The following is a 57,671-nucleotide window of genomic DNA, read 5'->3' on the forward strand; positions in this document are numbered from 1 at the left end:
GGCGCAGGTTCAGTCGACATCAATGTTGCCTGAAGCACCGCTTTCGCGAGCAAGCCCGCTCCCACAGTGGATGGATGCGAATCAATATCCGCGGGTAAAATCCACTTCCCCGCGCAACGCCTCGCCCGCCTCATACGCCTTCAGGTTTTCGACAAACAATTGCACCATCAACGCCGGTGACGTCGGCGCCGAGCTGTGCCCGGTCAGCAGCAAGCCCCAGGCGGTCCAGAACGGATGGCGTTGTGGCAACGGCTCCTGACGGCAGACGTCGATCACCGCGCCCGCCAGGTGCCCTTCTTTCAACGCCTCGACCAGATCGGCATCGACCACGGCGACGCCGCGCCCGGCATTAATGAACAACCCGGTCGGCTTGAATTGCCTGAACAGCGCCGCGTCGTAGATATCGTGGGTGTGTTCGGTGTTGGGCAGCAGATTGACCACATAATCCACCTCGCCCACCAGTCGCGGCAGATCAGCCATCGAACCGACTTCGACAAACGGTGCCTGTTGCCGGGCACTGCTGGCGACGCCGTACAACTCGATGCCGAACGGCAACAGAAATTGCGCCACACTCTGGCCGATGTCGCCCGTGCCGACGATCAGCACTTTGCGCCCGGCCAGGCTCTGGCCGCTGCGGTTGTCCCACTTGCGCTCGACCTGGCTGACCAGTCGCGCGAGTACTTCGCGCTCGTGGCCGAGAATGTAAGTGAGGACGTACTCGGCCATGACCTGGCCGAAAATCCCCACCGCGCGGGTCAAGCGGTAATCGCGGCGCAAACCGTCGGCGAGCAGCGGCGTGATGCCGGCCCAGGTCGATTGCAGCCATTGCGGTTGATGGCCCTGACGCAACAGGGTGGCCAGCAGATCCGGCTGGCCCAGCCACACCGGGCTATCGGCGGCCTGACGGGCCAGTTCGGCGGAGTCGCCGCTGGTCAGGACTTCAACTTCAGGCAGTGCCTGACGCAGCAGCCGGGCGTATATCGCGTGGTCGTGTTCGGCAATCAGAACGCGCATCTTCAAACCTTTCGCAAACCGAGCAGACGGCCGCCAGACTCAGGGCGGCCATCGCGGTAAAAACAGTTCCAGGGTTAACCGAGGCCCAGAACAGGGCCTCGCTGATCAGACCGGGTCGTTGCGTCGCAGCAACTCTTCGGGCAAGTGCTCGATGTACTCGTCCTCTGCCGGTGGCATTTGCAGGTGGTAGCCCTGCTTGTCGAGGTTTTCCAGGACCACGACGATGTCCTCGCTGGCGAGTTTGCGCTCGGGCGACAGCACCAGGTCAAAAGCGTGTCTGGCTTTGCCGAAGGCCAGCATCAGCGCTTCGGGCACGCGCTCAAGCGCATCGCTTTTAAGCACATAAAGGTACATGCCGCTGCGCTTGGAGCTTTGGTAGATGGAGCAAATACGTTTCAAGGCTGTTCTCCGGCGGTGGCCAGGCTGTCGAGCAGCTTCTGACCCAGCAATTCGCGGCGCCAGCCACGCAGCGAATCGGGCAATTGGTAAGGACCCTCGGGATAGCCGCTTTTGACCAGGGCTTCGAGGGTTTTCTTGCGCAGCATCAGTTCCGGGGCGATGCCCAGGCGCTCGGCCTCGGCCTGACCCAATGCGCGCAGTTGTTTGATCAGTGCCGCCGCTTCGATCGGCAGAGGCTCCGGCACAGCAGGCGGCCATTGATCAGGCCCCACACTGCCAGAGCGCTTGATCAGATCAAGCAGAAACTGACCGTCCTGACGCACGGTACGCGGGTGCATGTCTTCGATCTTGCCCAGCGCCGCGAGATTATCCGGCTGCGTGCGGGCCAGGGGCCACAACGAATGTTCGCGGACGATACGGTTACGCGGCAAATCGCGAGCGCGGGCTTCGCGTTCACGCCAGGCGCACAGCTCACGCAGCACGGCCAGTTGCGCACGGGACAGTTTCCACGCCAGCTTGGCTTCGCGATAGACCTCGTACGGATCGGTTTCGCGACGCAGGTTGGCGACCAGTTCGGCGCCGTCCTCCAGTACCCAGGCGAACTTGTCGTCGGACAGTCTGGGACGCAGCTCGACGAACACTTCGGCCAGGTGCACGGCGTCTTCGGCGGCGTAGCTGATCTGCGTGTCAGACAGCGGACGCTGCAGCCAATCGGAGCGGGTCTCGCCCTTGGGCAGGTCGATGCCGAGCACTTCCTGCACCAGCCGCGAATAGCCCATCGAGAATCCGAGGTTCAGGTAAGCCGCGGCCAATTGCGTGTCGAACAACGGCGCCGGCAGGCTGCCGGTCAGGCGCAGCAGCACTTCGAGGTCTTCGCTGCAGGCGTGCAGCACTTTGAGCACTGCCGGGTTTTCCAGCAACGCGGCCAGCGGCTGCCAGGCATTGATGGTCAACGGATCGATCAGGTAGGCGCGTTTGCCGTCGCCGATCTGCAACAGGCCGGCAATCGGGTAGAAGGTGTCGACCCGCATGAATTCGGTGTCGAGGGCAACGAACGGCAGTTGCTGCCACTCGGCGCAAAACTGCGCGAGGCTTTCGTTGTCGCGAATCCAGTGAATATCGATAGCCACACGGCTCTCCCTTGAAGAATGGCGCGCAGTATATATCGCCACCGGCGATTTACGCGCCTGTGAAGGGCAAGAGCTGTAAGGAAATGTCTTGCCTGTCAGCAAGAATAGTCTGACAGCAAGAATGGAAAAGCCCGCTGCATCGACGTCACGGGCAGGAAATTCCTCACTCCGTGGCCAGCACGCCGTCGATCACCGCGCCCCGGCAACCGGCGAACAGGTCCAGATCCGGCTCGTATACCTTGCTGCGTACCTCCAGCAGGCCAAGCATGGAATGGAACAGGTTGTCCTGGCTCAGCGGTTTGTCGCGGCTCATCTGCAAACAGTGAGCGTCGACCGAATAGGCCTTTTGATAGCTGTCGGAGAACCACGCCAGCATCGCCACATGCTTTTGTTGCTCCGGCGCCAACATGTAAGGCGTACCGTGCAGGAACAGGTTGTATTCGCCCAGAGATTCGCCGTGATCCGACAGATACAACATGGCGGTATCGACCTTGTCCTGATTGCTGCGCAACACATCGATCAGGCTCGACAGCACATGATCGGTATACACCAGCGTGTTGTCGTAACCGTTGACGATACTGTCACGGCTGCAATTGTTCAGCGCGTTGCTTTCACACACCGGCGTGAAGTGTTCGTACTCCTTCGGATAACGCTTGAAGTATTCCGGGCCATGGCTGCCCATCTGATGCAGGACCAGGACGGTGTCCTTGTCCAGGTGATCGATAAAACTCTGTAGCCCTTGCAACAGGATTTCATCGCGGCATTCACTGTTGGCGCACAGCGCCGGATCTTTCAGATTGCTGACATCCTGGACCGTCACCCGATCGCAGGTGCCTTTGCAGCCGGACTGGTTATCGCGCCAGATCACGTCGATCCCGGCCCGCTGGAGAACATCAAGCAGGCCTTCTTCGTTCTTCGCCTTGCTCGCGTCGTAGTTCTTGCGCCCCATGTTGGAAAACATGCAGGGCACCGAAACGGCGGTTTCCGTGCCACACGAATGCACGTCGGTAAAAGCAATGAGCCCGGCTTCCTTTTCCAGTTGCGGCGTGGTGTCGCGGTGATAACCGAGAATGCCGAAGTTTTCCGCGCGGGCACTTTCACCCACCACCAGTACGGTCAGGGAGCGACGCGGTTGCAGCTTCACCTCGGGATTACGCTGGGCATCTTCACCGATTTTAACGAAGGGTTGCTGTGCCGAGACGACCTGCTCACGCAGGTAGCCAACGGACGCGCCAATGTAGTTGCTCGGCACCAACATCAAACGTATTTCGTGGTGATTGCGAAACAGTGAGGACAGGCCCTGATAGTTGGCGAGCGCGACACCCCCAATCACCGCTGCCGAGGCGACACTGACAATCACCTTACTTAACAGCTCTCGGTGCCAGCGGCGATAGTCGACCGGTACTTTCCATAATAACCAGGACGGTAAAACTCCGAGCAAGACAATATAAGCAAACAACTTTAACGAGAGCAGATCGCGCACTTCCGTCACATTGGTTTCGGCAAAGTTGCGAAACATGCCAGCATCGATCATGACGCCATATTGGCTCATGAAATATGCGACACCCGCGCTGACCAGAAAGATCGCGGTCAGCAGTGGTTTGAGCAGCGGTCGAACAGCCAGCACCGTCAGGACAAGGTTGAACGCGGCAAAGATCATCACCGAAAACGCCACGCGCAGGGCAATCCCTTTACCATCGGTGCCGGTGATGTCGGTCAGGTGCTGCCAGAGCACGAAATTGAAACCGAGCAACAGAAAGGCACTGGCGATCAACGTCACCCATTCCGGGCGCACGGCTTTTAACTTCAACATGATGAGTGACAGTTCCTGAAAGAAGAGTCTCGTTAATTGTGAAAATTTCATTCACCGAGGCATGACAAACTTTAGGCAGGCGCGGATCAATTTTTCGTGAAAAAGATGCCAATGATTAGTTGGAGCGAGGTAATAAAATGAAACTTTGCAACTATTTGAGAATGGTTCAGGTTTTATTCAGTTCAGGACCGTTCACAGTTCCTTGTAGGAGTGAGCCTGCTCGCGATAGCGGTGGTTCAGATAAGGTAGTGGTGACTGACCGACTGCTATCGCGAGCAAGCCCGCTCCTACATGGGGACGGTGTGTTATCGGATTCTTAGATACGGCTCGGCATTTTCTGATTTGCTTGCGCAAGCGCTCGCCGCGCCTAATCGTCGGCCTCCTGTTCAAAGGCCCGAAGATGGAAACCGTACGCACCACCGCCCGCCCCGCTGTCTGGCTGATGCTCGCGATCATGCTGGTCGCGCTCAATCTGCGTCCTTCGATGGCAGCGGTCGGGCCGTTACTCTCGGCGATTCGCGGCGACATTGCGTTGAGCTTTGGTCTCGCGTCGCTGCTGACCATGCTTCCGGTAATGGCTATGGGGCTGGCGATGTTTGTCGGCCTCGGCATCGCTCGGCGATTGGGCGAACAGCGAACGCTGTTGCTGTCATTGCTGATCATCGGCTTGGCAACCCTGTCGCGCCTGTTGGTCGACTCGGCCGCCGAGTTGATCGCCAGCGCGGTGCTGGCGGGTCTGGGCATCGCGCTGATTCAGGCGCTGATGCCGGCCTTGATCAAGTCGCGCTTCCCCGACAGCGTTGCGCTGTGCATGGGGTTGTATGTCACCTCGATCATGGGCGGCGCGGCGATTGCCGCCTCGTTCGCCCCGCTGGTGCTGGCGCACACCGGGCAATGGCGCAGCGGCCTGGCGATCTGGGCGGCGCTGGCCTTGCTCGCGCTGCTGTTCGTCTGGTCGCAACGCCACAACCTGACGTCGCCCACGGCGAAGGCGCCCCGCCAGGATGCCCTGTTCAGCAATGCCCGCGCCTGGCTGCTGGCAATCTTTTTCGGTCTCGGAACGGCGTCCTACACCTGTGTGCTGGCCTGGCTCGCGCCGTACTACGTGGAGAACGGCTGGAGCGAACAAAACGCCGGCCTGCTGTTGGGTTTTCTGACCGCCATGGAGGTAATTTCCGGCCTGGTAGTGCCCGCCATCGCCAATCGCAGCCGCGATCGACGCTGGGTGCTGGCAGCGCTGCTCGGCCTGATCATCGGCGGTTTCTGTGGCTTGATCCTCAGTCCGCAGTCCCTCAGCCTGCTGTGGCCGTGCCTGCTGGGCCTGGGCATCGGCGGCTTGTTTCCGATGAGCCTGATCGTCTCGCTCGACCACCTCGACGATCCGCAACGCGCCGGTGGCCTGACCGCGTTTGTGCAAGGCATCGGTTACCTGATTGCCGGCCTGTCGCCGCTACTGGCCGGACTGATCCGTGATCGATTGGGCAGTTTCGAATGGGCCTGGTGGTCGTTGACCCTGGTGATGGTGGTGATGCTGCTGATGACGCTGCGCTTCGATCCACGGCATTACCGGCGACACTTTCGCTGATCCGGCTGCAGGCCTCTGGCCATGTTTTAGCGCTTTGTTCGATGACGTCGTGTTACTAAAAGTTTCTGTCTCACAACTGTCCGTGAAATGTCCTACAGGGGTTTCTCCTGGCACCATCGTTCCGCTAGGATCGTTCGCACACGTTTGCGCGGTATCGGCGCAAGGAGCACAGCGAGACGGAACGGATGCTGAACAGTAACTTGCTTCGAAAGCTCGACATGCAGGACCTTATGGTGTTTATCGCCGTGTATGAGCAGAGCAGCGTCACCGATGTGTCGGAAACGCTGTTTGTCAGTCAGTCCACCGTCAGTTATTGCCTGAAAAAACTGCGCACCAGTTTCGAAGATGAACTGTTCATCAACACCCGCACCGGCATGCGCCCGACCTACAAGGCCAGCAGCATGTACGCCCATGTGCAGAAAATCCTCGAAAGTATCAACCTGTGCCACGCCGGGGCGCCGACATTTGACCCCACGCAACAGGCAGTCACCTTCAATATCTGCGCCCCGGAATACTTCGAGCAGTTGATCCTGCCGCGGTTGTTGAAGCGTTTCGACTTCGATGACTTGCCGGTGATGGTCAACGTGCACAAGTTTGAAACCGATGTGCCGGCGGATGAGTTGCGCGATGGCAGCCTCGATCTGGTGATCAGTTTCGGCCCTAACTTCCATCGTCACCACGCCGATCTGAAATCGCGCAGGCTGCTAGAAGATGATCTGGTCTGTGTCTTCGACAAACGCGCGACGCCGCTGGAACCACGCCTGAGCCTGCAAGCGTTCACCGAGCGTCGCCATGTGTTCCCGACGCCGTGGCTGTCGACCACCAACATGGTCGACGGCTGGCTGGCGCGGCAGGCGCAGAAACGCCAGATTGTTGCCCGCTCCAACAGTTACAGCGCCGCGTTGAAGATGATCACCGGCACTGACTTTATTCTCACCCTGCCGCGACGGATCCAGCGCTTGCTGACCAACGAGGCGGTGTTCAATCACTGCGAAGCGCCGAACGGCTTGCCGGGCTTTACCCTAGACATGCAGTGGAGCCAGAACGCCGATCAGGACAGCGCCAACGTCTGGCTGCGCGAGCAGGTGATCAAGGTGTGCAGCGAGCTGGAAGCGGCCTGAACCTCAAACGCCGATTGCGGTTTTGCTGTAGGACTCGCGATCGATGTCGACCAGTTCGACACACAGTTGCACTTCAAGTCCGGCCGGCCATTCGCAGAGGTCTTGCAACACGGCGAGCAGGCTTTGCGACAACTGTTTTTTGATCTGCGGCGAACGACCACTGAGCAGCGCCAGCTTCACGTGAATGAACGCGCGCTCGCCCATGGCCGTGCCCACCTTGAAGGTCTCGACCTTGACCGCGCGGCTCTTGATATCGAATTCCGCCCCGAACTGACCGGACCCCACCAACGTGTTATTGAGCCGGATCAACGCAACGTCGGCGTTCAACTGCGGCAGGTTGGCGGTGTATTCCATGTGCAGGTGTGGCATTGCAGATCTCCATTCAATGGGCAGAAAGGGTGTACATATAGCACAACGTTGTCCTGCTGTTTGCGACGGATTATTGCCGCGAGCCTGGCACCGTTCCTGTCGGAGTGCGCCCTGTGGCGAGGGGATTTATCCCCGTTGGGTCGCGCAGCGCCCCCAAAAAAATCGGGTCTGCTGCGCAGCCCAGCGGGGATAAATCCCCTCGCCACAGGACTCAGTCGTGTTGAATTCAGGACGCAATCAGCGGCCGTTCGCTCATAAAGGCTTCGAGGCGCGAACGCAGCCAGCGCTCGGCCGGGTCGCTGTCGACGTGACTGAGCCAGACCATCGACAGATCCAGCATGGGCGTCTTGAACGGAAACGACTCCTTGAACAGCAGCCCCGAAGCCGCCATCGCCGCGGCGGTGTAATCCGGCAGGCTGGCAATCAGGTCCGTGCCGGCCAGCAGCGCTGGCAATGCGCTGTATTGCGGCACCGACAACACCACCTGACGAGTTCGGCCCAGCTCTGCCAGCCACTCATCGGCGTAACCGCTGACGTTGGCCGTGTGGGAAACCAGCACATGCGGACGCGCACAATATTCATCGAGGGTCAGCGGGTGCTCGCTGGCGTCGGCACGCAGGATGCTCGGCTGGATGTGCCGCAGTAATTTGCGCTTGGCATTGGCCGGCAGGCCGCGGGTCTGGCTGATGCCGACGGTGATGTCACCGGCGGCGAGCAGGTCGGGAATTCGCCAGTAGTCGGCGTGCTGCACGACAAACACCACGTTCGGCGCCTCCTGACGCAACGCACGCAACAGCGGCGGCAGCAGGCCGAACTCGACGTCGTCGGAAAGGCCGATGCGAAAGGTCATGGTGCTGACGGCGGGGTCGAAATCACGGGTCAGGCTCAGCGCGACCGAGAGCGAATCCAGCGCGGGCTTGAGGTGGCGGTAGATATCTTCGGCACGAGCCGTCGGCTCCATGCGATGGCCCACGCGGATGAACAGCGGATCATTAAGCATGGTGCGCAAGCGGTTGAGCGCTGAGCTGATGGTCGGCTGACCGAGGAACAGTTTCTCGGCCGCCCGGGTCACGTTGCGCTCCAGCATCAAGGTCTCGAAAACCACCATCAGGTTGATGTCGGCCTTGCGTAGTTCATTGCGGTTCATCCAATGCCCCCTGCTCCCCGGAATAGCCGCAGTGTAGAAAGGCTGCCGGGCTGGCGTCCATTAACCTTTACGCGCCCCGCTCGCGCTCATTGCACGGTCAGGGTCTTGATACCGATGCCCATGACGCGCGCGTCATCGTTGGCCCCCAGACTGCGCGGGCTGGCGGCGTCCGGAAGCTGTATCTGGAGCCTCAGCGTAGCGTCCTGCGCCAGGGTTTGGCGGATCGCCGCGCTCAGGGGGATTTGCAGTCGATTGCCCTGAGCCTGGGTCAGGCGCGTCGACAGCACCTCAACGCCATCGATGCTGACGATGACCCGTTGACTGAGGCCAGGAGGCAAGGCGAATGCCAGCGCTTCGATGACGATCGCTTGCGTTTGCGGGGCTACGCGTAACGCAATGTGCGCCTCTGTCCCCTCGCTCCAGGTCCCCCAGGTCTCCGGAGCGCCCCAACCGCTGACCAATTGCCGACTCTTGCGATCGTACGTATGCACGAGTCCCGGACGGCTCAGCACAAGGGAGGAAATCGCGCGACCTTCATCAGCCATCGGCAGGCACCGCTCGCAGCGTTTCCAGCCCGGCGCGAGCACGACAAAATCGTCGACCCGGGTCAGCAAGTCGGTATCGCTGCGAAGGGTTTTGCTGGCGAGGTCGAGGGAGTCGTCGTCAAGGATGTACAGCGAGTCGGCCTCATACTGCCCGGACTCGAGACGACGCCGGGCCTCACGCTGGGCTTCGGCGAGTGCCGAAGGGCTCACCCGCCCCATGTACACCGCATCGGTTTTCAATCGATGCCGTCCGGCGAAATCAGCGATGACCTGCCAGCGCTCTGCCTGGTTCTGCGGCGCCAGCACGCGAATATTCCGGTAGTGAGCGGCAGCGCTGGCCCAAAACGGATCGCGCATCGGACTGGCCCAGGCGGCGCTCGGCGGCAGCATTTTTGCCGCGCGCAAACCGGCCCAGGCCAAGCGGGTGTCGAGCACTTGCGCGGTCAGCGCCATGGCCAGCAGGGCCATGGCAATGGCCGGCCGGTAGCCGCGGACCACCAGATAGATCAGCAACAGAACAATGCCGTAGAACACCGGCCAGAACATGCGCCCCGAAGCACGAAAAATACTCGCCAGGCCCTCGATGGTTTTGGGCAGCGGATAACTGAACGTGTGCAGGCCTACGCCGATCTGATTGGACAACGCAAACAGACTCAGCCCAAGCATCGCCAACAACAGCCATGGATAACTGCGCAGCAGCGCCTTGCCGTCGATGCGCGCGGAGAACAACGCCAACACCGCCAAGGGCAACAGCAGCAGCGCGCCGAGCCCCAGATAGTTGAAGCCCTCGTAGTCGCCGCCGGCCGTCTTGATGTCCGGTAAAAGGAGCGACCACCCATCGGCGTCGAACAATGCCAGCAGGTTCATCCGATACCAGCCGAAACCACCACCACCGGCGCCATCGACAATGCTGAAGTAACCCGCCTGCCAACAACACACGCTGACCAGCGCGAACAGACCGCCGAACTCGATCAGCCCCTGCCGTCGAGTCAATTTGGCGGCCGTGACTTTGCCCAACACATCGGCAACCCAGATCAGTGCGACCATCACCAACAAGTAAGCGTGCACCAGCGCTGTAGCCGACAGCAAGACGCCCCAGGCCAGACGCCGTCGCTGCAGGGACGGATGTAGCGCGAAGTACAGCGCGGCCAGAATCAGAAAATGCCCGGCCAGGGACAAATGCCCGCCGGTACGGACAAACATCGGAGGGGAAAATACCAACAGCCCTGCGCCCAATAGGCGAAGCAGCGGGTTTGCCGTCATCAGACCGAGCAGTTTCCAGGCGAACCAGGCTTGCAGGACAAAACAGGCCAGCAGCCAGATGCCGAAATACTGGAACGTCTCAGGCAACCAGTGGTTGAACGGTTTGAACAGCAGCGCCAATAACGGATTGGAGTCAGAAAAAATAATTGCGCTGCCCAATTCCATCCCATAGGAAGGATTGAGTCCAAGCGGGAACGTCCACGGTGAATGACGGAAAAATACCCACCCGAGATAATGCGTCGCCGGATCCCCTTCGGCGAGCCAGGCGATATTCTGCGGATCCAGTGCGCGCGGGCCGATCACCAGCAAAAATGCCAGCGCCCCCAATAACAACGGCAAAATCGCCAAGGCTGGAGACTTGTTCCATTCCTTCATCGGTACGTCCAGAAGTTGTGCAGGACAAACGTGAATGCCGGGATGGTCAGCGCCACGGCGCCAATGCCCAACCCGTAGTGGAGGCCGGCCACCTGCGCGGCCCAGGCGACAAACATCGCCAACACAAAACCACATGCCGACACGGCGAGGAAACGCCAGAGGGTGCGGCCCTGCAATCGGGCGGAAAAGCTCCAGGTGGTGTTGATCACATACGACACCACCGTTGCCACAACAAAGGCCACGCCGTTGGCGAGGGGCGGCAGCGCGACAATAAAATTGATGAACAGCACGGCCACCAGTGCATGCAGGGCGGTGACGAACAAGCCGGTCACCGCGAAACGCAGACCACGCTGGATCAGAGCTGACTTTTCACTCGATGTCACGGTTTCTGCGCCAGCACAAAAACGCTCAGACCGGCCAGACGATTCAGACTCAGCAACGGCAGCTCCACCCGGCAAAGCGTCTTCAGCGCCGCGTTCACCAACGGGTGATGGCGCTTGAGCTGCGAACGTGGCTCCGCTGCCTGCCGACCTTGCGGCAATAAGCGCAACGCCGCCGCCAAAGGAAACACCGCACCGAAATAATAGGCACCGCGCCGCACCGTCAGCCCGGCGTCACGGGCCAGTGTTTCGAATTGCGCCAGGGTGTAGCGACGCTTGTGCTCAAGGAAGTCATCGTGACCGCTCCACAGAAACTGGAACGCCGGCACGGTCATGAGAAAACGACTGCCCGACGGCACTTTGTCGACGTAAGCCTTGAGCAGACCGAGGTCATCATCGACATGCTCCAGCACGTCCATCAGCAGCACCAGGTCGGCGTCGATGGCATCGATCCCGCGACGGTAATGCACGGGTTTACCCGCGGTGGTAGCGCTGGAGTCGGCGGGATAACTGATGTCCACACACCACGCTTCCTGCGCATCGGTATGGGTCAGCAGATGGTGGGAGAAAAACCCCGACCCGGCACCGACATCAAGAATGCGCCTGATTGGCTGATCGCCCAGCAACCGTCGGGTGGCGGCGGCCTTGGAGCAGTAATACCAGTGCTCGTCGATGCTGTCGCCGAGGATGTCGGTTTCCTTGAGATCCATGTTTCAGTCCTTCGGGTCATAGACGCGACGCACCAGAAAAACCGGTCGGCGTTTGGATTCGATATACGTTCGGCCCAGGTATTCGCCGAGGATGCCAATACCGATCAATTGCAGGCCGCCGAGAAAGGTCACGGCAACCATCAGCGAGGCGTACCCCGGCATGTCGATTCCATGAATCAGCGTGCGCAGCACAATGAACATGGCAAAGGCAAAGGACACCAGCGACACCGCAGCGCCCACATAGGTCCAGATCCGCAGCGGTTCGGTGCTGAAACTGGTGATGCCTTCCAGCGCGAAGTTCCACAAGCGCCAGCCGTTGAACTTGCTGTGCCCCGCCACGCGCTCGGGGCGCTCGTAATCGACGTGAGTGGTGCGGAAGCCGACCCAGGCAAACAGGCCTTTCATGAAGCGTCGCGACTCGGGCAAGGTCAGCAGAGCATCGACCACGCAGCGGTCCATCAGACGAAAATCGCCGACGTTTTCGGGCAATGGCTGTTCGGCAATGCGGTTGTGCAGGCGATAGAACCAGTGCGCCGACGTCTGCTTGGCCCAGGTATCGCTGTGGCGGCTGATGCGATGGCCGAGTACGACTTCATAGCCCTCACGCCAGCGCTCGATCATCTGCAGGATGACTTCGGGCGGATCCTGCAGGTCGGCGTCGATCGGCACCACGACCTGCCCGGTCGCCATCTGCAAACCGGCGGACAACGCTGCTTCCTTGCCGAAGTTGCGACTCAAATCGACGATGCGCAGGCGCGAATCGCGGCGCTGATGCTCAAGCAAACGCTCAAGGGTGGCATCGGTGCTGCCGTCGTTGATAAACACCAATTCAAGATCAATCAGCGCTTGCGCCGCAAAGACCTGATCGATGCGCGCGAGAAACCGGTCGAGGCTGTCCTCCTCGTTAAAAACCGGGACAACCAGTGACAACGCCACCCGAGCGGCCTGCTGCGTTCCATGCTCAGTCAAAGGAGTGCTCTTTTTATAGTGTTTATCGGTCGCCGATCACTTGCCGACGCCATGAGCCGTCCCGTATTAAGCAGTAGCGTCCTCTCGGTTGCAAGCGTGGGACGGCGTCATATTGGCCAATCCAGAGGCCAATCCACGCGCTCTGGAATGCGCCCTTCAGAAACATTCGCGAACGATTGGAAACAAATCCCCGATAGCCAAAAAACCTCGCTCGGCTAGTCTTGCGTCGGTGCACCACACAGGCTGTTGCACCGACAAATCGCAGGGAGCGAACCGAATGTATTTCGAGATTTACCGACAATCCAGAGGCACCACAAGCACCGGCAAAGGCCAATGGCGCTGGCGCTGGCGGCTACGAGCAGGCAATCACGAGACTATCGCCAGCGGCGAATCTTATGTGAACAAGGCTGACTGTTTGCACGTGATCGGGTTGATCAAGGCTGTGCAGGGGGAGACGCCGATAAAGGAGATCTAAGCGCAACGTGCTGCCTATCCATGTAGGCAGCACTCAGATATCGCGTTCCGCACCCCGCCAGGTTTCCAATCGACCAAGATACGACTTTACCCAGACCGTTGCAGATGGATAATGGCTACCTGCCACAAATCACCGATCCCTGACGCCAGGGATTTCGTCTCATCGGCCCGACAGTCACCCTATGGATACATGATCAGGCTACGAAAGGAGCTCGTAACGTTGACCCTCCCCCAAGATCTTTCAGCGCCTGTTTCCCGGACACAGAAGCTCACTTCCCTTATAACGCGAGGCATGGCCGGGCTGGCTGTTTTACTCAGCGGCATGTGGGCACTGATCACCTACGCCGTGCCAGACCCGAGCGTCTTTGGCTTCAGCTTCATCAGTTGGAAAAATGTCGTCTTGCTCGTCAGCACCTTCATGTTTCTGGGCGCTGTGTCGATCGGATGGCAAATTCGCAATTTCACGCCCCTGATTAGAGGAAGCCTGCAGTTTCTGATCATTGCCGGTATTTCATTCGGTTTTTTTATTCTCGGCACGGAATACGCCAAGCCCTCATTCGAATTCGCGAAACTGCAGTCAAAAATCGTGGAGAACGAGGGTAGCAACCTGCTCGGCAAGCGAATGGAAGTCTTGGACAACGTCCGCATTGAGCTGGATGGCTGTGAAAATATCGGCCGGTTGCCAACGTGTACGTTCGAGCTGACGAACCTGAACGTCGATCGCAGTTTCCGCTTCGACGAAAGCACCCGCCTCTTCGACGAATCGGGTGGCCCGCTAAAGTTCGAATCAATTCGAGTCGGCCAGGTTGAAGACCGCGCGTGGCTGCGGTTCCAGCTGATCCGCAACGTTCCAACGCGGGTCACGCTGATCTTTCAACAAAGCAACAGCAAGCTGACCAAGGCTCCCGCCGTCAAGCTTGTATTCAACGACCTGAATGATGAGACCCTCACCCTCAAATTCAGCGAGATCGATCTGCGTTGATCGCTGTGGGCGCTGGCCTCGCCAGTGCCCGGTTGGCTGACGAGACAACGAATACGAAAAAGCCCCGTAGATTTTCATCTACGGGGCTTTTTCTATGTAATGGCGGAGAGATAGGGATTCGAACCCTAGGTACCGGTGAAGGTACAACGGATTTCGAATCCGTCCCATTCGGCCACTCTGGCATCTCTCCAACGGCGCGCATCATAACAACACTTCTACCGAAAGCAAACCCTCTTTCGAAAATTTCTTCGTGCTATCAGATGCTTGCGTCGATTAAAGCGGTACACCCAGACGATTGGCGACTTCTTCGTAGGCTTCGATGACGTCACCGAGGCCCTGGCGGAAGCGGTCCTTGTCCATTTTCTTCTTGGTGTCCTTGTCCCACAGACGGCAGCCGTCCGGGCTGAACTCGTCACCCAGGACGATGGAGCCGTCGCTGAATACGCCGAATTCAAGCTTGAAGTCGACCAGCAGCAGGCCGGCGTCGTCGAACAGTTTGCTCAGGACTTCGTTGACCTTGAGCGACAGTTCTTTCATGCGTGCCAATTGCTCGGCGGTGCCCCAGCCGAATGCCACGACGTGGGATTCGTTGATGAACGGGTCACCCTTGGCGTCGTCCTTGAGGAACAGTTCGAAGGTGTACGGATTGAGCTTCATGCCCTCCTCGACGCCCAGACGCTTGACCAGGCTGCCGGCGGCGTAGTTACGCACGACGCATTCAACCGGGATCATATCGAGCTTCTTCACCAGGCACTCGTTGTCGCCCAGCAGTTTGTCGAACTGGGTCGGAATGCCGGCCGCTTCGAGTTTCTGCATGATGAAGGCGTTGAACTTGTTGTTCACCATACCTTTGCGATCGAGCTGTTCGATGCGCTTGCCGTCGAACGCCGAGGTGTCGTTGCGAAACAGCAGGATCAAGCGGTCAGCGTCGTCGGTCTTGTAAACCGATTTGGCTTTGCCGCGGTAGAGTTCTTCACGTTTTTCCATGATGGGCTCCGCTTGCTAAGTAGGTGGGCTAGGCGATGTGGCGCCAGTCGAGCCCTGAATCTTGATCGGCCAGTTGCAGCCAGTCCGGGTCGCACCCGAGGGTGTCGACAAAACATTGCCGGGCCAGCTGCGGCAGGTTGTTCTTGCTGCTCAGATGGGCCAGGACCAGGTGTTGCAACCCCTGCCAGCCCAACTCGGCCACCAGGAATGCCGCCTGATGGTTGTTCAAATGTCCCAGCTCGCCGCCCACCCGCTGCTTGAGAAAGTACGGATAGTGCCCGCGCGCCAGCATGTCGCGACAATGGTTGGACTCGATCATCAACGCATCGAGATCCCGATAACCGTCCAGCACCCGCTCGCAGTAGGACCCCAGATCGGTCAGCAGGCCGAAGCGCCGCTGTTCATGATCGCTGAAGACATACTGGGTCGGTTCCTGCGCATCATGGGCCACGGCAATGACCCCGATGTTCAGTGCACCGATCTGCAGTTGCTCGCCGCCGGCCAGCAAGCCTGCGGGTTCAATCGGTTTGCGCATCCCGCGCAGTGTGCCGCGACTGAGGTAGACCGGCAGATTGTAGCGCCGAGACAGCAAACCCACGCCATGCACGTGGTCGGCATGTTCGTGGGTTACGAGTATCGCGCTCAGTTGCGCCGGGTTCACACCCAGGCGCAGCAGGCGTTTTTCGGTTTCCCGCAGGGAAAAACCACAATCCACCAGCACATACGTATCAGCACTGGCGATCAGCGTGCCGTTCCCTTGGCTACCGCTGCCGAGAACGGCAAAACGCATGGTCGATCAGCCCAGGTTGTCCTGAATCACGCTCAACACTTTACGGGCAACGTCAGCCGGCGCCACGGTGTTGATGTTTTTCTCGACGGTCACCTGAATGTTCTCGCCGACCTTGCTCAGGCGCACCTGATAGCGCTCGGCGCGGGCTTCGACTTCTTCCTTGCTCGGCGCGCTGCCGAACAGGCTGCTGAAGAACCCAGGCTTGTCGTCTTTCTTCTCGGCTTTTTCGGCCAGGTTGATGTAGTACAGGCCCAGGCTGCGGTTGATGTCTTCAACGCGCCATTCGCCTTGTTCCAGCGCGCGACCGACGCTTGACCAGGCACGGTCCAGATCGGTGCCGACGTTCAACACCGGGTTGCCACTGCCGTCTTCGCTGAGGCTGACACGGCTCGGCGCGTCGAAATCACGCGATGCCAGCATCGACACCGAACCGCCCTTCTCGGAAGTACGGCTCATGCTCGCAAGCATGTCGTCGACCAGGGCAGCGTCCAGGCCGGTATTGACCGAACGGTTGGTGAACGCGACGTCGGCTGTGCTGCCGGCAGGACGCTCGGCACTGACCACGTAGATTTCACTGGTGTTGCGCTGCACGCCCGGTTCGATGCGCACGCGCACACGGGTTTCGCTGTCGCTGGCGATGCCGGCGGCGCTCAAGCGCTTGGCCATGGACGCCGACAGTTCATCGGAGTGCTGCCAGGTGGTGGTGAATTCGCCGGTCTGTGGGCGCTGTTCATCCAGGCGGAAACCGTTGTCCTGGAAGAACTGCACCGCCACAGGCCAGACTTCGGCCGGTGGATGCTGGGCGACGACCCAACGCGAGTCACCGCTCTTTTGCAGCGAGTAATCGCTGGCATCGGCAACAGCGGACAACGGCTGCGGACGCGGCACGATGTATTCGCCCTTGGCGGTGTCGTCGGCGACGTTACGCGGGATCGGCAACAGCGGATCCAGACGCTTGGAGGTGCTGACATCCGGTGGCAGTTGCATCGGTGCAGTCTGTTGCGCTTGCAGGTAATCGCTACCACGGTCGCGGAAATAACCTTCCGGACCCCAGATCCATCCGCAGCCACTGGTGCTGGAGATAATCAAGGCAAGTGCGGAAAGTCCGGCCATTCGCTTCATGCGTTGTACTTCCTCAATTAAACCAGGACGCTGCACTGGCGCAGGGCCGTGCGAAGCGTTTCATGACAAGGTGTGCTCAGCCAGGTCAGTGGCAGGCGGATGCCTTCGTGCATCAGGCCCATCTCGACCAGCGCCCACTTCACCGGAATCGGGTTGGCTTCGATGAACAGATCTTTGTGCAACGGCATCAGTTTTTCATTGATGGCCCGTGCGGTGTCGGCGTCGCCCTTGAGCGCGGCTTCACACAGGTCGGCCATTTCACGCGGTGCGACGTTGGCGGTCACCGAGATGTTGCCTTTGCCGCCCAGCAGGATCAGCTCGACAGCGGTCGGATCATCGCCGGACAGCACGATGAAATCCTCGCTCACACCCTCGATGATCGCTTTGGCTCGCTTCAGGTCGCCGGTCGCTTCCTTGATGCCGATGATGTTCGGCACGGTGGACAGGCGAATCACGGTCTCGGCCTGCATGTCGCAAGACGTGCGGCCCGGAACGTTGTAGAGAATCTGCGGAATGTCGACCGCTTCGGCGATGTGCTTGAAGTGCTGGTACAAGCCTTCCTGAGTCGGCTTGTTGTAATAAGGAACCACCAGCAGGCAGGCATCGGCACCGGCTTCCTTGGCATTGCGGGTCAGCTCGACGGCTTCGCGGGTCGAGTTGGCGCCCGTGCCGGCGATGACCGGAATACGCCCGGCGACCTGTTTGACCACGGCTTTGATGACGGCAATGTGTTCATCTACATCAAGGGTTGCCGACTCGCCGGTGGTGCCGACGGCGACAATGGCATGGGTGCCGCTCTTGAGGTGGAAGTCCACGAGTTTGCTGAGGCTGTCCCAGTCCAGACGCCCTTGTGCATCCATGGGAGTGACCAGTGCCACCATACTGCCCGCAATCATGAAACCGCTCCTGCCGGAAAAAGAGAGCGGTAATGGTACTGGCGCCAAGATGCTTGCACAAGCGAAGTACTGCGCTGCCGCCATTCCCCTTGGCGCCGCTTTTCGCTACCCTTCAGACTTTGATCGGTACTGATCAGCTTGTACGCCGGGTTCCAGCCTCCCTTTTCGGCCTCCCAGACCCCGTTCCTGCGTCGCCTCGACGCGCTCCCGCCACCGTGGAGCGAACCGCGAGCGCTTGCCGGGACTGACGGAACGGCACGCTCAGGCACTTCCCCGACGGACAACGCGCGTAAACCTACCGACCGCTCATCGCTTTAGGAATGCTGCATGTCCACCCCCACAGTTCGCGAACAATTCCTTGTCATCAGTGCCCTCGGCGCCAACCCCATGGAGCTGACCAACGTCCTGTGCCGCGCCAGCCATGAAAACCGCTGCGCCGTAGTCACGTCACGCCTGACCCGCCACGGCGAGTGCAGCGCTCTGGTACTGGAAGTCTCCGGTAGCTGGGACGCCCTGGCTCGCCTGGAAGGCAGCCTGCCGGTACTCGCCAAGCGTCACGCCTTCACCGTCAACGTGGTGCGCAGCGCGGCGCTGGAGAATCGTCCGCAGGCCCTGCCCTACGTGGCTTACGTCAGCTCGGCCTATCGCCCGGACATCATCAATGAGCTGTGCCAGTTCTTCATGGATCACAACGTCGAACTGGAAAACCTGACCTGCGATACGTATCAGGCGCCACAGACCGGCGGCACCATGCTCAACGCCACATTCACCGTGACCCTGCCGGCCGGCACCCAGATCAGCTGGCTGCGCGATCAGTTCCTCGATTTCGCCGATGCGATGAATCTGGATGCGCTGATCGAGCCTTGGCGCCCACAAAACCCAATGTAAGGAAGCTTTAATGGCCGTTGTCATCGACCAGCCGGTTGCGGATTTCGAAGCGCCTGCCACCAGCGGGCAAACCGTCAGCCTGTCTGCCTTGAAGGGCAAGCAAGTGGTGATCTATTTCTACCCCAAGGACAGCACGCCGGGCTGCACTACCGAAGGCCAGGGCTTTCGGGATCAATATGCGGCGTTCAAGGCTGCCAATACTGAAGTCTTCGGCATCTCTCGCGATAGTTTGAAGTCGCACGAAAACTTCAAAGGCAAACAGGAATTCCCGTTCGAGCTGATCAGCGACAAGGACGAGGCGGTATGCCAGCTGTTCGACGTGATCAAGCTGAAGAAGCTCTATGGCAAGGAATACCTGGGTGTGGATCGCAGCACTTTCCTGATCGACAAGAACGGTGTGCTGCGTCAGGAATGGCGCGGCGTGAAGGTGCCGGGGCATGTTGATGCCGTGCTGGCTGCCGCTCAGGCTCTGAATAAAGCCTGAGTTTTTGCGTCGTTTGCACGGACGCCTTCGCGAGCAGGCTCGCTCCCACAGTTAATTGCATTTCAATGGTGGGAGCGAGCCTGCTCGCGAATAGCTTCTCTACAAATTCCAGATCACCGCTACAACAACGGCGCCACCACCGGCTCCTTGCGCGGCCACGCATCGAGCACAGCCTTGAACAGCGTCGCCAACGGAATCGCAAAGAACACGCCCCAAAATCCCCACAGCCCGCCGAACAACAGCACTGCGCAGATGATCGCCACCGGGTGCAAATTGACCGCTTCGGAAAACAGCAATGGCACCAGCACGTTGCCATCCAGCGTCTGAATGATTCCGTAGACCGCCATCAGGTAGATGAACTGATCGCTCCAGCCCCACTGGAACAAGGCAATCAGCATGACCGGCACGGTCACGACCACGGCACCGACATACGGCACCACCACGGACAATCCGACCAGCAACGCCAGCAGCGCCGCATAGTTCAGGCCCAAGGCGATGAAGGCGATATAAGTCACGCCGCCGCAGATCACGATTTCGATGCCTTTGCCCCGAATGTAATTGGCGATCTGCCGGTTCATTTCCTGGGCGACCCGAGTGATCAGCGCGCGCTCGCGAGGCAGATAACCGCGCACCCACTCACCGATCATTGCGCGATCCTTGAGGAAGAAGAACACCAGAATCGGCACCAGCACCAGATAGATCATGATGTTCACCAGCAACGGCAGGCTCGACAGCGAGAACGTCAGCGCCCACTGCCCGAACTTGCCGATCTCCCCCCGCGCCGCTTCGATGGCTTGCAACACCTGCTCGTCAGACACCAGATGCGGATAGCGCTCTGGCAGCAAGAGCAGCAGCGACTGCCACTTGGCGAGCATCCCCGGCAGTTCGTTGAACAGCGTGATCAACTGATGCCACAGCAACGGCAGCACCACGACGATAAACAGCATCAGCACGCCCATGAACAGCGCAAACACCAACCCCACCGCCACGCCGCCGGGCACACGCATGCGCTCCAGCGTGACCACCAGACCTTGCATCAGATAGGCCAGCACCATCCCCGCCAGCACGGGCGCGAGCATGCCGCCAAGGGTGAGCACGGCGGTGAAGGCAAGAACCAGCAGCACCGCCAGCACCACCGCTTCTTCATCGGAGAAATAACGCTGAATCCAGTCGCGTAACACTTTGAACATCAATAATCCCTTCGGTTTTTAACGCGGTCGCTTCAGGCTTTTTTCAACCAGTAACGGTAGACGCCAGCGTCGTCTTCTTCACGCAGCAGCGCATGACCGGCCAGTTTGGCAAAGGTACGGAAGTCACGCTGCGAGCCAGCATCCGTGGCGATCACCTTGAGCACAGCGCCGCTCTGCAGTTTATTGAGTTCCATTTTTGCCTTGAGCAGCGGCAACGGACAATTCAGGCCACTGGCGTCCAGTTCTACGTCATGGGCTACAGCGTCAGTCATTGCGGCACTCCGTTCAGGTCATTCGGGCCACCTAGAATATCTGGTCGCAGCTTCGGTGTCCGGCTACAGTAAGGTCTTTGTCTTCTAAGGCTTTGTGCATGACTTTTCTGCGCCCTACCCTGCTGACGCTCGCTTGCCTGCTCGCCTCACCGGGCTTTGCCGACGATCTGCCGTCACTTGGCGACGCCAGTTCTGCCATTGTCTCGCCACAACAGGAATATCAGCTCGGGCGCGCCTGGCTGGCCATGTTGCGCAGCCAGGTTTCCCAGCTCAATGATCCACAGCTCAAGGACTATGTCGAATCCAGCGTTTACAAGCTGGTGGAGACCAGCCAGGTCACTGACCGACGCCTTGAATTCATCCTCATCAACAGTCCGCAACTCAACGCCTTCGCTGCCCCCGGCGGGGTTGTCGGGGTCAACGGCGGTCTGTTCCTCAACGCGCAGACCGAGGGCGAATACGCCTCGGTACTGGCCCACGAACTGGCTCACTTGTCGCAGCGCCACTTCGCCCGTGGCGTTGAAGCCTCGCAGCGCATGCAGGTGCCGATGATGGCCGCGCTGCTGGCCGGGATCGTCATTGCCGCAGCCGGCGGCGGCGACGCAGGAATTGCCACCATCGCCGGTACCCAGGCAGCGGCGATCCAGTCGCAACGGACCTTCTCGCGCCAGAATGAACAGGAAGCCGATCGCATTGGCATTCTTAACCTGGAAAAGGCCGGTTACGACCCGCGCTCGATGCCGACCATGTTCGAACGCCTGATGCGCCAGTATCGTTTCGACGCCAAGCCGCCGGAGTTCCTGTTGACTCACCCGGTCACCGAGTCGCGGATTGCCGACACCCGCAACCGTGCCGAGCAGGCCAAACCGGGCGGTATCGAGGACTCCAAGCGCTATCAGTTGATCCGCGCACGCGTACAGTTGATCTACGAAGAAACCCCGGGCCTGGGCGCCAAGCGCTTCCGCGCGCAACTGGATGAGCACCCGCAAAACGACGTCGCTCGCTACGGCCTGGCGATCGCACAGATCAAGGGCGGCCAATTGAATGAAGCACGGGAGAATCTCAAACAGCTGCTGGCCAAATCACCGAATGAAATCATCTACAACCTTGCGCAGATCGATCTGGACATCACCAATAATCGCCTGCCCGATGCCCAGTCACGGGTTGAACGCATGCTCACGCAGTTTCCGGGCAACTATCCGCTGAATCAGGTGCGCGTCGATTTGTTGCTGAAACAGAATCGTGCCGCCGAGGCCGAGAAGGCTCTGGACAGTTTGCTCAAGTCACGTCCGGATGATCCGGACGTCTGGTATCAGGTGGCCGAAACCCGTGGTTTGTCGGGCAACATCATCGGCCTGCATCAGGCGCGTGCCGAATACTTCGCGCTGGTCGGCGATTACCGTCAGGCCATTCAGCAACTGGACTTCGCCAAGCGCAAGGCGGGTAACAACTTCCCGCTGTCTTCGCGAATCGACGCGCGCCAGCGGGAGTTGATGGAGCAGGAACGCATGATCAAGGACATGATGGGCTGAAGATTTTCTGCGTCAGACAAAAGCTGCAAGCACAAAAAAACCGCCTCTTTCGAGGCGGTTTCTTTTTACCTTGCCGCCGGCTTATTCCGCCAGTTTGAAGGTAATGAAGCTGGCGCGACCCTGACGCAGAACGCGCATCGACACCGAACGGTTCTTCGGCAACGCCTTGGCGATGTCGGTGAACTCCTTGGCCGAACCGATCGCCTGATTGTTCAGGTGAGTGATCACATCACCCGGCTGCAGACCGATCAAGGCCGCAGGTCCGTCCTGCACTTCTTTGATCACCACCCCGCCTTTGAGGTCGTAGGCTTTCTTTTGCTCGGCGGTCAGCTCACCTACCGCCACACCGAGACGGTTGCTGCTGCTTTCAGCGCCAGACTTCGCCAACGCGTCCAGCTCCTTGTCCTCGTCAGGGATAGCGCCCACCGTCAGTTCGACGTTTTTGCGCTTGCCCTCACGAATCACTTCCAGGTTGGCTTTGGCGCCAGCCTTCAAGGCACCGACCAGATGCGGCAAGTCAGCGGACATGACGATCGGCTGGCCGTTCATGCTCAGAATCACGTCGCCCACTTGCAGGCCACCCTTGGCTGCCGGGCCGTCATCCTGAATCTGCGCAACCAGTGCGCCGGCCGGTTTATCCAGGCCAAACGATTCCGCCAGATCCTTGTTCACTTCCTGAATCACCACGCCCAACCAACCACGACTGACTTTTCCGCCGCTCTTCAGTTGGTTGGAAACGTCCATCGCCACATCGATCGGGATGGCGAACGACACGCCCATGAAACCGCCGGAGCGGGTGTAAATCTGCGAGTTGATCCCGACCACTTCACCGTTGAGGTTGAACAGCGGGCCACCGGAGTTACCCGGGTTGATCGGCACGTCAGTCTGGATGAACGGCACATAGTTTTCGTTCGGCAGGCTACGGCCCACGGCGCTGACAATGCCCTGGGTCACGGTGTGGTCGAAACCGAATGGCGAACCGATCGCTACTACCCACTGGCCGGCCTTGAGGTCCTGGGATTTGCCGAGCTTGAGCACCGGCAAGTCCTTGCCTTCGATTTTCAGCAGCGCCACGTCGGAGCGTGGATCGGTGCCGATCAGCTTGGCTTTCATTTCGCTGCGATCAGCCAGACGTACGAGGATTTCGTCGGCATCGGCAATCACATGGTTATTGGTGAGGATGTAGCCATCCGGAGAAATGATGAAGCCCGAGCCCAGCGATTGCGCTTCACGCTGTCGACCATCACGCGGCGAACGTTGCTGAGGCGGCATACCGCGCTCGAAGAACTCGCGCAGCATCGGTGGCAGACCTTCCAGGTCCGGCATTTGCTGATTCACTCGGCGGTCCGGCAGTTTCTGCGTGGTACTGATGTTTACCACCGCTGGCGAGGCTTGTTCGACCAGCTGGGTGAAATCAGGCAGATCGGCCGCTTGCGCAGCAGGGACCGCCTGACCGAGCAGCAGCACGGTGGCGAAGATGGAAAGATAAGACTTCAAACTAGGTATCGACATACAGCTCCCGTTACGACGAGCAGGGTTAAGCGATATGGAGCAAGGGAACACCGGAAACCACTGACCGGCATTTTTGTTCCGGGAACAACAAACAAGGCCAGAGCCGTGAGGCTCTGACCTATAAAAAATTTTCAGGTGATTTGCAAATGAAAATGCTCAGCAAACATTTCTACGTCTCGACGACGAAGTGGGAATGACTGAAATCAGCTCACTGCTTGCTGGTCGCAGCGCCATCATTGTTGCGCATCGACAAGGCGATTCGCTCAGCGGTGCCAATCGGGATTTCCCCCACCACCGTGACCATCATTTCGCCTTGCGGTGTGGTCAGGCGACGGGAGACGGCAACGGTCGGCCCCAACTGCGTGCGGGTATCGGTGACCGTCGCGCCGTTCAAAGGCTCCAGGAACACCGAGAAACGCGCCAGACCATCGTCATACATCAGGCTGTTGACCTGAGTCTTGGTTTGCGGATCTTTGTGCGAGGTGCTGCTGCTGAGTTCGAAACCCGGTGGCAGCCAGTCCGAGCGCCAGACCTGCGCCGTTTTCACCGCAGACGCCTTGTTGTTGTCGAGGGTAATCGGCTTGCAATCGGCGTCAGCGAGCAAGTCTTTATCCGACGGAACTTCATCAGTGTCCAGGCTGGTGAACTGGAAGCGTTCGAGCAACTGGCCCTTGTCGTTCAGCAACAACGACTTGAGGGGCAGGCCGGTTCGCTTGTCCAGATGCAATTCGAAACCGTAACGGTGTTGGTCGCGAGGCGTCAGCGATACGATTACCGCATCCCGCCCGGCCACGCGCGACTTGCCAATGACAGCAAGGTCATACCAGTTTTTCAGCTTTTGGGGATCGAGGGAACGAGCGGTCGAATTGGGTGAATCTCCAAGACCCGCAATCAGGGTTCCGCTGACGCATTGAGTATGTCCGTCAATGCGTACAACTTCCTGAGCCGAACCGTCGAGCTGTAGCAAACGCTCGCGGACCTGACCATTCTGGACGCGATGCCAGATGTTATGGGTGGAAAAACTACCGTTGCGCTCGTAAACGAAAGTGCCGTGGAAGCTTTGCTTCTGCTCGGCCTGGCCCAGACGGGTCAACCAATCCTGGGCGTCATCGGCATGGGCTGGAACGATGAACCAGCCACTCAGCAGAAGCGAAAGTACAGGTATGGCGCGCATGATCCTCCTTAACGGTTTTCCAGGCTTGCCGCACGTGCGTAAGGCAGCGCGCTTTCAGTCCCTTTCAGCGCAGCCTGTTGCGCATGCTGGCGCAGATAGCCTGGCAGACGCTGATCGTGCCAGCCTGGCTGACCTTGCAGTACGCCGTTGGCCATAGGACCGGTGGCTTCAGAACTCTCACTATAGCCTGCCAATACAGCCGGACCCTTGACTTGTGGAGTAGCCAGGGTGGTCTGACTGCTTTGCTGAGCCAGTTCGACGCCGGCGATTTCGTCCTGGTTGTACAGGCGAACACCGGCCAGAACGGCAACGGTCACCGAGGCGGCTACAGCCAGACGACCCAGGTTGCGCCATGGGCTGCGGGAAACTTTGGCCGGTGCCGTTTCGTCTTCCAGCGCAGCAGACACTGCCGCAGCGATATCCAGACGCGGAAGCAGCAGATCCTTGTGCATGGCTGCCCGAGCAATCTGGTAACGAGCCCAGGTCTCACGGGTTTCAACATCATCCAGTGCGTTGAGCACTCGACGCAATTCCAGTTCGTCCGCTTCGTTATCCATCACTGCGGACAGCGATTCCTGCAGGGCTTCACGACTCATGGCGTTCCTCTCTTGGCTGTCGCCGCTGTCTCAGTTTTCCTGCAACAAAGGTTGCAGGGCTTTATCGATGGCCTCCCGAGCGCGGAAAATCCGGGAGCGCACGGTACCCACCGGACACTGCATGACGCTCGCAATGTCCTCGTAACTCAGACCATCGAATTCACGTAAAGTTAAAGCCGTACGCAAATCCTCTGGCAGTTGCTGGATGGTTCGATGGACGGTGCCTTCGATCTCATCCCGCAGCAGTGCTCGTTCCGGTGATTCGAGATCCTTGAGGCCATGATCGCCGTCGTAGAACTCTGCATCCTCTGAACTTACATCGCTATCCGGCGGCCGGCGGCCGCGTGAAACCAGGTAATTCTTCGCCGTGTTAATGGCAATACGGTACAGCCACGTATAAAACGCACTGTCGCCGCGAAAGTTTCCAAGTGCTCGATACGCCTTGATAAAGGCTTCCTGAGCAACGTCCTGGGCTTCATGGGTGTCGTGCACAAAACGCACGATCAACCCGAGAATTTTGTGCTGATATTTCAGCACCAGCAGATCGAAAGCTCGCTTGTCGCCACGCTGAACGCGTTCGACCAGCTGCTGATCCTCTTCCTGGGTTAGCATGAACACTCCTCGATAAGCCCGGAGGAGACTTGCATTACTAAACGACCAGACTTGCAAACATAGACTCGGGCTTTTCGCAAAAGTTCTCCCCCTCCAAGCAAGTTTCCTGCGGGCTCTGATTTGGCACGCACGAAAAACGCAGCGCGGGATAAACCGGCTGCGCGAATAATCTTGTCATCGGTTTCGCCGGCAGGAATCCAACCGCAGATTCCGCATTGAAGCCGACACTGTCCCTGGTTTCTGGCACCGTCTATTGATCTTGGGCCTTTGGCAAAAGTTCCAATTATTTATAGACGTCCCACCGGACATTGAACGACCTTGAACCGAAAAACCGTGTTTCAGCGCCGATACAGCGGTCTTTACGCAAAGCTGCGGAAAAAACCTTCCGACGAAGCAAGCGGTTTTTTTCGTCACAGTAGTTTCACAATGCCATATGGGCCCGGCTATTGTGCCGCCCAACCCCTCTATATACTAGTGGGCTGTGTGGCTGTCTTGACTCGCCGATCCAGCTGTCTTGCGCCAACCCCGACCCGGGTCGCTTTGAGCGGAATCCTGAAATGAGCCAACAGTTCCAACACGATGTTCTGGTCATTGGCAGCGGTGCTGCCGGTTTAAGTCTCGCGCTGACCCTGCCCGGCCACCTGCGCATTGCCGTGCTGAGTAAAGGTGATCTCGCCAACGGTTCGACGTTCTGGGCGCAGGGCGGTGTCGCCGCCGTGCTTGACGATACAGATACTGTCGAATCCCACGTCGACGACACGCTGAATGCCGGCGGTGGACTGTGCCATGAAGATGCCGTGCGCTTCACCGTTGAGCACAGCCGCGAAGCGATTCAGTGGCTGATCGACCAAGGCGTACCGTTCACGCGAGACGAACAGTCCGGCACCGAAGACGGCGGTTTCGAGTTTCACCTGACCCGCGAAGGCGGCCACAGCCATCGGCGCATCATCCACGCCGCCGACGCCACGGGCGCCGCTATCTTCAAGACTCTGCTGGCCCAGGCAAAAGAGCGTTCGAACATCGAACTGCTGGAACAGCGTGTCGCCGTCGACCTGATCACCGCGCGCCGCTTGGGACTGGAAGGCGATCGCTGCCTCGGCGCCTATGTGTTGAACCGCGCCACCGGCGAAGTCGACACCTACGGCGCACGTTTCGTGATTCTCGCCTCGGGCGGTGCCGCCAAGGTCTACCTCTATACCAGCAATCCCGACGGTGCCTGCGGCGACGGCATTGCCATGGCCTGGCGCTCGGGCTGCCGGGTGGCGAATCTGGAATTCAACCAGTTTCACCCGACCTGCCTGTATCACCCACAGGCCAAGAGTTTTCTGATCACCGAAGCCCTGCGCGGCGAAGGCGCACATCTGAAACTGCCCAATGGCGAGCGCTTCATGTCGCGCTTTGATCCGCGCGCCGAACTGGCACCCCGGGACATCGTCGCCCGCGCCATTGACCATGAAATGAAGCGTCTGGGGGTCGACTGCGTCTACCTCGACATCAGTCACAAGCCCGAATCGTTCGTCAAAAGCCACTTCCCCACTGTTTATGAGCGCTGCCTGGGCTTCGGCATCGATATCACCCAACAACCGATCCCGGTGGTGCCCGCCGCGCATTACACCTGCGGCGGCGTGATGGTCGATCAACACGGCCGCACCGACGTGCCGGGGCTGTATGCGATTGGCGAAACCAGCTTCACCGGCCTGCACGGCGCCAACCGCATGGCCAGCAATTCGCTGCTGGAATGTTTCGTCTATGCGCGGTCGGCGGCGGCGGACATTCTTGCGCAACTGGACGAGGTCGCAGCGCCAAGCGCGCTTCCTGCCTGGGACGCCAGCCAAGTGACGGATTCCGACGAAGACGTGATCATTGCGCACAACTGGGATGAATTACGGCGTTTCATGTGGGACTACGTCGGTATCGTGCGCACCAATAAGCGCCTGCAACGAGCCCAGCACCGTGTGCGCCTGCTGCTCGACGAGATCGACGAGTTCTACAGCAATTACAAGGTCAGTCGTGACCTGATCGAGTTGCGCAACCTGGCGCAAGTTGCCGAACTGATGATCCGCTCCGCCATGGAGCGCAAGGAAAGTCGCGGCCTGCATTACACTCTCGACTACCCGAACCTGCTGCCCGAGGCCCTCGACACTATTCTGGTGCCGCCCACCTACGTCGGCTGAACTTGAGCCGCACTCGCAGGCGGCGGTGAATATCCGCCGCCTGCGAGTCCCGCGGCACGCAGATCGATCTGACCCGCCACTCCCCACGCAGACGAAAGCGCAACACCACGATCAGCGGCAGCGCCAGACTGTCCGGGCGCAGTTGCACCGCTTGCCAGCCATTGGCTTGATTCCACAATTGCCAGCCGTCGGCGTCACGACGCAACCCGCAGAAAGCTTTCGGATGACTCAGCAAAATCTGCCTGGGCAGCACCCAAACGCCATGCAGCACACAGCCGAACGCCGCGAGCAGACTGGCCCAGAGCGGAAGCGCCAGCAGAAACACAGAACCCAGGGCGAACGCCTGGGCCAGCAGATACGCCGCCAGCAACTGCCGTGAGGCATGCCAGCGACATTCGAACGTATTACTTGGGCTGGACACGGTCCAGAATCATCCGGACCATGCGTTGCAGTTCGGGATCGTCCGATTCGCTGCGCTCCATGAACCAGCCGAACATGTCCTGGTCCTCGCACTCGAGCAGGCGAACATACAGATCACGGTCCACCTGATTCAGCGTGGCGTAGACCTCCTGCACAAACGGCACCAGCAACACGTCAAGCTCAAGCATGCCGCGACGGCTGTGCCAAAAGAGGCGATTCAGTTCAACTTGTTCGACCATGAGGCCCTCCTCGAAATTGGCGGCAAGTATACAGCCCCGAGACAGGCCGCACAGTCGGCTTTGGTCGGGCACCCTTGATCCTTTATCAACTACCCATTTCAACAACGCGCCCTTATGATGTGCCCCAGTCTATTTACCCTGCGATGACCCATGGCCGATTCTGCTTTTTTCTGCACCCTGTCTCATGAAGGCGTACTCGCGGTTCGCGGCGCGGACGCCGGAAAATTCCTGCAAGGCCAGTTGACCTGCAATATCAATTACCTGAGTGACACCCGCGCCAGCCTCGGCGCCCGCTGCACGCAGAAAGGCCGGATGCAGTCCAGCTTCCGCATTCTGCTCGAGGGTGACGGGTTGGTTCTGGCGATGGCCAGCGAATTGCTCGAACCGCAACTGGCTGACCTGAAAAAGTACGCGGTGTTCTCCAAATCGAAACTGACCGATGAAAGCGCCGCCTGGGTGCGCTTCGGCGTGGAGCATGGCGACGCAGTCCTGACCGGTATCGGTCTGGAACTGCCCGCCGAAACCGACAGCGTCGTGCGCAACGACGGCCTGATCGCGATTCGCGTCTCGCCCGAGCGCGCTGAACTCTGGGTGCCCGCCGCTCAGGCGCAAAGCGTCAAAGGCCAACTGTCCGCAGCACTGCCTGAAGGCGAGCTGAATCAATGGCTGCTGGGCCAGATCCGCGCCGGTATCGGCCAGGTCATGCCGAGCACGCGCGAACTGTTCATCCCGCAAATGCTCAACCTGCAAGCGGTTGGCGGTGTGAGTTTCAAGAAAGGCTGCTACACCGGCCAGGAAATCGTCGCGCGCATGCAGTACCTGGGCAAACTCAAGCGCCGTCTGTATCGCTTGAGCCTGGACAGCGCCGAGCTGCCCGAGCCGGGCACGCCTCTGTTCGCGCCGAGCCATAACAGCTCGATCGGTGAAGTGGTCCTTGCGGCCAGTGCCGCAGGAAACATTGAACTCCTGGCAGTGTTGCAGGCCGAAGCTGCCGAAGCCGGCGATTTGCATCTGGGCGCCCTCGAAGGCCCCGCGTTGCGCGTGCTCGACCTGCCTTACGAACTGGATCGCGACCGCGAAATCCAGCGTTGATCGCAGCATTGTTGCAACACCCTAGAGAGTCTAAATGAGCGAACTGGCGGAAAAGGTCCAACAGGATTTGGTTGAGGCCATCGATAACGATGACCTGGTTCTGCCCACGCTGCCGGAAGTGGCACTGCAAATTCGAAAGGCGGCCGAGGATCCGGAAATCAGCGTCAGCGACCTGAGCAAAGTGATCGGTCGTGACACGGCGCTGTCTGCGCGCCTGATCAAAGTGGTCAACAGTCCGTTGCTGCGCGCCGCGCAGGAAGTCACCGACCTGCACACCGCCATCACTCGACTGGGCATCAATTACAGCAGCAACCTGGCGATCGGCCTCGTGATGGAGCAGATTTTCAACGCTCGCTCCGAAGTGGTAGAACAGAAGATGCGCGACGTCTGGCGCAGCAGCCTGGAGATCGCCGGCGTCAGCTATGCGCTGTGTCGTCGTCACACCCAGCTCAAGCCCGATCAAGCGGCGCTCGGCGGGCTGGTGCATCAGATTGGTGTGCTGCCGATTCTGACGTACGCCGAAGACCACAACGAACTGCTTTCGGATGCGGTCAGCCTCACCCATGTGATCGAGCAGATTCATCCATTGCTGGGTGAAAAGCTGTTGCGGGTCTGGGAGTTTCCCGAACGTCTGGTGCAACTGCCGTTGCTCTATCAGAACTTCGAGCGCGACTCGGCGAGCATTGATTACGTGGATGTCGTGCAGGTCGCGAGTCTGTATTGCCACAAGGACAGCGACCATCCGTTTGCGCGGATTGACCCGTTGAGTGTTCCGGCATTCAGGAAGTTGCGGATCGATCCGGAGAACAAGCAATTGTGCGCGGACCTGGAAGAATCGCGGACGATGTTTTACTGACCTGTGGCGAGGGGATTTATCCCCGTTGGGTTGCGAAGCGACCCTAAACTCTGCGATCCGGGTTTTACCAGACAGATTGCGATTGCTGAACCGCGACTGCTGCGCAGCCGAGCGGGGATAAATCCCCTCGCCACAAAATTACTACCCGGGAATAAATCCCCTCGCCACAAATGTATTACCCGGCAATAAAACTCACCCGCACCTTCAACCCCGCCCGCTCGCCATCATGCAACGTGATTTGTGCCAGATGCGCCCGGCAGATCTCGCCGACAATCGCCAGCCCCAGGCCTGATCCCGCCACTTGCTGATTACGCCGGTAAAACCGTTCGAACACCCGGTCGCGCTCTTCCAGCGGGATCCCCGGTCCGTCATCTTCGACCTCAAGCACCGCCGGCGCCGTCACGCGCAATATCACATTGCCGCCCGATGGTGTGTGCGCCAGCGCATTATCCACAAGATTGCTCAGCAGCTCATTGAGCAGGGTCGGCTCGCCGCGCAGCCACACGGGTTCGTCGGCCTCCAGTGCCAGCGCCACGCCACGCTTGTGCGCAAGCGGTGCCATGGCCATGCCCAGTTCCCGGGCCAACTGACTCAGATCAAGCAACTGCGCGCCGCCCTCGGCAATTGCCCGGGCGCCGTTTTCGACACGGGCCAGCGATAGCAACTGATTGGCCAGATGCGTCAGGCGATCGGTGCTTTGCGCCGAAGATTCCAGGGTTGTGCGCCAGATCTCCGGCTCACTGGAGCGCAGGCCCAGCTCCAGCCGCGCTTTCAATGCCGCCAACGGCGTGCGTAATTCGTGGGCGGCATCAGCAATGAACTGCGCCTGCCGCTCGAACTGACCGCGCAGGCGTTCGGTGAAATGGTTGAGCGCCCGTACCAAAGGTCCCAATTCATGCTGCACTTCTACCAGTGGCAGCGGCCGCAGATCATCCGGCTGACGCTCTTCCACCGCGGTACGCAAGCGCTCCAGCGGGCGCAACGCCGCACTCACCGCGAACCACACCAGCAACAACGCGCCCACGGCCAGCATGCCCAGACGCAGCAAAGTATCCGCCGCCAGACTGCGCGCCATGCTCACCCGCGCTTCGTCGGTTTCGGCGACGCGGATCTCCGCCATGCCGTTCATGTTCGGTTCGGTCACGGCTTTGAGCAGGCTGACCACGCGCACGTTCTGGCCGTTGTACTTGGCGTTGTAAAAGCGTGCCAGTGCTGGATAGCTGTCGGTGCGGGGCGTGCCGGGTGGCGGGCCGGGGAGGTTTTCGTAGCCGGAAATCAGCTTTTGATGGATGTCGTTGACCTGGTAATAAATGCGCCCGGCGCTGTCATAGGCGAAGGTGTCCAGCGCCACGTAAGGCACGTCGGCGCTGAGGCTGCCGTCGCGTTGCGACAATCCGGCAGCAATGGTGCGCGCCGAGGCCAGCAGCGTGCGGTCATAGGCGGTATCGGCAGCTTCGCGACCGTTCCAGTAAGCACTCAAGCCACTGGCGAGCATCAGCAATACCAGCAACCATCCGAGGTTCCACAGCAAACGCCAGCGCAGACTGCTGGGCTTATGCATCGCGGCTTTCCAGCAGATAACCGAGGCCACGGAAGGTCACGATGGCCACGGGATGGCCGTCGAGTTTCTTACGTAAGCGGTGCACGTAGATTTCGATGGCGTCGGGGCTGGCCTCTTCGTCAAGACCGAAAACCTGCGCGGCCAGTTGCTCCTTGCTCATCACCCGCCCCGGCCGAGCGATCAACGCTTCGAGCACGGCCTGTTCGCGCGAAGTCAGCGTGAGCAGTTCTTCGCCCAGGGTGAAGCGCCGGGTGTCGAGGTCATAGGCCAGCACGCCACAGCGCTGCTGACGCTCACCGCCCAGGACACTGCGGCGCAACAGGGCTTTGACCCGCGCTTCCAGCTCCGTCAGTTCGAACGGCTTGGCCAGGTAATCATCAGCGCCGAGATTAAGGCCGTGCACCCGATCCTTCACATCGCTGCGCGCGGTCAGCATCAGCACCGGCAGGTTCTTGCCGCGCGCACGCAGGCGCGCCAGCACCTCGAAACCATCCATGCGCGGCAGGCCGACATCGAGGATCGCCACGGCGTATTCCTCACTGCCCAACGCCAGGTCGGCGGCCACGCCGTCGTGCAACACATCCACGGTCAGACCGGTGCTCTTGAGCGCCTGCGCGACACTTTCGGCCAGTTGCAGATGGTCTTCGACGAGCAGGACACGCATGGATTTTTACCTCGTTCTGGGATGGCCAACGCCACGCTTTGCCGCGGAGTTTACAGCCGCAACCGCCGCTGTGAAGCCCGAAAACCGTGAAAGTCGGCTGAAAGGTTAGCGAAAGGTTAGCCCGTTAGAGTCGGTTTACGGACAGTTTCGACTGCCGTCGCTGCTGCCACACAGCGCACGAAGAACGCCACGAAGCGTTTTCGACCAATAAGAACAATAAACGGAGCACACCCGCATGCCGTCCATGCAACCCAGGGCTATCACACAGGCCCACCCTCCCCGCTACAACCCCGCCCTGGCCGATATTTGCGTGCCGGGCCACGCCGATTTCCCTTCCGATATACCCGTCAATGCGCCCGCGCTGCGAAAACCTGCGCCTGTTGCTGAGCCAAGCGTTGCCCTTTGGTAATTCTGCACGTCCATAACAACAACTCCCAAGGAGACTCAGATGAACTTATCACTGCGTAAAGTTGCTCTCGCCGCTGGCGCGATGTTATTCGCCGGCCAACTCATGGCCGAACCGAAACGCCCGGAATGTATCGCGCCGGCCTCCCCGGGCGGCGGTTTCGACCTGACCTGCAAACTGGTGCAGAGCGCACTGGTCAATCAGAAATTGCTGACCAAACCGATGCGCGTGACCTACATGCCCGGCGGCGTCGGCGCAGTGGCCTACAACGCCGTGGTCGCGCAGCGTCCGGCCGATGCCGGCACGCTGGTCGCCTGGTCGAGCGGTTCGCTGTTGAACCTGGCTCAGGGCAAGTTCGGCCGTTTCGATGAAACCAACGTGCGCTGGCTCGCGGCCGTCGGCACCAGCTATGGCGCCATCGCCGTTAAAAGCGATTCACCTTACAAGACCCTCGACGATCTCGTTCAGGCCCTGAAGAAAGATCCAGGCTCGGTAGTCATCGGTTCCGGCGGCACCGTCGGCAGCCAGGACTGGATGCAGACTGCACTCATCGCCAAGGCCGCCGGGATCAATCCGCGCGAGCTGCGTTACGTGGCGCTCGAAGGTGGCGGTGAAATCGCCACCGCCCTGCTCGGCGGCCATATCCAGGTCGGCAGTACCGACATCTCCGACTCCATGCCGCACATCCAGAGCGGTGATATGCGTCTGCTGGCGGTGTTCGCCGACAAGCGTCTCGACGAGCCGGAAATGAAGGACATCCCGACCGCTCGCGAACAGGGCTACGACATCGTCTGGCCGGTGGTGCGCGGCTTCTACCTCGGGCCAAAAGTCAGCGACGAAGACTACGCCTGGTGGAAAGACGCGTTCGACAAACTGTTGGCCTCCGACGAATTCGCCACCCTGCGCGATCAGCGTGAACTGTTTCCGTTCGCCATGACCGGGCCGGAACTGGACACCTACGTGAAGAAGCAAGTCGCGGACTACAAAGTGCTGGCCAAAGAGTTCGGCCTGATCCAGTGATCGTCTCTGTCTAGCGGCTGCGTCCCCGGTTCCGGGGACGCGGCACAGGAGCTCCCATGCTTATTCAACGTATTTTCGCCTCAGTGCTGCTACTGGTGTGTGCCGGCCTGGCGCTGATGGCGTGGCCGTACCAGGCGGCTTTTTCCTACGAACCGGTCGGCCCTCGCGCCTTCCCGCTGTTGATGCTCGGCCTGATGGGCGCGGCCCTGTTGTACATGGTGTTCCGCCCGGCGCCGATCAAACACAGCGACGACGAGCCGCCGCTGGATCGTGAAACCCTGACCAAGATCGCGATCTGTGTCGCGTTGTTGCTGGTGTTTGCCGGCACCTTCGAACCCCTTGGCTTCATCGTCGCCAGCATCATTACCGGTGTGCCGATGGCCCGTCTGTACGGCGGCCGCTGGCTACCGAGTGTAGTGATCATCAGCCTGATGGCGATTGGTCTCTATCTGCTGTTCGATCGCTTGATGGATGTTCCGCTGCCCCTCGGCCTGCTCAGCGTCCTGGAGAACTGATATGGATACCCTTGGCTATTTGGGTCAGGGCTTCGGCGTTGCGCTGAGCCCGTACAACCTGGTCACCGCACTGTGCGGCACCCTGATCGGCACCGTCGTCGGCCTGCTGCCGGGCCTCGGCCCGATCAACGGCGTGGCATTGCTGATTCCCATCGCGTTTGCCCTCGGTCTGCCACCCGAGTCGGCGCTGATCCTGCTCGCGGCGGTCTACCTGGGCTGCGAATACGGCGGACGCATCAGCTCGATCCTGCTGAACATTCCGGGTGAAGCATCCACCGTAATGACCACCCTCGACGGCTACCCGATGGCCCGCAAAGGCCTGGCCGGTGTCGCGCTGTCCCTGTCGGCGTGGAGTTCGTTCATCGGTGCGTTTATCGCCACTTGCGGCATGGTGCTGTTTGCGCCGCTGCTGGCGAAATGGGCGATCGCCTTCGGACCTGCGGAATACTTCGTGTTGATGGTGTTCGCGATTGTCTGTCTCGGCGGCATGGCCGGCGATCGTCCGCTGAAAACCTTTATCGCAGCGCTGATCGGTCTGTTCCTTTCTACCGTCGGCATCGATGCCAACAGCGGTGTGTACCGTTTCACTGGCGACAACATCCATCTGACCGACGGCATCCAGTTCGTCGTGCTGGTGCTGGGCCTGTTCTCGATCAGCGAAATTCTGCTGCTGCTGGAAAAAACCCACCACGGCCAGGAAGCGGTGAAAGCCACCGGCCGTATGATGTTCAACTTCAAGGAGGCGGCGTCGGTCTTCGTGGTCAACGTCCGTTGCGGCGTGCTCGGTTTCATCATGGGCGTACTGCCGGGTGCCGGCGCAACGCTCGCCAGTGCCGTGGCCTATATGACCGAGAAGCGCATCGCCGGCGCCAGCGGTAAATTCGGTGAAGGCGACCCCCGCGGGCTCGCCGCGCCGGAAACCGCTATCGGCGGCGCGGCGTGCGGCGCACTGGTGCCGATGCTGACCCTCGGCGTTCCGGGTTCAGGCACCACCGCGGTGATGATTGGCGCGCTGTCGCTGTACAACATCACCCCGGGTCCACTGCTGTTTCAACAGCAACCGGACATTGTCTGGGGCCTGATCGCTTCGTTGTTCATCGCCAACGTCATGCTGGTGATCCTCAACATTCCAATGATCCGCGTGTTCACCCGCATCCTCGCCGTGCCGAACTGGGCACTGGTGCCGGTCATCGCGATCATCACCGGGATCGGCGTTTATGCGGTTCACGCCACCACCTTCGACCTGTTCCTGATGATTGGTATCGGCATCTTCGGTTACATCCTGCGCAAGCTGGACTTCCCGCTGTCGCCGCTGCTGCTGGGCTTCATCCTCGGCGGCCTGATGGAACAAAATCTGCGTCGCGCCCTGTCGATTTCCAATGGCGCTCTGGAGATTCTCTGGTCGAGTCCGATCACCTTCGGTTGCTGGATACTGACGGCGATCATGCTGTTGATGCCGATAATTCGTATCTGGCGCAAACGTTCGGCTGCGCGTCGCGTCATCGCGGATGTCTGATCGCCTCTCCCTGAAAGCCTGGTGGGGCACCCCGCTGGTCGGTCTGCTGGGCGGCTACATCGCCAGCCAGATCGGCTGGCCGCTACCGTGGATGGTCGGCTCGTTGCTGGCGATCATCCTGGTGCGCTGCCTGACGCCCTGGCAACTTGCCGAAATCCCAGGCGGCCGCAAGTGCGGCCAGTGGATCGTCGGTATCGGCATTGGCCTGCATTTCACCCCGCAAGTGATGGAGCAGGTGCTTAGTCATTTCGGTTTGATTTTCTTCGGTGCGTTGGTCACCAGCCTGTCGGCAGTGGTCGGCGTGTGGCTGATGCGCCGCACCGGCGAGGACCGCGCCACGGCGTTCTTTTCGAGCATGCCCGGTGGTTCCGGGGAGATGGTCAACCTCGGCGCGCGCAACGGCGCTCTGCTTAGCCATGTGGCGGCGGGGCAAAGTTTGCGCGTGCTGGTGGTGGTTTTGTGCGTGCCGGCGGCCTTCAAGTATCTGCTCGGTGACGGCACGCCGATGTCCCATGCCGGCAGCGTCGATTGGCGCTGGCTGGCGCTTCTGTTTCCTGCGGGCGCCCTGCTCGCCTGGCTCTGGCAACGTCTGCGCCAACCCAACCCGTGGCTGTTCGGACCGCTGCTGGTAAGTGCGGCGGTGAGCATCGGCTGGGATCTGCACATTGGCTTGCCCGACGGCGGTAGCCAGATCGGCCAATGGCTGATCGGCAGTGGCCTGGGTTGTCACTTCAACCGGCAGTTCTTCCGGCGCGCGCCGTCCTTTATGGGACGGACGCTGATCGGTACGGCGCTGACCATGCTGATCGCCACACTGGCGGCATTGGGCTTGAGTGCCCTGACCCATCTGGATTTGCGTTCGCTGACGCTGGGCATGATGCCCGGCGGAATTGCCGAAATGAGCCTGACGGCGGAAACCCTGCAATTGTCGGTGCCACTGGTGACGGCGATGCAGGTGATGCGGCTGTTGTTTGTGCTGTTTCTGGCGGAGCCGTTGTTCAAGTATTGGAACCGCAATCCAGAGTAGGTCTGAAGACCGAGTTGCCCCCTATCGCGAGCAGGCTCACTCCTACATTGGAATGCATTTCCCTGTAGGAGTGAGCCTGCTCGCGATGCCTTTAAATCGGTGGAAGGCGCCACTCGATCGGCGTTTCGCCATTCTGTTCGAGAAACTTGTTGGTGCGGCTGAAATGTCCGCAGCCCAAAAACCCGCGATACGCCGACAACGGCGACGGATGCACCGAGGTCAGCACCAGGTGTTTGGTCGCGTCGATCAGCTTCTGCTTGCTCTGTGCATGGGCGCCCCAGAGCATGAACACCAGGTGCGGCTGCTTTTCGCTGACCACTTCGATGATCCGGTCGGTGAAGTGCTGCCAGCCCTTGTCCTTGTGCGCATTGGCATTGGCGCGCTCGACGGTCATGGTGGTGTTGAGCATCAACACGCCCTGATCAGCCCAGCTCTGCAAATAGCCATGATTGGCAATGTCGATGTTCAGGTCGCGCTTCAACTCTTTATAGATGTTGACCAGCGACGGCGGCGCCGGCACGCCCGGTTGCACCGAAAAGCACAGACCATGGGCCTGTCCCGGGCCGTGATACGGATCCTGGCCGAGGATCACCACTTTCACTTTATCCAGTGGCGTCGAATTCAGCGCATTGAAAATCATCGGTCCCGGCGGATAGATTTCCTTGCCGGCCGCCCGCTCCTGCTGCAGGAAGTTGCGCAACTCTGCCATATAGGGCTGGTCGAACTCAGCACGCAGTGCCTCCTTCCAGCTTGGTTCGAGTTTGATACGGTCGTCAGCAGTCATGGTCATACCCGGCAAAAACAATGGGGCGAACCCTAGGAAAGCCGACCACGCTTGTCAATTGATCTGACGCAGATCAGGCACTTTCCCACGCAGCGATCATACTGATCGTTCAAATTTCCGAGCGAGGTCACGATGAATCTGCACTTCGAAGAACTCACCGGCACCGATGGCGCCCGCCTCGGCATCGCCACCCTCGATGCTGAAAAATCGCTGAATGCGCTGTCATTGCCGATGATCAATGCCTTGAGCGACAGGCTGCACGCCTGGGCCAACGACCCGCAAATCGTCTGCGTACTACTGCGCGGCAACGGCGCCAAGGCGTTCTGCGCCGGTGGTGAAGTGCGCAGCCTGGTTGAAGCCTGCCGTGCGCACCCCGGTGAAGTTCCGCCGCTGGCTGCGCAGTTTTTCAGCGCCGAATATCGTCTGGATTACCGCCTGCACACCTACCCCAAACCGCTGATCTGCTGGGGTCACGGCTATGTACTGGGCGGCGGCATGGGCTTGCTGCAGGGCGCGAGCACACGGATCGTCACGCCGAGCAGTCGTCTGGCGATGCCGGAAATCAGCATTGGCCTGTACCCGGATGTCGGCGCCAGTTGGTTTCTCGCCCGGCTGCCGGGCAAGCTTGGCCTGTTTCTCGGTCTGACCGGCGCGCACATCAATGGCCGAGACGCGCTGGACCTGGATCTGGCCGACCGTTTCCTGCTCGACGAGCAGCAACCGCAACTGATCGAAGGCCTGCTGCAACTCAATTGGCAGGAACAGACCGCCATGCAGCTCAACAGTCTGCTCAAGGCCCTGCAGCAGGAAGCGCTCACACAAATGCCCGAAGCGCAGTGGTTGCCGCGCCGTCAGCAGATCGACGAACTGCTCGACGTCAGCGATGTAGCCTGCGCCTGGAAAGCCATCAGTCTGCACCGCGACAGCAACGATCCGCTGATCGCCCGCGCGGCGAAAACCATGGCCGAGGGCTCACCGCTGACCGCGCATCTGGTCTGGGAACAAATCATCCGCGCGCGGCACATGTCGCTGGCTGAAGTGTTTCAGATGGAATACACCCTGAGCCTCAATTGCTGCCGGCACCCGGAATTCAGCGAAGGCGTGCGCGCGCGTTTGATCGACAAGGATCAGAAGCCGCACTGGCACTGGCCGGATATCAATAACGTGCCGGAGGCGGTGGTCGAGGCGCATTTTCACAAGGTCTGGGAGGGGCGGCATCCGCTGGCGGATCTGACCCAGTATTGAGGTGACGCGAGGCCCGCGATGGCGACTGGATTTCCATCGCGGGCCGGCTCAATCGGTCGTCTTGTCAGACATTCAGTTCGTAGAACTCAATGATTTCTTTCATTGCCCGCTGCGCTTCATCGTCGCCCTTTATCAACATGTCTTCGACATCTCTCAGTGGCGGAAGCGGGTGCAGACGTTCAGCAATTTGCGTTGCGCTGTAGTCCTGAGTCCCTGTTCCTTCGCTGACTCTTATGAAGCCAATAGCGCTTTCACCTGCGGCAAAGTACCTGGAAACCCGGATTTTCGGCGCCATGCCGTAATCCACCACAATCACCAGATCTTCGCGCTCACGATGAAACTTCAGGTTGTCGATCGTCAGCCTGCGTTCGGAAAAATCGATTCCATCCAGGCCGCCTCCATTGTTGATGATCACGTCTCTGCCGAGGCCATCGTATCGGTAGATATCATTTCCAGCGCCGCCGGCCAGCGTGTCATTGCCCGGCCCACCCAGCAGCAGATCATCACCGGGGCTGCCTGTGAGCACGTCATCCCCGTGCATGCCTCGGATCTCCCCCGCGCCGCTTATCGTGTCATTGCCTCGACCACCGACTAACGGCAGCGCCCGTCCGTTTCGCAGAGACGAGAAACGCGTTGAATTGTTAACGGTTACCCCCGTATGAAAAGTCTCGGGCGCGGGTCCCAGCTGAGTTGATTGCAACAGTTGCTTCAAACTTACGACCGCCCCATCGGCGAACTTCAAGAGCTCAATCCCGGCCCCCTCAAGTTCACCGTTGAGGGGCAAGACGATGCGGACTTTCTGTGTCCCGCCCCATTGGATATCGAGTGTCGGATGAAGCATTTTCGCTCTCGGCGGGTTGCGGTAAGCCCCGCGACCCGGGTTGGGTTCCAGCTCGACATGGGTGGTCTCTATCAGCGCAGCACCCCAGTTCAATTGCAGTGCATCGCGCTGCGCATCTGCAGGAAGAACGACCGTGTCCTGATCGATCATTCCGTACTCGTCTTTCCACTCCGCTGCGCCAACTTCTGCGCGGTGGAAAACAGGGTTCGGCACATCCGCAATCGTGGTGGTCGCTGCGGCGTGCGCTTGCACGATGTAGGTGTCAGCGCCGTCTTCGCCGTAAAGCCAGTCATCCCCTGCCCCGCTGACCAGATAGTCGGCGCCCTCGGAGCCCAGCAAGGTATCGTCACCTGCACCTGCGGATAAAAACGCGCCCGGTGTCCTGTCGCCGACAGTGCCGTAGTCAAGTGGGGAGCCTGCATAAGCGACGATCAGATCGTCTCCCGCGCCGCCGTGGAAAACGTTTTCCACTTCGACGTTGACTCGCCCGCCGGCATCGTTGCCATGGACGATTTTGCCTTTGATCGTCGTGCTTTCGACCTCCCAGCGGAATTCCTTGCGCACCGTTCCGGCCGAACCGAAGCTTGCCGCCGGATAGACGTACCAGCCTTCAAGCGCGCCGGATTCCTTTCGGTCTTCCACCAATACATCGCCCGTATTGAATGAAAACCCGCTGGCCGAGCCGGATCGATAATAGCGAGGCGCCTGAGCTGAGGAAGGCATTGCTCCCTCGGCTTTCACCGGTTTATGTTCGACGCGGGTTATGGTTTTCGACTGCCTTTCACTGACTACGGCTTGCCCGCCATCAGCTTTCATCCATGGCGGCGTTTCAGACAGTGTTCCTGCTTCGACGCTGCCATCGATCAGCTCGGTGTGAGTGGTGTAACCGGTGTCGGTGGTAGTGACATGGCTGCGAACCCAGACGCCTTGCTCATTCAAGGTAAAACCTGTGGCGTGTCTGCGGGCGGAGCGCTTTGACTTGATTTGCGCGAGGAACTCATCGGTCCAGTCAACGGCTTGAGCAGATGCCACTGGGCCTTGCGTCGCAGCGGTTACATCGTCTGGCTTAACCGGATCCGCAACTTTGCTTTCAGTGGTTGCTGGGGCGGTAACACGTTCTGGTACGGGTGACTCGGCCATCTCTGTCGGTGGCAGTGTTTTGCGCAGGACATCTGCGTAATCAAGTACCACGCCGTCGCTGAAACTGAAGGTGGAATCCTTCCACCGCTCGTGATTCTTGATGAGTATCGCGTCGCCCGTGCCATTGGCCAGTCGCAACACCGTGCCGACGGTAACTTCGATAACGTCGGCCTTCAGGCTTTGCGCGGAAAACTCTGCACCGAATCTAATGATGTTGCGGCCGCCGGCATCGGTGACGATATCCAGGCCGTCGCCAGCGCCGAAATAGTAGATGTCAGCGCCATCCATGCCATCCAGTACGTCAGCACCGGGACCGCCATCAAACACGTTGTCGCCAGAATCGCCGCGCAGGTAATCCGTCCCTTCCCCGCCCAGCAAGGTGTCGTTGCCGACGCCACCGAGCAACGTGTCGTTACCTGAGCCACCGTCCAGATAATCGGCATTCTGCTCGGCCTCAGCGCTGTTTTCGTAATCGCCGGCAAGAATGTCGTCACCCGCGCCGCCGTACAGCGTGTCGGCACCGAAACCACCCTGTAACGTATCGTTTCCTTCACCGCCCTGAAGCACGTCATTATTGATTCCGCCCGGCTCCAGGTCAGACACATCGCCATCGAGAAAATCAGCCCCTGCGCCCCCCGCCAGCGTATCCGCGCCGCCCATGCCGCGCAGGGTGTCATCCCCCGCGCCGCCATCGAGAAAGTCGTTGCCGTGATAACCAACAGAATGGTCAGGGCTATCGCCAGTCAGATCGTCATTGCCTTCGCCGCCGAAGAGCAAATCATCGCCACCGCCGCCCCAGAGCCGGTCGTCGCCGGCACCACCGTCCAACAGATCATCGCCGAAAAAGTGCGCGGCATTACCGTCGATGCCGTCCTCTACGTCGTCATCGCCCTGCAAAGTGTCGTTGCCAAGGCCGCCATACAGCGCGTCGCTGCCACCGTTGCCGGCGAGCCAGTCATCACCGCTACCGCCGTCAAGCACATCGTTGCCATGGTGTCTGCTGGGCAGGCCACCGCCCCAATCGAGGTTGTCACCGAGCATCGTGTCGTTGCCGCTGCCACCGACCAGTGTGTCGTGACCTTGCTGGCCTTCGAGCAAATCGCCGTCAGCTCCGCCGTCAAGCAGGTCCTCACCCCAGCCGCCGTCGATAAAGTCCTTGCCACCCTGCCCGTACAGCACGTCGTCACCGCCCTCGGGCGCACTGTTTATCGAGGCCTTTGAATAGACCGTTCGGTGACTGATCACACCGCCAGCTATGGTGACGTCCGCGCGCTTGACCGCCCAACCTTGTTCCAGCGCACCGGTGGTTTCGTCTCCGGATAACACATCGTCGCCAGCACCACCGATCAAGGTATCCCGATCATTGCCACCGAGCAGAACATCTCGGGATGCCGTACCGATAAGCAAATCGTCACCTTGCCCGCCGTCGAGCCAGTCTCCGCGATTCGCCTTGCCCTTGGCGTCACCGTCGGCCATAGCTTTTTCGAGCGTCGTCTGCTGGTCGCCGAATAACCGATCGTCTCCAGCCTTGCCGAACAATCGATCAGAACCGCCCAGGCCGAGAATGATGTCGTCTGCGGCGGAACCGTAAAGTACGTCGGCCTTGTTGCGCTGTTTGACCTTGGGCAGCAGCACCACGTTGCCCAGCTCATCAAAGGAGGGCTGATCGCCAGGGACGGTGGGATCAGCGTCTTTTGCTTTCCAGTCGCCCTGAAGCGTCAAATCCGCAGCAGTGAGCGGCTGCCCCTGGTATTCAGGAAGGCGGATGCCAAGCATACCGGGCTGAAAGTTCTTGATGACCACCAGATCGCTTTGGCCGTATTTGATGTTGAGGGTGTGTTCAACAAGCGTCAGGGTGATGGACTGATCCACGGTAGACCAGATATTGCTCAGCGGCGCGCGGCGTTTGAGTGCGGGAATCGGTGCGCCGTTGATCCACAGCTGCCCATTGGCATTGGCATCAAGAATCTCGTCGATGCCATCGCCACTGGCGAACTCGTAGCGATCGCTGCCTTCGCCACCGATCAGAGAATCGTTACCTTTCCCTCCGATCAGGACATCATCACCGGCCATTCCGTACAGCGCATCATTGCCGTCGCCTCCGGCTAGCGAGTCATTGCCGCGACCACCTTCAATGACATCGTTACCCGCCATCCCATCGATCAAGTCATTGCCCACGCCGCCATACAGATGATCGGCATTTGTGCCACCGGCGAAAGATCGTCCGCCGTCATCACCGAACAGGGCCAGCGGGTTCAACACACCGGTGGTCATCGGCGCCTGTTTGCCTGAGGCGAGATCGGAGTAGGAAAATTTCTGCAGCGAGTGTTCTCCAAACGAGCCCTGGGTTCGGGCAATCAACCGCGCCAGCATTTGCGCTCGATCCGCCAGCCACTGCGCGGTGATAAAACCTTCGCCTGTGTGCGGATCGTAAAGCTCGAGGTTGCGCTCGGGATAACCGTCGGTTCGTTCTATGACGACTTCACTGAGTTGCTGCAAAGAGTTGCGCAACGCCAGACCGAGCGGCGTCGCCTCGCCTGCCAGTTTTGCCCATGCATTGGCATTGCCGAACTCGCCTATTGTCCGGGTGACGATGTTTTGCGACTGTTCCGGGGAAAATGCCGAGAAGAATGCGTAGGCGTTGCTGGCGAAGGTTTCGTTGGTGGTGGGTGCAGCGGCTGAATCGCCGTCGTAGGTGCGCTTGAACATGTCGAGAAATTCGTTCTGGCCATAGCGCAATATCATGTCGACCACGGCGGCAACGGACGTGCCTTTCACTACATGCTGAATAAGCGGATTCACACTGCCACTGGCGAGCGCGATATTGATTTGCTCCGGTACCACTGAAAGCAGACTTTGCAATGGATTGACGCCGAAATTGCTGATCGCCGCTCGCAGGCCGACGCGGTAGGAATCGATGGCGAAGAGAATGTTTTTATAGTCGTCGAGCCTGTTGGCTTTTGCGTGAATCGGCGGGCCGTCATCGTTCACCTCCGGTTCACCAGCAGAGACCAGTCTCCACGTTTCATAGGGAGGTTTACCACCCAACAGGCTGAATCCGACCGTTCCAGACCAGCCGGCATTACGGCTCACGGCGGTATCGTCCTTTCCGCAATCACCACTGAACAGTGCCTTGCCAATTGCGCTGGCATCGATCTCTGCGATCTGGCTGATAGTGGGAACGGTCCAGGGCGCTAGTTGACCGGCGAGGGATCCGTCGACCAAGGTGTTGATAAAATTGGCGGCGACCTGATTGGATGAAAGCTGCATCAAGTCTTCACCGAAGATTTTATTGAGTCTCAGCTCGCCTTGACGCGAGGTGTAGCCGCGAATCAGCGCGGAGTAGGCGCCTTTCCCACCATTAGCGTCGATAGCCACAGCCAGCCAAAGCCTGGCGCTTTTCAAAACTTCCCCAGCCTCGTCGTCTACAGCAAAAACTTCGGAAACCTTTCCATCGATAATATCGAATAGCTTTTGATACAGGGGTGCGCAGCTAGCCCCCGCTAACTCCAGCGCAAGATACTCGAGATCTTTTGAATTAAATGCCATACCTCTACACATACTTGCTGCATTTAAAATTTGTGTTTTTTCCATATCGCTAAAAATATGACTCATCGCTACTTCCTTGTAATAACAGAGTGTGAGAGGTAATTACCGAGAAACTTGAGCATCTCAGGTACTTCGCGCAATGACGATGTATCGAGTCCTACACGACCGTGCCCCCCGGCAAAGTCAAAACTGTGTAACTCCACAGTGCAAAAAAAATTCAAGCCATCGAAATCCAGGTTTTCCAGTTCGGTTCTGCTGAACCTTGCCAGCTTCTCGCCATTCAATCCTTCCTCTGAAGCTGGGCGAATCAAGCCGTCGCATTTTATCAATCGAGGAGTTCCATCACGCCGTGGCCAGCCCGTGAGGACAAACGTTCGAACCGAATCTCTATTCTTGAAATGCGGTGGCGGAGCATCCAGCCAGATTTCCAGCCCCGGATAATTCTTCAGTTTTACAATCAACTCATCCGGCCAGTTGACGTGCCGGTAACCCCGCTCATGGGGCTCGCTGGTTTCCTTTCTTGTATAGAGTCCGGCATTCAATTCATACAGACGCCAACTTTGCGGAATCGACTTCAGGCTTTGATCCTGATACCGGCGAAAACCCGTTCCGGTCCACCAGACAAGCCCCTTGAGCGTGTTTGCCAGACACGCTTTCTTATTCACCATCTCAGGCATGCCAACGTAAAACTCGGGGACCAGCGTCTTATCCACATAGGCGCCGCCCAGTATGGGCACCTGCTTCATGCTCGCCAGCTTGTTCTGACAGGCTTTCTCGTCTGCCTGGTGGATAGCCGCCGACTCGGCAGATTGTTCTTTGCGAATATAAAAATCCGCAACGCAATAACAGGCATACACAAACAGGCCATACTTCAATAACCTTTTAAACCACTTGATCGCTTGCTTACGCGACGCCCTGGACATTTCAAACCTCCCTATCAAACTCGGGCACGGCTTGTTTATCGCCATGCCTGGACATCGCGCCTTCAAAAACCTCAAAGTATTGGCTCACGCCAGATTTCACACTAAACCGACCTGCCGCCAACTTCGCAGCGCGGGCAAGAAAGTCGTACTCACCAGAAGACTTCAAAACCATGCACACATTATTGGCAATTCCTTGATGGTCAAAGAAATCCACCAACACTCCATTAACCCCATCAACGATCACTTCCTTTACCGGTGCCGTATCCGAAGCTACCACCACGCAACCCGACGCCATCGCCTCCAATAACGACCACGACAAAACAAACGGATACGTCAGATAAACATGGACTTTCGAACACTGCAGAACCGCTCGGTAAATTTGGTACGGAAGCTTCCCTGTGAAATGCACTCTCGAATGATCAAAACTTACCTCCGTCTCCATCCTGCTGCGCCAATTTGCAAATCCAAGAGGCCTCCCCCCATAACTGACGCCATCACCGCCAACCACGATGATCTGCGCATCGGGGCACTCGGCCTGAATAAGCGGGATCGCCCGCATGAAACTGTGAAAGCCGCGATAAGGCTCAAGGTTTCTGGCGACATAAGTCACGATCGGTTGTCCGGCTCGCAGCTCGACGCCATTGGGCAATGTGACTGTTAAAACTTTGTCCAGATCAGCGCTTTGAATGACGCCCTCGTGAATGACCCGAATCGCCGACCGGTAAGCAGCCGGGAAAAGGCTGCGCTGCCATTGCGTAGGCGCGATGGCGATATCACATTGATCAAGATTCAAAAGATGCAGCGAATTGAGCACTCGCAGCCTTGACGACTCTCTTGTGGCGCGCGGAAATTCAGGATCAAAGCCGGAATCGGCACCCTGCGCTCGATAGTAATACTCGCAATAGTGAACAAGCGGCGTATCGGGGTAGACGTCCTTGGCGAACAACGTTTCGCCCCATCCGGGATGAGCAAGAATTACGTCGGGCTGATAACCCGAACGTTTCAGCCTGCTCAGAATTTCAAGGACCTTCTGCCCGTCAATCACCGCTTGTTCGTAGCGGATCAGATACGGGTGAATATTGCCGGGCGCTCGGCTGGTCGCTCGATATCGATGGGCTTTCACCCCGACGAGGCCCGGCGCTGTGTCCCGGCCTATCGCCACAACCTCTTCACGTCGGGCCAGCGCCGCCAGCACCACATGGCGGAACTGACCCGGAAAGTTTTGATGGATAACCAGAAGCTTCATAGCGCTAACGTCCATTTATCGCCGCTATCGAGCTGAGGATTTCTCGCCTCGTCCGGCATCGACAAACGCTAACAAATGCCACCAAATGAAACTGTAGGACGCTTCCGGGAATCCCTTGGGAGAAGGCAAATGGGACGACTTTTCGACAGACAAAAAAAAGCGGCGCTTTAAGCGCCGCTTGTCCATTGCGGTGATTTACCAGCGGTTGCCACGGCCGTTGTGGTCACGACGATTGCTGTGGCGGTCGTAGTTGCCGCGACCCCGGTGGTCGTTGTCCCAGCCACCGCGACGGTGGCCTTCCCAGCGTCCGCGATCATTGCCGTGCCAGCGACGGCTTTCGTAATAACGCGGGGCCGGTTGATAGTGACGTGGCGCCTGGTAATAACGCGGTTGCTGGTAGTACCGCGGCGCCGGCTGGTAGTAGCGCGGCTGGGTGTAATAGGTGCCGCCGCTCCGGTAATAAGAGCCGCCACCGCTGTAGTACCCCGGTGCGGGTGATGTGTAGACCTCTGACCTGTAATAGCTGTCTCCATAGGAATAAGGGACGCATCCGCCAAGGGAAAAAAGCATCACGGCAAGCAGTAGGATTCGGCGATACATGGCGGCCTCCTGGACCGCGGGTTGGCCACACCAGCGACGCTGGCAGGCGACAATCATCAATTGGGTGACTGTCGAAGAATCAGACAGCGATTTCGGAATCTGGTGCGTTCCTGCAACAAGTTGAAACAAGTGATTATGAAATCTTGTTAATCCCCAAATGGCCGATCAATTGAACCCCAGACACGCTGCATGACGGTGCAACCGCGCACCACCACGATGCGCCATCGGTCGCCCCGCCCACCTCGGTAATCCAGCAGATCCCCGCCCCAGAGGCCTCGGCCGGACTTGGCACGTCTCTCGCTTTAGCAAACCCGTGCAGGAGTCATCACAGGTTCGCGGCACCACAATTTGCAATGGCTGACTAGGGTTCCGGCTCGCAATCGCGAGTGGCTGGTCCGAGAGTTGGCGACCTCCAGTTGAGGTTACACGGCGGGACAAAAGCCCGGGAGACAAGCCACCGTTCGCGGTGCCGCGTTGCCTTCCTGTCCGCCCTCGATCAACTGGAGAATCCGCCATGACCCGACTACGTTTGCCCGCCCTGCTCGCCGCCGCCTTCGCCGCGCTCATCAGCAGCCAGTCTTTTGCCGCACAGAAAGACCACTTCAGCGTCTGCTGGACCATCTACGCCGGTTGGATGCCGTGGGAATACGCCGGCAGCCAAGGCATCGTCGACAAATGGGCGAGGAAGTACGGGATCAAGATCGACGTCGTGCAGCTCAACGATTACGTCGAATCGATCAACCAGTACACCGCCGGCCAGTTCGACGGCTGCACCATGACCAACATGGACGCGCTGACCATTCCTGCGGCCGGTGGCGTCGACAGCACTGCGCTGATCGTCAGCGACTTCTCCAACGGCAACGACGGCATCGTGGTCAAGGGCGAAGGCAAGAAAGTCGCCGATCTCAAGGGCATGGACGTCAATCTGGTCGAGCTGTCCGTCTCGCATTATCTGTTGGCCCGTGCGCTGGATTCGGTAGACCTGACCGAGAAAGACCTGAAAGTGGTCAACACCTCCGACGCCGACATTGCCGCCGCTTTCAACACCGACGAAGTCAACGCCGTGACCACCTGGAACCCGATGCTCTCGGATATCAAGGCCAAACCCGGCGTCACCGAAGTGTTCAATTCCAGCCAGATCCCCGGCGAGATCATGGACATGATGGTGGTCAACAGCGCCACCCTCAAAGACAACCCGGCACTGGGCAAAGCCCTGACCGGTGCGTGGTTCGAAGTGGTCGCTCTGATGAACGCGAAGAACGCCGCGAGCAAAGCCGCGCTGGAACACATGGCCAAGGCCTCGGGCACCGATCTGGCCGGATTCCAGGCGCAACTGGACACCACCAGGTTGTTCGCCACACCGAGCGAAGCGCTGAGTTTCGCCACCAGCAAGCAACTGCCGGACACCCTGCGCAAGGTCGCCGCGTTCTCCTTCGAACACGGCTTGCTTGGCGAAGGCGCGAAAGATTCCAGCGCGGTCGGCATGAGCTTCGCCAACGGCGTGACCAGCGGCGACACCGCCAACATCAAGCTGCGTTTCGATCCGACCTACGTGCAGATGGCCGCCGACGCCAAGCTGTAAGCCACGGAGGATTTGGCCATGCGCCTGATCAATCGCCACCCCGATCGCCCGAGTCGCCTGTTGCTGGTGATCCTGCCGTTCGCGCTTGTGCTGTTCGCCTACTTCACAGGCTCGGCCGAACGCCTGGCAGACAACCCCAACGACAAACTGCTGCCCAGCGCCGTGCAGATGAGCGACGCGGTGAAACGCCTGGCGTTCAACGCCGACAGCCGCACCGGTGAATACCTGCTGTGGCAAGACACCGCGTCGAGTCTGCGGCGCTTGGCCATCGGCCTCGGCATCGCCGCACTGGCCGGGCTGTGCCTGGGCATCGCCGCCGGTACTCTGCCGCTGCTCGGAGCGCCGTTGTCGCCGCTGCTGACGGTGCTGTCGATGGTGCCGCCGCTGGCGATCCTGCCGATTCTGTTCATCGTCTTCGGGCTGGGCGAGTTGTCGAAAGTCATGCTGATTGTCATCGGCATCACTCCGGCGCTGGCTCGCGATCTGGAACAGCGTGCCCGCGACATACCGGCCGAACTGCTGATCAAGGCGCAGACGCTCGGCGCCTCGACCTGGACGCTGATGCTGCGCGTGGTCCTGCCGCAATTGTTGCCGCGCTTGCTGATCTCGCTGCGCTTGATGCTCGGCTCGGCGTGGCTGTTCCTGATTGCCGCCGAAGCCATTGCCTCCACCGATGGCCTCGGCTACCGGATTTTTCTGGTGCGCCGTTACCTGGCGATGGACGTGATTTTGCCGTACGTGGTGTGGATCACCCTGCTCGCCTGGCTGATGGACTGGGGCTTGAAACAGCTGACCCGCCAGGCCTTTCCTTGGTACGAGGGGGCGGCAAAATGAGCTTCATCACGGTGAAAAACGTCTGGCAACAATACGCCGATCAAGTGGTGCTCGAAGGCTTGAACCTGAGCGTCAACGAGGGTGAGTTCTGCACCCTGGTCGGTGCGTCCGGATGCGGTAAATCGACCTTCCTGCGTCTGCTGCTCGGCCAGGAAACTGCCAGTCGCGGCGAGATCCTGCTCGACGGCCAACCCTTGGCCAGCGAACCCGATGCCAGTCGTGGCGTGGTGTTCCAGCGCTATTCGGTGTTCCCGCATTTGAGCGTGCTCGACAACGTCACCCTTGGCGTCGAATTACCGCGCGCGCCATTGCTGGGTCGGCTGTTCGGTGGCGCCAAACGCGAGGCCCGCGAGCAGGCAGCGGCGCTGCTGGACAAAGTCGGCCTCGGCCACGCCCTGGACAAATACCCGGCGCAACTGTCCGGCGGTATGCAGCAACGCTTGGCGATTGCCCAGGCGCTGATCATGAAACCGCGCGTGTTGCTGCTTGACGAGCCGTTTGGCGCACTCGATCCGGGCATCCGCAAAGACATGCATGCGCTGCTGCTGGAGTTGTGGCGCGAGACCCGGCTGACGGTGTTCATGGTCACTCACGACTTGTCCGAGGGCTTCAATCTCGGCACCCGCCTGCTGGTGTTCGACAAGGTGCGCCTCGACCCGCACGCGCCCGGCGCCTATGGCGCACGCATCACCTACGACATCCCGTTGAACAGCGACCGCCGCGCCCGGCGCGCCGCCGTCGAGGCCCTGCCGCTGCCGCTGGCGGGCACCCTTCGCACTGCTTGAGAGGACTGCTTTGATGAACCAGCCGATGACTGATTCGACCCAACTGTTTCCGCCCTTCGCCGAAGAACTGCTGCCCGGTGGCGGCCACCGCTCGTTCGTACTGAAGCGCGGACAATTGCTGCGCCTGACCGACCTGCGCGGCGGCGCCAACGTCAGCCTGACGTTGCTCAACGCCAATGAAAAAACCGAGCGGCTGAACCTGCCCGACAGCCTCAAATGCCAACACACCGCCAAGCTCACCGCCGGCCATTGCCTGTACTCGGACATGGGCCGCGTCTTGGCCGCAATCACTGCCGATACCTGCGGCTGGAGTGACAGCCTCGGCGGCGTGCTCTGCGCTGAGGAAGTCGCCGAAAAGTACGGTCAGGGCCGTTACCAGGAACTGCGCAACGGTTTCTTCCGCAACGGCACCGACAACTTGTTGGTGGAACTCGGCAAGTGGGGCCTGGGCCTGTCCGACCTGCTGATGACCCTCAATCTGTTCAGCCGGGTCAACGTCGATGAGGCCGGGCGCTTCCACTTCGTCGAAGGCCATTCGAAGGCCGGCGATTACATCGAGTTGTACGCGCCGATGGACACGCTGGTGGTGCTCACCGCCCTGCAACATCCGATGGATCCGTCCCCTGAATACGCACCAAAACCATTGAAGCTGAGCTGGATGAACGCCGATGCCAGCGTCGCCGAACACTGCCGCACCTCGCGCCCGGAAAACGAGCGCGGCTTCATCAACACCGACCGTTTGTTCGCCTGAGGATCGCTGCCATGTCACTCGCAATCGCCACTTCGCAAAAGCAAGCCGACAGCGCGATCTACCGCGCGACCATTCCTGCCGGCGAACCCTGGCTGATGGAAGTCAAGGCCGGCCAGACCCTGCGTATCCTCGATCTTGAGGGCAATCAAGCGGTCGACACCTTGTTCTACAGCCTCGCCAATCCCAGGGAACGCTACGACGTGCAACGCACCTTGCGCCGGCAGAACAGCGTCTACCTGAGCACTGGCAGCGTGCTGTATTCCAACCTCGGCCGCCCGATGCTGACCATCGTCGCCGACACCTGCGGACGCCACGACACCCTCGGCGGAGCTTGCGCGCAAGAGAGCAACACCGTGCGCTACGCCCTGGAAAAACGCTACATGCACAGCTGCCGCGACAACTACCTGCGCGCCTGCGCCCACGACGGGCGCCTGGGCAAAAGCGACATCGGGCCGAACATCAACTTCTTCATGAACGTGCCAGTAACGGCGGATGGCGGGCTGACCTTCGAGGACGGGATTTCGGCGCCGGGCAAGTACGTCGATTTACGCGCGGAGATGGACGTGATCGTGCTGATTTCCAACTGCCCGCAGTTGAACAATCCGTGCAATGCCTACAACCCGACACCGGCGGAGTTGCTGGTATGGAACTGAAAATCAGCCGTTTGCGGCGTTGGCTTTTCGCCCTGTGCCAGGCGCGTTCCGGCCAGTGCCTGAAGAATTGAAACCACTGCCAATCAAATTGTAGGAGTGAGCCTGCTCGCGATAGCGGTGGGTCATTCAATACAACTGTGCCTGATCTACCGCAATCGCGAGCAGGCGAAGGCCTACAGGGGTTCGGTGGTGTTGCGATTTTTTCCATCCGGGACGGCCCGGATGTCTGTCGAAAAACAGCGGGACGGCCCGCTTGCCCTTCAGGGTTATGCCATGTTCGAAAAAATTCTCATCGCCAACCGTGGCGCGATTGCCTGTCGCATCCTGCGCACGATTGACGTGCTGAAAGCCAAAGGCGTCGCCGTGTATGCCGAAGCCGACGCTGCCAGCCTGCACATCTCCCAAGCTGCTGAAGCGCACAGTCTCGGCGAAGGCGCGGCGTCCACGACCTATCTGGCGGTCGACAAAATTCTCGCTATTGCCCAACAAAGCGGCGCGACGGCCATTCATCCTGGCTACGGATTCTTGTCGGAAAACGCAGCCTTCGCCGAAGCCTGCGAAGCCCGGGGCATCGCCTTCATCGGCCCGACGCCCGCGCAACTGCGGGTGTTCGGTCTCAAGCACACTGCCCGCGCGCTGGCCAAACAGCATGGCGTACCGATGCTCGAAGGCAGCGACCTGCTCGACAGCCTCGACGCCGCACTGACCGCCGCCGAACACGTCGGCTACCCGGTGATGCTGAAAAGCACGGCTGGCGGCGGTGGCATTGGCATGCGTGTGTGCCGCAGCGCCAGCGAATTGAGCGAATCGTTCGACGCGGTGAAACGCCTCGGCCAGAACAACTTCAGCGACGCCGGTGTGTTCATCGAGAAATACATCGAACGCGCGCGGCATCTGGAAGTACAGGTGTTCGGCGACGGTCGCGGTGAAGTCATCGCCCTTGGTGTGCGCGACTGCTCGGTGCAGCGGCGCAACCAGAAAGTCCTCGAAGAAACCCCGGCGCCCAACCTGCCCGAAGGCATGGCCGATGAGCTGTGCGCTGCGGCGATCAAACTGGCCAAAGCCGTCAGTTACCGCAGCGCCGGCACCGTCGAATTCGTCTTCGACAGCGAGGCGCAGCGTTTCTATTTTCTTGAAGTGAATACGCGGTTGCAGGTTGAACACGGCGTCACCGAACAGGTGTGGGGCGTGGATCTGGTGCGCTGGATGATCGAACTGGCCGCCGATGATCTGCCGCCGTTGCACGAGCTGTATCAAGGGCTGGATCCGCAGGGTCATGCCATTCAGGCCCGTCTGTACGCGGAAGACCCGGGGCGCGACTTTCAGCCAAGTCCGGGCCTGCTGACCGCTGTGCAATTCCCGCCGGCCAACGGTGTGGAATTGCGCATCGATACCTGGGTCGAGGCCGGCGTCGAGATCCCGCCGTATTTCGATCCGATGATTGCCAAGGTCATCACTTGGTCGCCGAGCCGTGAACAGGCGCGCGCCGAACTGCATCAAGCGCTGGGCGGCAGTCTGCTGTATGGCGTGGAAACCAATCGTGATTACCTACGCCAGATTTTGCTCGACGCTCCGTTCGCCAGTGGTGAGCCGTGGACCCGTTGCCTGGAAAAGCTTGTCTACCGCGCCAACACTTTCGAGGTGCTCAGTGCCGGCACGCAGACCACGGTGCAGGATTATCCCGGGCGCCTCGGTTACTGGGCCGTTGGCGTGCCACCTTCGGGTCCGATGGACAGTCGTGCGCTGCGCCTGGGCAACCGCCTGCTCGGCAACGAAGAAGGCGCAGCCGCGCTGGAAATCACCATGAACGGGCCGTTGCTGCGCTTCAATTGCGATGCCGTGGTCGCCGTGACCGGCGCGCCGATCGCCTTGGCGCTTGAGGGTGAAAACGTACCGATGAACACCGCGCTGCTGATCCCGGCAGGCGCGACGTTGCATTTGGGCAGCCTCGACGGTGCCGGGGCGCGCAGTTATCTGTGCCTGCGCGGCGGCTTGCAGGTCCCGGATTATCTGGGCAGCAAAAGCACCTTCACCCTCGGCCAGTTTGGCGGTCACGGCGGACGGGCGTTACGCGCCGGCGACGTGTTGCATGTGCCGGCATTGACCGACCGCAGCGCCGGCCAACAGCTCGCCGAACACCACATCACCGCGTTGCCCGACGTGCGGCAGATGCGGGTGATCTACGGGCCGCACGGCGCGCCGGAATATTTCACGGAAAACTACATCGACACGTTTTTCGCCACGCAATGGGAGGTGCACTTCAATTCCAGCCGCACCGGCGTGCGCCTGATCGGACCGAAGCCGGAATGGGTGCGAGCCGACGGTGGCGAAGCGGGGCTGCATCCGTCGAACATTCATGACAATCCGTATGCGATGGGTGCGGTGGATTTCACCGGGGACATGCCGGTGATTCTTGGCCCGGATGGCCCGAGTCTGGGCGGGTTTGTCTGCCCGGTGACGGTGATTGAGGCCGATCTGTGGCAGTTGGGACAGCTCAAGGCCGGCGATAAAATTCAGTTCATCCCCGTCTCTCTGACTGACGCCCGCGATCTTGCCCTGAAATGGGATCAATGTAGGAGTGAGCCTGCTCGCGATGAAGTTCACGCGGTGTCTGATCTGGCCTCTTCGCGAGCAGGCTCACGCCTACAGGGGCTTGTGTCGCCTGTGGTTCTTGAGTTGGGTCATGGGGATCGGCGGCTTGTCGGGCGGGTTTCTGGCGACACGCATCTGCTGCTGGAAATCGGCGCGCCCGAACTCGATCTGGTCCTGCGCTTCCGTGCCCACGCGCTGATGCAAGCGCTGGAAAGCAAAACCCTGCACGGTGTGATCGACCTCACCCCGGGCATTCGTTCGCTGCAAGTGCACTACCAACCCGAGCAACTGCCGCTGGCCGATCTGCTCGGCATCATCGCCGGCGAATGGGACGCGGTGTGCGCCGCCAAGGACCTGCAAGTGCCGTCGCGCATCGTGCATTTGCCGCTGTCCTGGGATGACCCGGCCTGCCAGTTGGCGATTGAAAAATACATGACCACCGTGCGCAAGGACGCGCCATGGTGCCCGAGCAATCTGGAGTTCATCCGCCGCATCAACGACCTGCCGAATCTCGACGAAGTGCAGCGCACGGTGTTCGATGCGAGCTATCTGGTGATGGGCCTTGGCGACGTTTACCTTGGCGCGCCGGTGGCCACACCGCTCGATCCGCGCCATCGTCTGGTGACCACCAAATACAACCCGGCGCGGACCTGGACCGCCGAGAATTCGGTGGGCATTGGCGGTGCGTATATGTGCGTGTACGGCATGGAAGGTCCGGGCGGTTATCAGTTCGTCGGGCGCACGTTGCAGATGTGGAATCGCTACCGCGAGGTGGCCGCGTTCGATGGCAAACCATGGCTGCTGCGCTTCTTCGATCAGATTCGGTTCTACCCGGTCAGTGCCGAGGAATTACTGCGTATTCGCCGCGACTTCCCGCTCGGTCGCTTCGACCTGAACATCGAGCACAGCCAGCTCAACCTCGCCGACTATCAGGCGTTTCTAAGCCAGCAAGCCGAGGGCATCAGCGCCTTTCGCGCGCAGCAACAGGGCGCCTTCAACGCCGAGCGCGAACGCTGGATCGCCAGTGGCCAGGCGCACTTCGACAGCGAAGAAGTTGTGCCACAAGCAAGCGAAGACGCGCCACTGGCCAGCGATCAGCACAGCGTCGACAGCCACATCGCCGGCAATCTCTGGCAGGTCCAGGTCGAGGCCGGTCAGCGTGTCGCGGCGGGCGATGTGCTGGTGATTCTCGAGTCGATGAAGATGGAAATCCCCCTGCTCGCACCGCTGGCCGGCGTGGTGCGCGAGATTCGCGTGCAACCCGGTTCAGCAGTGCGCGCCGGGCAACGGGTCGTGGTGCTGGAACTCGACTGAAGCCATTTGGATAAGGATCAACTGATGAATCTGCAACTCGATGCACTGCGCCAGGCCTATCGCAATGGCCAGACCACACCGCGCCAATTGCTGTTGGCCCTGCGGGAGAAAGCCGCTGCGCTGAACGCGGATTACCACCTGTTCATTCACCTGCTCAGCATTGAAGAACTGGAGCCTTACCTCGCCGCCCTCGACGGTCGCGACCCCGACAGCCTGCCGCTGTACGGCGTGCCGTTCGCGATCAAGGACAATATTGACCTGGCCGGCATTGCCACCACCGCCGCGTGCCCGGCGTTTGCTTATGTGCCGCAGCGTTCGGCGACCATCGTCGAGCAACTGCTGGCGCTGGGCGCGATTCCGCTGGGCAAGACCAATCTTGATCAATTCGCCACGGGCCTCAATGGTAGCCGCTCGCCTTATGGTGCGTGCCCCAACAGCGTGTTGAAGGAATATCCATCAGGCGGTTCCAGCGCCGGGTCGTCCTTGGCGGTGGCGCTGGGCGTGGCAAGTTTCGCCTTGGGCACCGACACTGCCGGCTCGGGCCGGGTACCGGCGGCGCTGAATAATCTGGTCGGTTTGAAGGCGAGCAAAGGGCTGATTTCCACCGCTGGTGTGCTGCCCGCGTGCCGCACGCTGGACTGCGTAACCACGTTCACCGCCACCGCCCGTGAGGCCAGTCAGTTACTGGCGCTGACGGCAAAACCCGATCCTCGCGATGAATACAGTCGCCCCAATCCTGCATGGAATGACGGCTCGGCCTTCGGCGCACCACGGCCGTTTCGCTTCGGCGTGCCACGGGCGCAGGATCTGCAGTTTTTCGGTTGCAGCGAAGGCCCGCAATTGTTCGCAGCCGCGGTCGATCGGCTCAAGGCCTTCGGTGGCGAAGCGGTCGAGCTGGACCTGTCACCGTTCCTCGAAGCGGCGCGTTTGCTCTATGACGGGCCGTGGGTTGCCGAGCGCTACAGCGTTGCCGGTGAACTGATGGAACAAAATCCCCAAGCGGTGCTGCCG

51 protein-coding genes, 1 tRNA gene and 1 riboswitch (1 of these 53 running past the window's edge) are annotated in these 57,671 nt (G+C 59.9%); of the genes, 22 read left to right on the plus strand and 30 right to left on the minus strand.

All coding sequences use genetic code 11. The annotated features are described in order from the left end of the window. Window positions 1-81: 81 nt before the first annotated feature. From HU765_RS17250 to HU765_RS17265, 4 genes are all read right to left on the minus strand, one after another. Complete coding sequence (locus HU765_RS17250; protein WP_186621889.1) at window positions 82-1,014, minus strand: D-2-hydroxyacid dehydrogenase; 933 nt, start codon at window positions 1,012-1,014, stop codon at window positions 82-84. 105 nt (window positions 1,015-1,119) lie between these two features. Beyond that, window positions 1,120-1,413, minus strand: a complete 294-nt coding sequence (locus HU765_RS17255) for a YcgL domain-containing protein (protein WP_186548834.1) — start codon at window positions 1,411-1,413, stop codon at window positions 1,120-1,122. Then, window positions 1,410-2,543 (minus strand): ribonuclease D, encoded by a 1,134-nt coding sequence (rnd, locus tag HU765_RS17260; RefSeq protein ID WP_186548836.1) that lies wholly within the window; start codon window positions 2,541-2,543, stop codon window positions 1,410-1,412. Before rnd ends, HU765_RS17255 begins: the two co-directional genes overlap by 4 nt. Window positions 2,544-2,706: 163 nt before the next feature. After that, entirely contained in the window at window positions 2,707-4,356 is a 1,650-nt protein-coding gene (locus HU765_RS17265; RefSeq protein ID WP_186621891.1) for a phosphoethanolamine--lipid A transferase, read from the minus strand. A gap of 400 nt (window positions 4,357-4,756) precedes the next feature. Here HU765_RS17265 and HU765_RS17270 point away from each other — a divergent pair, with 400 nt between their 5' ends. Beyond that, the gene (locus HU765_RS17270; RefSeq protein WP_186621893.1) at window positions 4,757-5,941 is read left to right on the plus strand and encodes a cyanate transporter; all 1,185 of its coding nucleotides are present in this window, start codon (window positions 4,757-4,759) and stop codon (window positions 5,939-5,941) included. Between the two features lie 185 nt (window positions 5,942-6,126). Continuing rightward, a complete protein-coding gene (locus tag HU765_RS17275) occupies window positions 6,127-7,062 on the plus strand; it encodes a LysR family transcriptional regulator (RefSeq protein WP_186621895.1) in 936 nt (311 codons plus the stop codon). 3 nt (window positions 7,063-7,065) lie between these two features. Here the strand turns inward: HU765_RS17275 and HU765_RS17280 are convergent, their stop codons facing one another. The 6 genes from HU765_RS17280 to HU765_RS17305 all read right to left on the minus strand — a co-directional run bounded on the left by HU765_RS17280 (window position 7,066) and on the right by HU765_RS17305 (window position 12,820). After that, window positions 7,066-7,431, minus strand: coding sequence for a 5-carboxymethyl-2-hydroxymuconate Delta-isomerase (locus HU765_RS17280; protein WP_186548844.1), 366 nt, complete (start codon window positions 7,429-7,431; stop codon window positions 7,066-7,068). A gap of 226 nt (window positions 7,432-7,657) precedes the next feature. After that, on the minus strand, window positions 7,658-8,578 hold the full coding sequence (locus HU765_RS17285) for a LysR substrate-binding domain-containing protein (RefSeq protein ID WP_186548845.1): 921 nt from the start codon (window positions 8,576-8,578) through the stop codon (window positions 7,658-7,660). A gap of 86 nt (window positions 8,579-8,664) precedes the next feature. Next, the gene (locus HU765_RS17290; protein ID WP_186621897.1) at window positions 8,665-10,761 is read right to left on the minus strand and encodes a DUF6311 domain-containing protein; all 2,097 of its coding nucleotides are present in this window, start codon (window positions 10,759-10,761) and stop codon (window positions 8,665-8,667) included. Then, window positions 10,758-11,144, minus strand: coding sequence for a GtrA family protein (locus HU765_RS17295; protein ID WP_186621900.1), 387 nt, complete (start codon window positions 11,142-11,144; stop codon window positions 10,758-10,760). Before HU765_RS17295 ends, HU765_RS17290 begins: the two co-directional genes overlap by 4 nt. Beyond that, on the minus strand, window positions 11,141-11,851 hold the full coding sequence (locus HU765_RS17300; protein WP_186621902.1) for a class I SAM-dependent methyltransferase: 711 nt from the start codon (window positions 11,849-11,851) through the stop codon (window positions 11,141-11,143). Before HU765_RS17300 ends, HU765_RS17295 begins: the two co-directional genes overlap by 4 nt. Window positions 11,852-11,854: 3 nt before the next feature. Continuing rightward, the gene (locus HU765_RS17305) at window positions 11,855-12,820 is read right to left on the minus strand and encodes a glycosyltransferase family 2 protein (RefSeq protein ID WP_186621904.1); all 966 of its coding nucleotides are present in this window, start codon (window positions 12,818-12,820) and stop codon (window positions 11,855-11,857) included. A 277-nt stretch (window positions 12,821-13,097) separates the two neighbouring features. On the opposite strand from HU765_RS17305, the gene HU765_RS17310 reads away from it, so the two are divergent. Beyond that, window positions 13,098-13,295, plus strand: a complete 198-nt coding sequence (locus HU765_RS17310; protein WP_186621906.1) for a DUF1508 domain-containing protein — start codon at window positions 13,098-13,100, stop codon at window positions 13,293-13,295. Between the two features lie 219 nt (window positions 13,296-13,514). Next, the gene (locus tag HU765_RS17315) at window positions 13,515-14,276 is read left to right on the plus strand and encodes a hypothetical protein (RefSeq protein WP_186548857.1); all 762 of its coding nucleotides are present in this window, start codon (window positions 13,515-13,517) and stop codon (window positions 14,274-14,276) included. 100 nt (window positions 14,277-14,376) lie between these two features. On the opposite strand, the gene HU765_RS17320 is transcribed toward HU765_RS17315, so the two are convergent. From HU765_RS17320 to dapA, 5 genes are all read right to left on the minus strand, one after another. Continuing rightward, a tRNA-Ser gene (locus HU765_RS17320) sits at window positions 14,377-14,466 on the minus strand. An 83-nt stretch (window positions 14,467-14,549) separates the two neighbouring features. Then, window positions 14,550-15,263, minus strand: a complete 714-nt coding sequence (gene purC, locus HU765_RS17325; RefSeq protein WP_007963288.1) for a phosphoribosylaminoimidazolesuccinocarboxamide synthase — start codon at window positions 15,261-15,263, stop codon at window positions 14,550-14,552. 28 nt (window positions 15,264-15,291) lie between these two features. Then, the gene (locus tag HU765_RS17330; protein WP_186621907.1) at window positions 15,292-16,053 is read right to left on the minus strand and encodes an MBL fold metallo-hydrolase; all 762 of its coding nucleotides are present in this window, start codon (window positions 16,051-16,053) and stop codon (window positions 15,292-15,294) included. Between the two features lie 6 nt (window positions 16,054-16,059). Beyond that, window positions 16,060-17,175 (minus strand): outer membrane protein assembly factor BamC, encoded by a 1,116-nt coding sequence (bamC, locus tag HU765_RS17335; protein ID WP_186621909.1) that lies wholly within the window; start codon window positions 17,173-17,175, stop codon window positions 16,060-16,062. Between the two features lie 17 nt (window positions 17,176-17,192). After that, window positions 17,193-18,071 carry a 4-hydroxy-tetrahydrodipicolinate synthase gene (gene dapA, locus HU765_RS17340; RefSeq protein ID WP_186621911.1) on the minus strand — a complete coding sequence of 293 codons (879 nt, stop codon included), beginning with the start codon at window positions 18,069-18,071 and terminating at the stop codon, window positions 17,193-17,195. A 327-nt stretch (window positions 18,072-18,398) separates the two neighbouring features. Here dapA and HU765_RS17345 point away from each other — a divergent pair, with 327 nt between their 5' ends. Together HU765_RS17345 and HU765_RS17350 are read left to right on the plus strand one after the other, a co-directional pair. Continuing rightward, window positions 18,399-18,959 carry a glycine cleavage system protein R gene (locus HU765_RS17345; RefSeq protein ID WP_007958014.1) on the plus strand — a complete coding sequence of 187 codons (561 nt, stop codon included), beginning with the start codon at window positions 18,399-18,401 and terminating at the stop codon, window positions 18,957-18,959. A 10-nt stretch (window positions 18,960-18,969) separates the two neighbouring features. Next, window positions 18,970-19,443, plus strand: coding sequence for a peroxiredoxin (locus HU765_RS17350; RefSeq protein ID WP_186621913.1), 474 nt, complete (start codon window positions 18,970-18,972; stop codon window positions 19,441-19,443). Window positions 19,444-19,562: 119 nt separating this feature from the next. On the opposite strand, the gene HU765_RS17355 is transcribed toward HU765_RS17350, so the two are convergent. Both HU765_RS17355 and HU765_RS17360 read right to left on the minus strand, forming a co-directional pair. Then, on the minus strand, window positions 19,563-20,633 hold the full coding sequence (locus HU765_RS17355; RefSeq protein WP_186621915.1) for an AI-2E family transporter: 1,071 nt from the start codon (window positions 20,631-20,633) through the stop codon (window positions 19,563-19,565). Between the two features lie 32 nt (window positions 20,634-20,665). Further along, the gene (locus HU765_RS17360; protein WP_186548874.1) at window positions 20,666-20,905 is read right to left on the minus strand and encodes a sulfurtransferase TusA family protein; all 240 of its coding nucleotides are present in this window, start codon (window positions 20,903-20,905) and stop codon (window positions 20,666-20,668) included. A gap of 98 nt (window positions 20,906-21,003) precedes the next feature. Here HU765_RS17360 and HU765_RS17365 point away from each other — a divergent pair, with 98 nt between their 5' ends. After that, window positions 21,004-22,437, plus strand: coding sequence for a M48 family metalloprotease (locus HU765_RS17365; protein ID WP_186621917.1), 1,434 nt, complete (start codon window positions 21,004-21,006; stop codon window positions 22,435-22,437). Between the two features lie 81 nt (window positions 22,438-22,518). Here HU765_RS17365 and HU765_RS17370 read toward each other — a convergent pair whose 3' ends face one another. The 4 genes from HU765_RS17370 to rpoE form a co-directional block, all read right to left on the minus strand. Then, the gene (locus HU765_RS17370; RefSeq protein ID WP_186621918.1) at window positions 22,519-23,949 is read right to left on the minus strand and encodes a DegQ family serine endoprotease; all 1,431 of its coding nucleotides are present in this window, start codon (window positions 23,947-23,949) and stop codon (window positions 22,519-22,521) included. A 208-nt stretch (window positions 23,950-24,157) separates the two neighbouring features. Continuing rightward, window positions 24,158-25,123 (minus strand): MucB/RseB C-terminal domain-containing protein, encoded by a 966-nt coding sequence (locus HU765_RS17375; protein ID WP_186621919.1) that lies wholly within the window; start codon window positions 25,121-25,123, stop codon window positions 24,158-24,160. A gap of 8 nt (window positions 25,124-25,131) precedes the next feature. Beyond that, window positions 25,132-25,719: an RseA family anti-sigma factor gene (locus HU765_RS17380; RefSeq protein WP_186548882.1), complete on the minus strand. Its 588-nt coding sequence runs from the start codon at window positions 25,717-25,719 to the stop codon at window positions 25,132-25,134. A gap of 30 nt (window positions 25,720-25,749) precedes the next feature. Then, window positions 25,750-26,331: an RNA polymerase sigma factor RpoE gene (rpoE, locus tag HU765_RS17385; protein WP_003172477.1), complete on the minus strand. Its 582-nt coding sequence runs from the start codon at window positions 26,329-26,331 to the stop codon at window positions 25,750-25,752. A 557-nt stretch (window positions 26,332-26,888) separates the two neighbouring features. On the opposite strand from rpoE, the gene nadB reads away from it, so the two are divergent. Continuing rightward, on the plus strand, window positions 26,889-28,505 hold the full coding sequence (gene nadB / locus HU765_RS17390; protein WP_186621920.1) for an L-aspartate oxidase: 1,617 nt from the start codon (window positions 26,889-26,891) through the stop codon (window positions 28,503-28,505). Here the strand turns inward: nadB and HU765_RS17395 are convergent. Continuing rightward, window positions 28,474-28,926, minus strand: coding sequence for a protein YgfX (locus HU765_RS17395; RefSeq protein ID WP_186621921.1), 453 nt, complete (start codon window positions 28,924-28,926; stop codon window positions 28,474-28,476). The genes nadB and HU765_RS17395 overlap by 32 nt on opposite strands. After that, complete coding sequence (locus tag HU765_RS17400; RefSeq protein ID WP_186621922.1) at window positions 28,910-29,164, minus strand: succinate dehydrogenase assembly factor 2; 255 nt, start codon at window positions 29,162-29,164, stop codon at window positions 28,910-28,912. Before HU765_RS17400 ends, HU765_RS17395 begins: the two co-directional genes overlap by 17 nt. Before the next feature lie 150 nt (window positions 29,165-29,314). On the opposite strand from HU765_RS17400, the gene HU765_RS17405 reads away from it, so the two are divergent. Further along, on the plus strand, window positions 29,315-30,256 hold the full coding sequence (locus HU765_RS17405) for a folate-binding protein YgfZ (RefSeq protein ID WP_186621923.1): 942 nt from the start codon (window positions 29,315-29,317) through the stop codon (window positions 30,254-30,256). 34 nt (window positions 30,257-30,290) lie between these two features. Continuing rightward, the gene (locus HU765_RS17410) at window positions 30,291-31,112 is read left to right on the plus strand and encodes an HDOD domain-containing protein (protein WP_186621925.1); all 822 of its coding nucleotides are present in this window, start codon (window positions 30,291-30,293) and stop codon (window positions 31,110-31,112) included. Between the two features lie 175 nt (window positions 31,113-31,287). On the opposite strand, the gene HU765_RS17415 is transcribed toward HU765_RS17410, so the two are convergent. Next, on the minus strand, window positions 31,288-32,673 hold the full coding sequence (locus HU765_RS17415) for a sensor histidine kinase (RefSeq protein WP_186621927.1): 1,386 nt from the start codon (window positions 32,671-32,673) through the stop codon (window positions 31,288-31,290). Beyond that, the gene (locus HU765_RS17420; RefSeq protein ID WP_186548897.1) at window positions 32,666-33,337 is read right to left on the minus strand and encodes a response regulator; all 672 of its coding nucleotides are present in this window, start codon (window positions 33,335-33,337) and stop codon (window positions 32,666-32,668) included. The genes HU765_RS17415 and HU765_RS17420 overlap by 8 nt, the downstream gene beginning before the upstream one ends. 448 nt (window positions 33,338-33,785) lie before the next feature. Here HU765_RS17420 and HU765_RS17425 point away from each other — a divergent pair, with 448 nt between their 5' ends. From HU765_RS17425 to HU765_RS17440, 4 genes are read left to right on the plus strand one after another with little or no spacing between them, the layout of a single operon-like run. Next, window positions 33,786-34,763, plus strand: a complete 978-nt coding sequence (locus HU765_RS17425; protein WP_186548899.1) for a tripartite tricarboxylate transporter substrate binding protein — start codon at window positions 33,786-33,788, stop codon at window positions 34,761-34,763. 56 nt (window positions 34,764-34,819) lie between these two features. Beyond that, window positions 34,820-35,278 (plus strand): tripartite tricarboxylate transporter TctB family protein, encoded by a 459-nt coding sequence (locus HU765_RS17430; RefSeq protein WP_186548901.1) that lies wholly within the window; start codon window positions 34,820-34,822, stop codon window positions 35,276-35,278. A 1-nt stretch (window position 35,279) separates the two neighbouring features. Continuing rightward, window positions 35,280-36,794 (plus strand): tripartite tricarboxylate transporter permease, encoded by a 1,515-nt coding sequence (locus HU765_RS17435; protein ID WP_186548904.1) that lies wholly within the window; start codon window positions 35,280-35,282, stop codon window positions 36,792-36,794. After that, window positions 36,787-37,821, plus strand: coding sequence for an AbrB family transcriptional regulator (locus HU765_RS17440; protein WP_186548906.1), 1,035 nt, complete (start codon window positions 36,787-36,789; stop codon window positions 37,819-37,821). Before HU765_RS17435 ends, HU765_RS17440 begins: the two co-directional genes overlap by 8 nt. 91 nt (window positions 37,822-37,912) lie before the next feature. On the opposite strand, the gene ung is transcribed toward HU765_RS17440, so the two are convergent. Further along, entirely contained in the window at window positions 37,913-38,605 is a 693-nt protein-coding gene (gene ung, locus HU765_RS17445; protein WP_186548908.1) for a uracil-DNA glycosylase, read from the minus strand. A 132-nt stretch (window positions 38,606-38,737) separates the two neighbouring features. On the opposite strand from ung, the gene HU765_RS17450 reads away from it, so the two are divergent. Beyond that, a complete protein-coding gene (locus tag HU765_RS17450; RefSeq protein ID WP_186621929.1) occupies window positions 38,738-39,850 on the plus strand; it encodes an enoyl-CoA hydratase/isomerase family protein in 1,113 nt (370 codons plus the stop codon). Window positions 39,851-39,914: 64 nt separating this feature from the next. Here the strand turns inward: HU765_RS17450 and HU765_RS27050 are convergent, their stop codons facing one another. The 4 genes from HU765_RS27050 to HU765_RS17470 form a co-directional block, all read right to left on the minus strand. After that, window positions 39,915-45,446 (minus strand): calcium-binding protein, encoded by a 5,532-nt coding sequence (locus HU765_RS27050; protein ID WP_186621930.1) that lies wholly within the window; start codon window positions 45,444-45,446, stop codon window positions 39,915-39,917. Between the two features lie 2 nt (window positions 45,447-45,448). Beyond that, on the minus strand, window positions 45,449-46,303 hold the full coding sequence (locus tag HU765_RS17460; RefSeq protein WP_186621931.1) for a hypothetical protein: 855 nt from the start codon (window positions 46,301-46,303) through the stop codon (window positions 45,449-45,451). A gap of 1 nt (window position 46,304) precedes the next feature. Continuing rightward, on the minus strand, window positions 46,305-47,549 hold the full coding sequence (locus tag HU765_RS17465; protein WP_186621932.1) for a glycosyltransferase family 4 protein: 1,245 nt from the start codon (window positions 47,547-47,549) through the stop codon (window positions 46,305-46,307). 195 nt (window positions 47,550-47,744) lie between these two features. Beyond that, window positions 47,745-48,149: a hypothetical protein gene (locus HU765_RS17470; protein WP_186548917.1), complete on the minus strand. Its 405-nt coding sequence runs from the start codon at window positions 48,147-48,149 to the stop codon at window positions 47,745-47,747. A 350-nt stretch (window positions 48,150-48,499) separates the two neighbouring features. Further along, a riboswitch (guanidine-I (ykkC/yxkD leader) is annotated at window positions 48,500-48,600 on the plus strand. A 63-nt stretch (window positions 48,601-48,663) separates the two neighbouring features. Between HU765_RS17470 and HU765_RS17475 the strand changes: the two genes are divergently transcribed. The 7 genes from HU765_RS17475 to atzF all read left to right on the plus strand — a co-directional run. Beyond that, window positions 48,664-49,731, plus strand: a complete 1,068-nt coding sequence (locus HU765_RS17475; RefSeq protein ID WP_186621933.1) for a putative urea ABC transporter substrate-binding protein — start codon at window positions 48,664-48,666, stop codon at window positions 49,729-49,731. Between the two features lie 18 nt (window positions 49,732-49,749). Beyond that, window positions 49,750-50,565, plus strand: a complete 816-nt coding sequence (locus HU765_RS17480; protein WP_186621934.1) for an ABC transporter permease — start codon at window positions 49,750-49,752, stop codon at window positions 50,563-50,565. After that, entirely contained in the window at window positions 50,562-51,350 is a 789-nt protein-coding gene (locus tag HU765_RS17485) for an ABC transporter ATP-binding protein (RefSeq protein WP_186621936.1), read from the plus strand. The genes HU765_RS17480 and HU765_RS17485 overlap by 4 nt, the downstream gene beginning before the upstream one ends. Window positions 51,351-51,375: 25 nt before the next feature. After that, window positions 51,376-52,101: an urea amidolyase associated protein UAAP1 gene (locus HU765_RS17490; RefSeq protein ID WP_186621937.1), complete on the plus strand. Its 726-nt coding sequence runs from the start codon at window positions 51,376-51,378 to the stop codon at window positions 52,099-52,101. An 11-nt stretch (window positions 52,102-52,112) separates the two neighbouring features. Then, entirely contained in the window at window positions 52,113-52,754 is a 642-nt protein-coding gene (locus tag HU765_RS17495; protein ID WP_186621938.1) for an urea amidolyase associated protein UAAP2, read from the plus strand. Between the two features lie 273 nt (window positions 52,755-53,027). Next, entirely contained in the window at window positions 53,028-56,660 is a 3,633-nt protein-coding gene (gene uca, locus HU765_RS17500; RefSeq protein ID WP_186621960.1) for an urea carboxylase, read from the plus strand. A 24-nt stretch (window positions 56,661-56,684) separates the two neighbouring features. Then, window positions 56,685-57,671, plus strand: the 5' portion of a protein-coding gene (gene atzF, locus HU765_RS17505; protein WP_186621939.1) for an allophanate hydrolase. Its footprint extends 789 nt past the window's final position; only the first 987 of its 1,776 coding nucleotides appear in the window; its start codon is at window positions 56,685-56,687; its stop codon lies off the right edge, out of view.

The organism is Pseudomonas sp. SWRI81, from assembly GCF_014268545.1.
Classification (GTDB): domain Bacteria; phylum Pseudomonadota; class Gammaproteobacteria; order Pseudomonadales; family Pseudomonadaceae; genus Aquipseudomonas; species Aquipseudomonas hamedanensis.

Coding starts and splice junctions, on each gene's coding strand:
- ung (WP_186548908.1), bottom strand. CDS start 38,605: ATGACTGCTGACGACCGTATCAAACTCGAACCAAGCTGGAAGGAGGCA.
- HU765_RS17270 (WP_186621893.1), top strand. CDS start 4,757: ATGGAAACCGTACGCACCACCGCCCGCCCCGCTGTCTGGCTGATGCTC.
- HU765_RS27050 (WP_186621930.1), bottom strand. CDS start 45,446: ATGAGTCATATTTTTAGCGATATGGAAAAAACACAAATTTTAAATGCA.
- HU765_RS17475 (WP_186621933.1), top strand. CDS start 48,664: ATGACCCGACTACGTTTGCCCGCCCTGCTCGCCGCCGCCTTCGCCGCG.
- bamC (WP_186621909.1), bottom strand. CDS start 17,175: ATGAAGCGAATGGCCGGACTTTCCGCACTTGCCTTGATTATCTCCAGC.
- HU765_RS17285 (WP_186548845.1), bottom strand. CDS start 8,578: ATGAACCGCAATGAACTACGCAAGGCCGACATCAACCTGATGGTGGTT.
- HU765_RS17465 (WP_186621932.1), bottom strand. CDS start 47,549: ATGAAGCTTCTGGTTATCCATCAAAACTTTCCGGGTCAGTTCCGCCAT.
- HU765_RS17265 (WP_186621891.1), bottom strand. CDS start 4,356: ATGTTGAAGTTAAAAGCCGTGCGCCCGGAATGGGTGACGTTGATCGCC.
- HU765_RS17470 (WP_186548917.1), bottom strand. CDS start 48,149: ATGTATCGCCGAATCCTACTGCTTGCCGTGATGCTTTTTTCCCTTGGC.
- HU765_RS17415 (WP_186621927.1), bottom strand. CDS start 32,673: ATGCATAAGCCCAGCAGTCTGCGCTGGCGTTTGCTGTGGAACCTCGGA.
- HU765_RS17330 (WP_186621907.1), bottom strand. CDS start 16,053: ATGCGTTTTGCCGTTCTCGGCAGCGGTAGCCAAGGGAACGGCACGCTG.
- HU765_RS17440 (WP_186548906.1), top strand. CDS start 36,787: ATGTCTGATCGCCTCTCCCTGAAAGCCTGGTGGGGCACCCCGCTGGTC.
- HU765_RS17420 (WP_186548897.1), bottom strand. CDS start 33,337: ATGCGTGTCCTGCTCGTCGAAGACCATCTGCAACTGGCCGAAAGTGTC.
- HU765_RS17410 (WP_186621925.1), top strand. CDS start 30,291: ATGAGCGAACTGGCGGAAAAGGTCCAACAGGATTTGGTTGAGGCCATC.
- HU765_RS17490 (WP_186621937.1), top strand. CDS start 51,376: ATGACTGATTCGACCCAACTGTTTCCGCCCTTCGCCGAAGAACTGCTG.
- HU765_RS17460 (WP_186621931.1), bottom strand. CDS start 46,303: ATGTCCAGGGCGTCGCGTAAGCAAGCGATCAAGTGGTTTAAAAGGTTA.
- HU765_RS17450 (WP_186621929.1), top strand. CDS start 38,738: ATGAATCTGCACTTCGAAGAACTCACCGGCACCGATGGCGCCCGCCTC.
- HU765_RS17275 (WP_186621895.1), top strand. CDS start 6,127: ATGCTGAACAGTAACTTGCTTCGAAAGCTCGACATGCAGGACCTTATG.
- HU765_RS17430 (WP_186548901.1), top strand. CDS start 34,820: ATGCTTATTCAACGTATTTTCGCCTCAGTGCTGCTACTGGTGTGTGCC.
- HU765_RS17350 (WP_186621913.1), top strand. CDS start 18,970: ATGGCCGTTGTCATCGACCAGCCGGTTGCGGATTTCGAAGCGCCTGCC.
- HU765_RS17375 (WP_186621919.1), bottom strand. CDS start 25,123: ATGCGCGCCATACCTGTACTTTCGCTTCTGCTGAGTGGCTGGTTCATC.
- HU765_RS17300 (WP_186621902.1), bottom strand. CDS start 11,851: ATGGATCTCAAGGAAACCGACATCCTCGGCGACAGCATCGACGAGCAC.
- HU765_RS17355 (WP_186621915.1), bottom strand. CDS start 20,633: ATGTTCAAAGTGTTACGCGACTGGATTCAGCGTTATTTCTCCGATGAA.
- HU765_RS17485 (WP_186621936.1), top strand. CDS start 50,562: ATGAGCTTCATCACGGTGAAAAACGTCTGGCAACAATACGCCGATCAA.
- HU765_RS17310 (WP_186621906.1), top strand. CDS start 13,098: ATGTATTTCGAGATTTACCGACAATCCAGAGGCACCACAAGCACCGGC.
- dapA (WP_186621911.1), bottom strand. CDS start 18,071: ATGATTGCGGGCAGTATGGTGGCACTGGTCACTCCCATGGATGCACAA.
- HU765_RS17380 (WP_186548882.1), bottom strand. CDS start 25,719: ATGAGTCGTGAAGCCCTGCAGGAATCGCTGTCCGCAGTGATGGATAAC.
- HU765_RS17250 (WP_186621889.1), bottom strand. CDS start 1,014: ATGCGCGTTCTGATTGCCGAACACGACCACGCGATATACGCCCGGCTG.
- HU765_RS17400 (WP_186621922.1), bottom strand. CDS start 29,164: ATGGTCGAACAAGTTGAACTGAATCGCCTCTTTTGGCACAGCCGTCGC.
- purC (WP_007963288.1), bottom strand. CDS start 15,263: ATGGAAAAACGTGAAGAACTCTACCGCGGCAAAGCCAAATCGGTTTAC.
- HU765_RS17360 (WP_186548874.1), bottom strand. CDS start 20,905: ATGACTGACGCTGTAGCCCATGACGTAGAACTGGACGCCAGTGGCCTG.
- HU765_RS17280 (WP_186548844.1), bottom strand. CDS start 7,431: ATGCCACACCTGCACATGGAATACACCGCCAACCTGCCGCAGTTGAAC.
- HU765_RS17290 (WP_186621897.1), bottom strand. CDS start 10,761: ATGAAGGAATGGAACAAGTCTCCAGCCTTGGCGATTTTGCCGTTGTTA.
- HU765_RS17480 (WP_186621934.1), top strand. CDS start 49,750: ATGCGCCTGATCAATCGCCACCCCGATCGCCCGAGTCGCCTGTTGCTG.
- HU765_RS17435 (WP_186548904.1), top strand. CDS start 35,280: ATGGATACCCTTGGCTATTTGGGTCAGGGCTTCGGCGTTGCGCTGAGC.
- HU765_RS17370 (WP_186621918.1), bottom strand. CDS start 23,949: ATGTCGATACCTAGTTTGAAGTCTTATCTTTCCATCTTCGCCACCGTG.
- nadB (WP_186621920.1), top strand. CDS start 26,889: ATGAGCCAACAGTTCCAACACGATGTTCTGGTCATTGGCAGCGGTGCT.
- HU765_RS17345 (WP_007958014.1), top strand. CDS start 18,399: ATGTCCACCCCCACAGTTCGCGAACAATTCCTTGTCATCAGTGCCCTC.
- rpoE (WP_003172477.1), bottom strand. CDS start 26,331: ATGCTAACCCAGGAAGAGGATCAGCAGCTGGTCGAACGCGTTCAGCGT.
- uca (WP_186621960.1), top strand. CDS start 53,028: ATGTTCGAAAAAATTCTCATCGCCAACCGTGGCGCGATTGCCTGTCGC.
- HU765_RS17495 (WP_186621938.1), top strand. CDS start 52,113: ATGTCACTCGCAATCGCCACTTCGCAAAAGCAAGCCGACAGCGCGATC.
- HU765_RS17365 (WP_186621917.1), top strand. CDS start 21,004: ATGACTTTTCTGCGCCCTACCCTGCTGACGCTCGCTTGCCTGCTCGCC.
- HU765_RS17405 (WP_186621923.1), top strand. CDS start 29,315: ATGGCCGATTCTGCTTTTTTCTGCACCCTGTCTCATGAAGGCGTACTC.
- HU765_RS17425 (WP_186548899.1), top strand. CDS start 33,786: ATGAACTTATCACTGCGTAAAGTTGCTCTCGCCGCTGGCGCGATGTTA.